Source organism: Magnetococcales bacterium (assembly GCA_015231175.1).
Classification (GTDB): Bacteria; Pseudomonadota; Magnetococcia; order Magnetococcales; family DC0425bin3; genus HA3dbin3.
The window spans coordinates 1-55072 of the sequence record JADGBZ010000016.1; the positions used below are offsets into that span (position 1 = coordinate 1).

Below are 55072 nucleotides of genomic sequence, written 5' to 3' on the forward strand. Positions count from 1 at the left end.
GGGTTCGGGGCGAAGCCCTGACAAAGGCTTTCATGTCCAAGCTTTTCTTGAAAGGATCCTGGAATAGTTACAAAAAAAAATGCCACCCGCTCCTTGACAGGCTGGTTTTGCGTTCCCATATGGCGAGTACGCTCTTCCCACACACATTTTGGTTTGGAGGTAAACGATGAAGGTGAAATTTCAGCCATTGAATGACCGTGTCCTGGTCAAGCGGAGTGGCGAGGAAGAAAAAACCCCCTCCGGGATCATCATTCCCGACTCGGCCAAGGAGAAACCCTTGCAGGGCGATGTCATCGCCGCCGGCAAGGGGATTTTGCTCGATAATGGCAAAATTCGCCCGTTGGAGGTCAAGGCCGGAGATCGGATACTGTTCGGGAAATATTCCGGCACCGAGGTCAAGATCGATGGCGAAGAGATGTTGATCCTGCGGGAAAACGATATTCTGGGGATCCTGGAGAAATAGGTTCTCCCGGACCATGACTCGACTCTTGGGATTGTGTTGACACGTAAAAGGGAGTGACAGGAAAGATGGCTGCAAAAGATATTCTTTTCGGTGAGGTTGCCCGTAGCCGGATGTTGAATGGAGTCAACACCCTGGCCAATGCCGTGAAGGTGACCCTTGGTCCCAAAGGCCGCAATGTCGTTCTGGACAAATCCTGGGGCTCGCCCCGGGTGACCAAGGATGGCGTTTCGGTGGCCAAGGAGATCGAACTGGAGGGCAAGTTTGAAAACATGGGCGCCCAGATGGTCAAGGAGGTGGCCTCCAAGACCTCCGATCAGGCGGGAGACGGCACCACCACGGCAACGGTGTTGGCCCAGGCGATCATTCGCGAAGGGTTGAAGGCGGTGGCGGCTGGCATGAACCCCATGGATTTGCGCCGGGGCATCGACTCTGCGGTAGGCAAGGTCGTCGAGACCTTGAAAACCCTCTCGCGTGAAGTGACCAAGTCCGAGGAGATCGCCCAGGTCGGATCGATCTCAGCCAACAACGACACGGTTATCGGCAAGATGATTGCCAGCGCCATGGACAAGGTTGGCAAGGAGGGGGTGATCACCGTCGAAGAGGCCAAGGGATTGGAAACGACCCTGGATGTAGTGGAGGGGATGCAGTTTGATCGGGGCTATCTCTCACCCTACTTTGTCACCAATTCGGAAAAGATGCAGGTGGCTCTGGAAGATCCCTATCTTCTTCTGGTGGAAAAGAAAATTTCCAACTTGCAGCAAATCCTTCCGGTTCTGGAGAGCATTGTGCAATCTGCCCGTCCCCTGCTGATCATTGCGGAGGATGTGGAAGGGGAAGCCCTTGCCACTCTGGTCGTCAACAAGTTGCGTGGCGGCCTGAAGGTGTGTGCCGTCAAGGCCCCGGGCTTTGGTGATCGCCGCAAGGCCATGCTGGAAGATATCGCCATTCTGACGGGGGGCACGGTGGCCTCCGAGGATTTGGGGATCAAGTTGGAAAACATCACCCTCGACATGCTGGGCAGGGCCAAGCGCGTCACCGTGGACAAGGAGAACACCACCATCGTCGAGGGTTCCGGTGCGTCTCAGGATATCAAGGGGCGTGTGGCACAAATCCGCGCCCAGATCGAAGAGACCACCTCCGACTATGACCGGGAGAAGCTGCAAGAACGCCTAGCCAAATTGGCCGGTGGGGTTGCGGTCATTAAGATTGGCGGTGCCACCGAGACGGAAGTCAAGGAGCGCAAGGATCTGGTGGACGACGCCTTGCATGCGACCCGGGCCGCCGTTGAGGAGGGTATTGTTCCTGGCGGGGGTGTTGCCCTGCTGCGGGCGAGAAAGGCCCTTGACAACCTCGTTGGCGGCAATGAAGACCAGAATGCCGGTATTCGCATCGTGCGGCGTGCCATCGAGGAGCCGTTGCGGGTTATCGTCGAAAATGCCGGTCACGAAGGCTCTGTCGTCGTTGCCAAGGTTCTGGAGAACAACAGCGACAATTTTGGTTTCGATGCTGCTGCCGAGGAGTATACCGACCTGGTCAGCCGTGGTGTCATCGATCCCACCAAGGTGGTGCGGAGCGCCCTACAGGCGGCTGCTTCCGCCGCCGGTTTGATGATCACCACCGAGGCAACGGTCAGCGAACTTCCCAAGAAGGAAGCGGCTGCCCCGGGCATGCCTGACGGCGGTGGCATGGATATGTGATCCAGCCACGCCCTCGGGACTGTTTTCCCGTATCTTACGGGGTATTTTTTCGACTACCGGCAGCACGGCAACCCTGTGCTGCCGGTATCGTTGTCGATATCGATCAGGTGGTCATATGCCCGGTGAAGAGAAAAAAATCTGCCGTCACATCAAGGTTCATGGGCGCGTTCAGGGTGTGGGATTCCGGGAGTCCACCCGGGAGGAGGCCGATCAGCTCGGCGTGATGGGTTGGGTGCGCAATGAAGCCGACGGCACGGTTGAGGCCCTGTTTTGCGGCACCCCGGGTTTGGTGGAAACCATGGTCGTCTGGTGCCAGAAAGGCCCCCCCATGGCGCGTGTCCTACGCATGGATGTCCAGGATCACCCTTTGCCGGATCCGGTTCCGACCCGCTTTGCCGTGCGGTGGTAGTCTCCCCGAGAATTGTCTTGCCATGCGGGGGGAATTTCGGGATAATTTGACATAAGGCGGGTGGGTGAGGTTGAGGCTCGCCTTTTGTTGTCAAACTGTTCCGGGGGAGGGGTCATGACCGTCAGCTTCAATTCTTACAGTTCACTGTTGAGTTCGAAATATTTGTCGTATGGCGTTGCTCATTTTCCTGCTTCGTCGGGCACGGTCTCGCCGCCCAGCGCCACTTCTGGCAGTTCCTCCTCGGTTGATTTCGGCAACACGCTTACCTCGGCCACCCAGGCCTACGCCTCGGCCATGTCCAGCGCCGGCGAAGGTGTGGTCCGCATCCACACGGCCCAGGTCGGGTTGGAACAGATCAGCGCCAACATGGTCAAACTGAAAAATCTGGCGACCATAGCCAACAGCGCGACCATCTCCCAAGGTTACCGCGATAAGCTGCAAGCCGATGCTGCGGAAATCCAGAAAGAGAACAGGCTGATCATTGCCCGTTCCCAGCATGGTCCGGAAAAATTGTTGTCCTCCAAACATACCACGACGGTGCAGAGCGGTGTTGGGGCCTTTGATACAACGGAGATCTCTTTCAAGGATTATTCGAAGTCGTTTGTCGAGGTGGATTTATCGACCCAGAGTGGCGCCTCTGCCGCCATGAAGACCCTGGACGCCAATGTCGCCGAGGCTACTCAGGGAATCACCGAGTTGGGCAAGACACGCATGGAACTGGAAAAATCCCTGGACTCCATGGGCAAGGCCGCCAAGGCATTGCTGGATGTTCAATCCACGCTGAAGGGACAATCCGGTCAGTCAAGCCGCAGCAAAGGGACTGCGTCAGGGTCTCAGGGCGCTTCCAACGCAAAGCTCGGCATGAGCTTTATGGCATGAGGGGCTGAAGAGGGTCTGTTGGGTTTTTTCGCAGGTTGACCGGGGAGGTGTACCGTGGCCATCAGCTTCAGCTCTATCGGCTCGTATAGCACGCTCGGCTCGCTGTTGAGTAGCCGCTATGGGGTCACAAGTCAGGGTTCCTCGGCTGCGTGGAACAATACCCTCGCCACGTTGGGTTCTTCTTCCGGGAATGCAGCCGCTTTCAAATTGGGAAACAACCTCACAACGGCCATCAAGTCCTATGGTCAGGCCATATCCAGCTCCAATGATGGTGTGAGTCGTATTCAAATCGCCCAGGAGGGACTGGGCAGGATAAACGACAATATGACCAAACTGAAGGATTTGGCGACTCAGGCGAGTAGCACGACCATCACCCAGACCGACCGGGACAAACTCCAGGCTGCGGCTGACAAAATCCAAAAGGAGAACGATCAAATCATCTCCACAACCAAGTTTGGTTCGGAGAAGCTTTTGGCGTCGAAGCATAGTGACTCGGTGCAGTCGGGTGTCAATTCCTGGAATACGACGAGCATCTCCTTCAAGGATTTTTCCAAATCTTTCGCAAAGGTGGATCTAAGTTCCCAGCAGGGCGCCTCGGATGCCTTGGATACCTTGAAGACGAATATGGCTACAGCCGGCAAAGGTGTCGCCGATCTCAGCAAAACACGTGCCAAGCTGGAAAGTTCCCTCAACACCATGACGCAAGCCTCCAATTCCCTGTCCAATGCACGCGACGTGACGCTCAGTTTGGGCAGTCAAGGGGGGCTGGGCAGCGGATCCCTGTTTGGATCCCAGGGTGGTATCGATTCGATGCGCGTCCTGCAACTACTGGGCTAGTGGCTCAACCGTGTTGATTTGATGTGCAGAAATGTTCCAATGCTCCGGGAACAGCTCAACCATGAAACGGGGTCCAGGGGGCTGGCTCCCTGGCTTTGTCCAGGGCAGCGCCCTGGTGGGGTTCGGGGCGAAGCCCTGACAAAGGCTTTCATTTCCAAGCTTTTCTTGAAAGAGTGCGGAATAGTCACGAAAAGTGAACACTTCAAATCATGTCGGTTGAGCCACTAGGTTGCATCGTTGTATCTCCCTTTGATTCAGCGGTCCGATTGAATATAGAATAGCGGCGCCGGGTGTGTCCTTCTCCCTTCGATTTTGTGTGGGGAGAAGGTGTCCACTCGGTCGCGCCGGCCCTTTCTGCCCATCGCGTGAAGCCTTTTTCTGACTCCTGGGTCGATGGTCGGCATGGGGGCGGTGTGCCTGCGTTTGAAGGGAGTGGATATGGCCTTTTTGGGGACTTTTCAGACGGAAAAAGCCAGAATTTTTTTTGTCGCACTTTTGCCAGTGCTCTTTATTGTGATGTCCATGGCCACGGTCAACAAAATGACCCGGACAGAAATCAATACGACCAGGCTGGAAATCCAGGGAGTCGGATTGATCCGACAGTTGCAGAAAATCAATGATTTAGTCATCGAGTTGCGGGGGTTATGGCAAGTTCAACCGGGACAGAATCGAGAGATTATCCATCATATTCATGAAACGAATGGTTTATTGAAGTCACGGCTTACACAACTTTTTCATTCACCGGAGGTCACCCCACTGGGTGTTGACAGGGACATCCAGAATTTGAGTACGTATATTTTGCAGCACGTTTCGGAATATCCGCAAGCGGCCACTGCGGAAGAGGCCTTTCAGTCGCATGGTTTGGCCCTGTCCAGGATTCACGAGGTAGCCGAATTGGTGGCGGTTCGTGCCTATTTGCGTCAGGACCATTTTGAGGAGAGCCATTTTTTGGTGTCTCTCATCCTGGAATACCTTCCTTCTCTGGCCGAGGCGACTGGGCGAGTCCGGGACGTTGGGAGACATATGGTCGGCAAAGAGGTTTTGCCGATGTCGGATCGTCTGCGCCTGGGTGAGTCCCTGGGAAGATTGCACCACTACATGGAGGAGTTGACGGAGCTAAGGCAGGTTTCATCCCATTCCGGGCCGGAGCTTGTTGGTCTGACGGATTGTGTTTTTCAAAAAGCGGAAAGAGACGTTCGTGAATTTTTCCTCACCTCCCAGGCACTTGCCTCCGGGGCATTGCGAATCACTCCGGCTGATTTTAATCGTCAGGGGTCTGCTGCCGTCCAACAGGCCATGGCCTGTTTCGACTCATATGCTGACCAGTTGAGCGCTGTCTTGGAGGAGCGCCTCATTCATCTCAATCGACAACGAAACCTGGTCATGGGAGGTTTCCTGATCGGTTTGTTTCTGATCTTTTATGGCTTTCGGAATTATTATCTGCGGGAGCAGGAGATCCGCAAGTCCCTGGCCGCCAGCGAGGCGCGTTCGCGGGCGTTGGTGGAGTCGGCTGTGGATGGCATCGTCATCATCGACCATGATGGGACCATGTTGTCGACCAACCAAGCCCTTGACGACATGTTTGGTTACCCGAATGGGTTCCTGGTTGGAAAAAATGTCACCATTCTCATGCCTGAACCCCATGCCACGCAACACGATCAATATCTTCGTAATTTTCTTGGTTCAGGGATCAAGAAGATCATTGGCACGAGCCGGGAAGTCGAGGGAGTATGCCGGGATGGGGGAATCTTTCCTCTGGAACTTTCCGTGGGTGTGTTCAAGGTGGAGGAGAGAACCTATTTTTCTGGAATCATCCACGACATTACCGCACGCAAACAAGCCAGCAAGGCGCTGCGGGAGGCTTATGGTCAACTGGAGAATCGGGTCAGGAAGCGTACCAGGGAGTTGCAGGAGACCAACGATCGCCTCAAAGATGAAATTTTGGAACGGATCCGGGCCCAGGCCAGCTTGCAGTTGGCTGGCAAAGTGTTTGAAAATGCCAGTGAAGGCATCATCATTACTGACAACCATGCTGTCATCCTGGATGTCAATCCGGCCTTTACCGAAATCTCCGGTTATTCTCGTGAGGAGGCGATTGGCGCCGACCCGAGCATGGGTCGGTCAGGTCGGCATGACAATGAATTTTATGCGCACATGTGGAAGACATTGCTGGAGGCAGGGAGCTGGCGGGGGGAGGTTTGGGATCGCCGCAAGGATGGCACAGTCTACCCCAAGATGGTCAGCATCAACGCCGTGCGGGACACCTGGGGTCGAACCCTCAATTATGTGGGTATCTTCTCCGACATCACCCGGATCAAAGCAACCGAACAGCGCCTGGAACAATTGGCCTATTACGATCCTCTGACCGGCCTGCCCAATCGCATGTTGTTTCGTGACCGTCTTGTGCATGAGATCGAACTCAGCAAACGCAACGAGAACATGCTGGCCGTGTTTTTCATCGATCTGGACCGATTCAAGTATGTCAACGACACCTTTGGCCATGCAGCCGGTGATCAACTGTTGATCGAAGTTTCCCAAAGAATCTCCGGGAAGGTTCGTAAATCGGATACGGTCTCTCGTTTGGGTGGTGATGAATTTACTGTCATCCTGTCCAATATTGGCAAAGAGAGTCAGGCGGCCAATATTGCTTCAGCCATCATTCAATCCTTGCAGGAGCCCATCATGTTGGGTGCCCACGAGGCCTATGTTGGCGCCAGCATCGGCATCTCCATCTTCCCGGCTGATGGGAGTGATTTTGATACCCTGACCAAAAACGCCGATCTGGCCATGTATCGGGCCAAAGAGAGTGGGCGCGGCGTTTTCCGCTTCTTCGAGACGGTCATGGATACTGACTCCAACAAACGTATGAAGTTGGAGCTGAAAATGCGCCGTGCCGTGGAGAACAACGAGTTTACCATGTTCTATCAGCCCAAGTTTTTGGTGGCCAACCGACAGTTGGTTGGGGCCGAGGCTCTGGTACGTTGGAATGACCCGGAAATCGGCATGGTCTCCCCGGCCCAGTTCATTCCTCTCGCTGAAGAGACGGGCTTGATCATCCCTTTGGGCGAATGGATTTTGAATTCCGTCTGCTGCCAGACGAAACAATGGTGTGATCAAGGGTTCAATCCCAAGGTCGCGGTCAATCTTTCCGCATCGCAATTCATGCTGGACAACATTGCCGATACCATTCAGAACATTCTGAAGACGACAGGATTGTCTCCGGCCAACCTCGAACTGGAGGTTACGGAAAGCATGGTGATGGTGGACCTGAACAAGGCCATCCACACCATGTCTCTTTTGCAGGATATGGAGCTGGGCATCACCGTCGACGATTTTGGCACCGGGTACTCTTCTCTCAACTATTTGAAACGTTTTCCCCTGCGTTCCCTGAAAATCGACCAATCTTTCGTTCGGGATTTGACCGAGGATTCCGATGATGCGGCCATTGTCTCCGCCATCATTTCCATGTCGCACAGCCTGAATCTGCGCGTGGTGGCCGAAGGGGTGGAGACCGAGGAGCAGTTTGCCTTTCTGCATCGCCATGCTTGCGACGAGGTGCAAGGCTATCTGCTGGGGCGGCCCATGCCAGCCGATCAATTTGAACGTCTGCTGGCGGAACATGAGACATTCTGTTCCGTTGTTTTACCAAGCCCCACACCCAAGATGGACGACCATTCCGTCATGCTACCAGGCCCCGCCGCCAAAACGGGCAACAAAAAGAGCGGGGTCAGAAGAAAAAGGAAAGAGCCTAAAATCGGGAGCTGAATCGTTGCCCAAAAAAAAACCGGGGGAGTGAATCCCCCGGTTGGGAAGATGCGATCAGCTGCGTCTTTCCCTTGCAGTTGCAGAGGGTTTTTTGGGGAGGATTGATATTACAGGTTGTAACCGCGTTCGTCGTGAAGGGAAATGTCCAATCCCATGGTCTCTTTCTCTTCGTCCACCCGCAACCCGATGAGGGCGTCAAGAAGTTTCAAAAGGATGAAGGTCACGATCCCGCAGTAGACGATGGTGGCGCCCGCTCCGATCAGCTGGGCGGTAAACTGGTCTCCCATACTGCTGATTCCTTTGGCAAAACCGGAACCTCCCAGCTCGGGAGAGGCAAAAACACCCGTTAACAGGGCGCCGATGATGCCACCGACGCCATGGACTCCGAAGGCGTCCAGGGAGTCGTCATAACCCAAGGCTCTCTTCACGGAGGTGGCAGTGATGAAGCAGATGACACCAGATGCCAAGCCGATAGCCAGGGCGCCTACGGGCCCAACGAAACCCGATGCCGGGGTAATGGCGACCAAACCTGCCACGGCGCCGGTGACGATGCCCAAGGCGCTCGGTTTGCCGTGTTTCATCCACTCCGCCAACATCCAGGAAACGGCTGCCATGGCTGTGGCAATTTGGGTGACGGCCATGGCCATGCCCGCCGTACCATCAGCCGCCAACTGACTGCCGGCATTGAAGCCGAACCAGCCAACCCAGAGCATGCCAGCCCCCGTGACAGTCAAGGGAAGGCTGTGCGGAGGCATATGGGTTGTCGGATAGCCCTTGCGCTTGCCCAAAACAAGGGCCGCCACCAGACCGGCAATACCAGCATTGATATGCACCACGGTGCCTCCGGCAAAATCAAGGACACCCTTGTCACTCAGCCATCCACCGCCCCAAACCCAATGGCAGACCGGTACATAGACCACGGTTACCCAGAGGATCATGAAAATCAACATACTGGAAAACTTCATGCGTTCGGCGAAGGCGCCGATGATCAAGGCTGGAGTGATGATGGCAAACGTCATCTGGAAGATGATGAAGACGGACTCGGGAATGGTCTGTTTCAGACTGGCCACGGCCAACGACTTCAGGAACACCTGATCCGTTCCACCCAGGAAGACGTTCATGGAACCACCGTCGGTGAAAGCCACCGAGTAGCCAAAGACCGTCCACAAAATGGTGATCACGGCAGTGATGGCGAAACACTGCATGAGGACCGACAAGACGTTTTTCGCTCGGACCAGGCCACCATAGAACAGGGATAACCCGGGAATGGTCATGAACAAAACCAGCGCAGTTGAAGTCAATATCCAGGCTGTGTCTCCGGAATTCAGCTTGTTCTCGGCCCAGGCTGAACCCGGAAAAGCCAATAACGGCAGGGCAAGAGCCCATGTCCGGAGGGAAAGCGTCGATCGCATGCTCGTCTCCTTATAGGTACAAAGTCGTGTGGTCAGATGGTCGATTCGCCGGTTTCCCCGGTACGGATTCTTACGACCTGCTCCAAATTCAAAACAAATATTTTTCCATCGCCGATCTTGCCGGTATGTGCCGCATTGCGAATCGCCTCCAAGGTTTGCTCCAGGAGGGCATCGGGAACGGCAACCTCAATTTTCAGTTTGGGCAAAAAGTCCACCTGGTATTCCGCACCGCGATAGAGTTCGGTATGGCCTTTTTGCCGACCAAATCCCCGGACTTCGGACACCGTGATGCCGGCAATGCCCACATCCGTCAAAGCTTGCCGCACGTCATCCTGTTTGAACGGTTTGATGACTGCAATCACCCACTTCATACCGTAACTCCTCTCGATTGGGTTGCTCATATGGACAGCACGGGAAGCATGCCTGATCTTCGACCAGGATCTTCACCCTATCGCGGATACTCTTCGTTTGACCCTGGGTACCCTACCCATGACCCCCGGACGAGAGTTCGCGTTCGTGTTCGAACGCCTTACCGCACAGGCTGTGCCAAGAATGTAACTATTTGAAATAACGTAAACAATATTTGATTACTGGTCGATTTGGGCACGAAATGCACAGAAAATAATCATGCATGTGTTTGTTTGATCAGCAGGAGACCACAAGGCACAATTCTGCCTAAACAGAACGCACTTCAAAAAAGGTTTGATGGGGGTATTCAACAGGTCTTGTTGATTTGATTAATTATTTTGCATCGGGATCCAGGGGGCTGGCTCCCTGGCTCGTTACAGTTACTTTTGTGCGGATCGTTTTTGACTGGCCAGAGCGGTGTGAATGCGGACTTCCACAACGTAACCAAGTTTTTCGAGCAGTCGGCGGCAAAGCTTCTGTCCCGCCAGATGCAGATGGGTCGGGTCTTGGCTGTTTTGGGTGGTCACCAAAACCAGATCCAGAATGATGCCCTCCATGGTGTAGTGAGGGGTCAACGACTCCAAACGGGAAAAATGGTCGCCATTTTGGATCTCCTCTTCCACGTGTTTGGTCAAATCTGTTCGGTCTGACAGTGTGGGCAGGGATTCGACCTGGTCGTCGACGGTATCGACATGGACCAAAACTTCGGTGATGGCGGCAACGTTTTCCAGAAGCGATATGCGGACCTTCTCGGATATCTGGTGTCCTTCGGAGACAGACAAAAACGGGTCGACCACGACATGCACGTCTACACGGATGTCAGGCCCCATACGTCTGGCGGAGAGGAAATGGGCAGAGTGAACTTCCGGAATGGCCTCGACCAGGGATGTGATGTGATGCTGAATCTGGTCATCGATGGCGCGTGTTGAATCTGTCAATTCATCCATGGCCTCTTTGAGCAGATCCCAACCCGTTTTGGCCAGAATCATGGCGACGACGATGGCAGCGATGGGATCGAGAATGGGGTATCCCAGCATGGCGCCGCCCACGCCCAACAGGGCCGCCAGGGTGGATACCACATCGGAGCGGTGGTGCTGGGCGTTGGCAATGATGGCACGGGCGTCATATTTTTTGCCGACGCGCAACGTGTAGTGGTACAGGGCCTCCTTGGCAGCGATGGAGAGGATGGCGGCAATCAGTGCCACCATGCCAGGTGGTTGCAGCGCAGGTGAGCCCAACCGGTAGGCGGCATCCCAGAAGATACCCATCGCCAGCAGCAGGAGGCTGACGGCAATGAACTGCGAAGCCAGCGTTTCGTAGCGCCCATGTCCATACGGGTGGGCGTCGTCGGCGTCCTTTTTCGCGTAGTGCATGCCGATCAGGACAGCGGCATCGACAATCAAGTCCGACAAGGAGTGAACCCCGTCGGCCACCATGGCGGCGGAGCGGCCAAGAAGCCCAGCCAAAATTTTGCCGATCGAGAGGAGGAAGTCGACGGCAACCCCCAGCACGGTGACCCGATGGGCAGCCGCAAACCGTTCCTGTTTTTGTTCTTCAGATAGGGCCATGGGCGTGTTCCTTCCGGGCGGCATCTTCTCGTTCTTCGATGGCAAGGGAGATCTCCTCCCATTCGGCCATGAGGGTGTCCAGATTGCGGACCAACTCTCCCTCGCGGGCCAACGCCTCCTTGAGGGTCTCTTTCTGGGCTGTGTCATACAGGTTGGGATTGGCCAACTGCCCTTGAATATGAGCGCGTTCCTGCTCCAGGATATGAATTTTTTGTTCGAGTTTTTGGGAGCGTGACCGAAGTTCCCGTGTGTCGCGATGCAGGCGATTGCGGATCTCCGCAGCCAACCGCCGCACGTCGCGTTCGGAACGGACAGAGGGGGGAGGTGATCCGGCAGCCTGTTCGGTTGGCTCCGAGGAAGAGGCGCTGCGTGCCGAAGTGATCTGGGCCAAATACCCCTCCAGGCCATCTTCCAGGGGCCGAATGGCGCCATCGCCAGCCACCAGATAGCGGTCGCAAACCCCTTCCAACAGATCCCGGTCGTGCGAAACCAGGACCAGGGTGCCGGAATAGGACTCCAGCGCATCTCCCAGGTTGGCGCGTGCAACCATGTCGAGATGATTGGTGGGCTCGTCCAGCAACAAAAAGTTGCTTCCGGTCAAAAACAGGCGCGCCAGGGCCAGTCGGGCCCTCTCACCGCCAGAGAGCACGTTGACTCGGTTGAAAACCATATCACCGGAAAACAGGAAGCCACCCAACAGGGAGCGGACGGCACTTTCCGGCATGTCCCGTGTAGCCATGGAGCAGGCTGATTCCAGGATCGTCTGATTGGCATCCAGGGCATCCATGGCGTGTTGGGCATAGTAGGCGGGATGAACCCGGTCCCCCAGTTTCAAGGTTCCGGCATCGGGCTGAACCTGCCCGGCGACCAGTTTCAGGAAGGTGCTTTTGCCGTAGCCGTTGGCCCCCAGCAGACCAATCTTTTCTCCCCGCCAGATCGAGAGGTCCACACCTGAGAAGACTTTTTTGTCGCCAAAATTTTTCTTCAGGGCCCGGACGGAGAGCACTTCGCGGGCACAGGGGGCCGGTTCGGGCAGACGGATGCGCGGGGCGAGAATTCTCTCCTGGGGCCGGGCGACCGGAGCAAGTTTTTCCAATGCCTTGACCCGGCTCTGCACCTGTTTGGCTTTGGTCGCCTTGGCTCGGAACCGGTTGATGAACCTCTCCAGTTCAGCCGCTCTTTGATCACGCTTTTCGGCCTCCTTTTCGAGGAGGTGCATGCGCGTGGCTTTTTGTTCCAGGTAGGCATCGAATGCCCCCTGGTAGCGGGTCAGCGAACCGCCTCCCATCTCTACGGTCACTTCCGTGACCCGGTTGAGAAAGGCACGGTCATGTGAGACCACGATGAGAGTTCCCGGCAGGCGTTTCAGGTAGGATTCAAGCCAGGTGACCGACTCCAGGTCGAGATGGTTGGTGGGTTCGTCGAGGAGCATCAGGTCAGGTCGGGAGAAGAGCAGTTGCGCCAGGGCGACCCGCATGCGCCAGCCACCGGAAAAGGAGGCCAGGGGTTGGTCAAGGTCGGCACGGGTGAACCCTAGACCCATGAGAATGGCCCCGGCACGGGAGTGGGCCGAGTAGGCATCGATCGTCTCCAGACGGTGATCGATCTCTCCGAGTCGGTGGGAAATACGCTCCTGCTGGTCTGGGGTGGTGGCCTGCTCAAGCTCCTGGTGGTGCATGTCCCGTTCTTGTTCGAGGGCGATCAGCTCCTGGTCCCCCTGTAGGGTTTCAGCCAGAATGGACCCTCCCGAGCCGGCCAACTCCTGACGCAAAATACCCAGCCGGGCACGGGGCAACACCTCGACCCGGCCCGCATCGATCTCCTCCTGCCCCAGGAAAATACGAAAAAGCGTGGTCTTTCCTGCCCCGTTGGGGCCGATCAAGCCAACTTTTTCGCCAGCGTGGATAGCCAGATCGGCGTTCTCCAGCAGGAGGCGCGGGCCAAAACGTTTAGCGACTTTTTCCAAACGCAGCATGACAGCTCAATCATATTTCCAGGATTTTGAGAAAAGCGCCGCCCCTACGCTATCGCTGAACGCAGCTATCCGTGCCGTGCAGGGCTGGAGTACACCAGTCGGGCGTATTTGGCAAGGGAACCCTTTCGCCGATTATTTTCCTTTGTGACGTTTCAGACGATTCAAGAGCTTCGGTTTAGAAATTGTCGAACGTATCGTCATCGACATGTGTTGGGGCGGTTGGTCGGCGAGGCGCCGGCAGGGCTTTTGGCTTTTGTTTCTTCATGGTGGGGGCAGAATGTGTAGCTGAAGCCTCCCTGCGAGGGGGTGTCTTTTTTGTGGAACGGGGGGCAACCGCATCTTCATGGCCCGTCTTGAAAAAGGAGATGATTTCGGCGAGTTGGCCTGCCTGGGAGTTCAACTCTTCAGCGGTGGCGGACATCTCTTCGGATGCACCGGCATTTTGTTGGATCACTTGATCGAGTTGCTGTATGGCGCTGTTGATTTGCGATGCACCTTGATTTTGTTCCAGTGAACCCGACGTGATCTCTTTCACCAGGTTGGCTGTCCTTTGAATATTGGGAACCAGCTGGTTGATAATTTCTCCAGCTTTTTCCGCGATATCAACGCTGGTGGCCGAGAGTTGGCCAATCTCTCCGGCAGCGGTTTGGCTGCGCTCGGCCAGCTTGCGCACTTCAGCGGCCACGACGGCAAAACCCTTGCCATGTTCCCCAGCTCGTGCGGCTTCGATGGCGGCATTCAAGGCCAAGAGGTTGGTTTGTCGGGCGATCTCTTCGATGATGGATATTTTGCCGGCAATCTCCTTCATGGCATTCACGGCCAGAGTAACGGATCGACCGCCTTCTGCGGCTTCCGTCGCTGCCTGCTCGGCCATTTTTTGTGTGGTTTGAGCATTTTCCGTGTTTTGCGCAATGTTGCTGCTCATCTCTTCCATGGAGGCGGAAGTCTCCTCGATGGATGCAGCTTGTTCTACCGCTCCTTGAGAGAGGTTTTGAGCTGTAGAAGCAAGTTCCGAGCTGCCGTATGAGACATTTTGGGACGCAGTGCGTATTTCACCTACGATGCTGCGCAATTTTGTGGACATCTCACCCATGGCATTCGACAACGTGCCGTACTCGTCTTTTCGATTCAACTGACAGCTGATTGCCAGATTGCCTTCCGAAAGTTTCTTCAACAAACTTGCGCAACTGGCCAAAGGGGCGGCAAAGCTGTTGGCTATCGATACGGCCAGTATGGTCACCAGCAGTGCTATGATGCCACCGACCACGGCGTTGGCTTTATGAAGGGCGATAATGGGTTCCTGCACCTCGGCCAGATCAATCTCTGCCAGGATCGCCCAGGTCAGATCTCCCACTTTGACCGGGGCAAAGGCTGATAAAACCAGGTTGCCGTTATAGTCTTTGATGATCCGACTGTCCGTGGTTCCTGCCAGGGCAGCTCTCGATCCATCGGTATCGACACCGTTTTTTTCGATGGTTCCGGCGAATGATGCCTTGACAGAGTGGCCTTGTTTATCAAGAAACGAGTCGGATCGCATCCGCTTGTCTGGCCCGACGAGATAGGCTTCTCCGGTCTTGCCCATGCCATCGCGCTGTTGCATGACGGCATTGATCGATTCAAGGGACAGCTGTAAACCTACAGCGCCGATGACTTCTCCTCCGGCTTTGATCGGAGCCACCACAAAAGCGGCGGGTTCACCCTTCGAGGGAGCATAGGGAGCAAAGTCACCCACAGACGGTTTTCCACTCCGCATGGCCAGATCGTAGGCTTTGCCCAGGCTGCTGGTGCGCAAATCTCCGTTGACCAGATTTTGTCCCAGATCGCTCTCTTTTGCTTGCGAATAAACGATGTCGTGATCGGGAGAGATCAAAAACAAATCGTAGTAGCCATACTCCTTGACAAAAAAATCGAGCCAAGTTGTAGATTCCTTGGCGGCCAAAGCCCAGGCCGGTCCACCCGCCTTGCGACCTTCTGCTTCAAAGGCCTTTTTCATGACAGGAATGGCTCGTATCATATCGCCACTGGACGCCAGGACTGCAAGATCGCCAAGGCGTTCTGAAAAATACCTGTCAATTTGTCCTTTTTTGATGGCCTGTACGGACTTCAGTTGATTGAAAGCGACACTCATCAGCGATTGATCTGCCGCATCTGTGGAGAGCCAACCACCCAGCATGAGCGGCAACAAACCCGTCACAAGAAACAGGCCTATCAATTTCGGTTTGAGCTTGATATCAGCAAATCTCATGTGTCTTCTCCCCCTCCCCGCTATGATTGGTTACAGAGATTTATTAAGATATCTTAACTATCATAACACCTGCTGTGCATGTCCTCTCGATCATCCCAAGCACTTCGACGCTACTTGGGTAGAGAGTTTTCTGTCAAGAAAAAACACCATTGATATCATCGAAACTTCTTTTTTTTAAACGGCTTGACCGCCTTGCGGGGTTGCCGAGGTGGTCGACGATATCCTGATACCTTGCATGATCTCATCAGGGGTGAAATGCTGCCCGACCCACCACTTCCGGTTTTTCAGGCTTGGGCGCCTGATCTCCCCACGGATTGTATGCCAGATATGAGCGATCACGACAGCGGTTACAAGCGGCTTTTTTCCCACCCCGAGATGGTTCGCGACCTGTTGTTGGGTTTCGTCCATGGTAACTGGGTCCGGGAATTGGATTTTTCGACTTTGGAAAAGGTGAGCGGGAGCTATGTCACGGATGATCTGCGTGACCGGGAAGATGACGTTGTAGTGAAAAATTACCGCCCGTGCTGCCCATTGTGGTATATAACGGGAAATCGGGGTGGACAGCATCCCTCGAAGTGGCAGACCTGATCACCCAGCCTCCCGGAGGGTTGGAGAAGTATCGGCCCAGGATGTCCTATATGCTGATTGATGGTGTCAGATATGCCAACTCGGAACTTGTGTCACAGCGCAATCTGGTGGCTGCCCCTTTTCGTTTGGAAAAGTGCCGCAGCACAGAGGAGATTCGCGTTGTGTTGCAGGATTTGATCGACTGGGTTCGTGCCCCGGAGCAGGCTGGTTTGCGGCGCGCTTTTACAGTGTGGCTTGGGCGGGTGTTGTTACCCAGGCGCATACCGGGACAAACCATTTCGGAAAAATCCAATTTGCAGGAGGTCGATGCCATGTTGGCAGAAACGGTGCAGGAGTGGACGTTGCAGTGGAAGGAAGAAGGACTCAAGGAAGGACTCCAGAAAGGAAGTTCTTCCCTTCTCCTCCTCTTGCTGAGAGAAAAATTTGGAGAACTGCCTGATCAGGTGCGGGAGAAAATCCTCCAAGCGGAGCAACCCATCCTGGAGAAGTGGAGTCTCCGCCTTTTGCGAGCCCACTCCCTGGCGGAAATTTTTGACGTGTGACTTGTGCTGTGGCTTGTTTATGGAACGGACCTTCGCCGCAGGGCCGTTTCCGAGGCGTCGTGACGGCGGTGCAGGAGTCCTCTGGAGCTGGGGTGATGTATGAAATGGCAACAAAAATGCGGTTCGGACGGCTTTACCCTGATTGAAATCATGGTTGTCCTGGTGATCCTGGCGGTCCTGGCGACTTTGGTGGTTCCGCGCATCATGGATCGTCCGGATCAGGCGCGTGTGGTCAAGGCAAAACAGGAGATACGCATCCTGGAAAATGCCCTGAATCTCTACAGGCTGGACAACTACGTCTACCCCTCCACGGATCAGGGCCTGGAGGCCCTGGTCAAGAAACCGCGCGGTCAACCGGAAGCCCCCAACTGGAAGGATGGGGGGTATATTGCCCGGATGCCGATGGATCCCTGGAAACGGCCCTACCAGTACCTGCAACCAGGGACGCATGGTGGCACGTTCGATCTTTTTACGCATGGGGCCGATGGCCGTGAGGGAGGAACTGGCATCAATGCCGACATCGGAAACTGGAATCTGGACGACTGATGGCCTGCCGGTGAATGCGGTGGCTGGGCGTTTTGTTCCTCCCCTCAGGAGTGACGGAAGCCCCATAGCCCGGCGTGATCGTGGTTTCACGCTGCTGGAATTGATGGTGGTCATGGTCATCATCGGTGTGGTGACCAGCATGGCTTTGATGGTTCGTGGCGTTCCGGATGTTGGCGAACTGGCCAAGGAGGAAGGAAAACGTCTCAAGGTGCTGATATCCTTCTCCACGGAAGAGGCCATACTGACCGGTCGCGAAGTGGGTATGCAATTCTACCGGGGGGGGTATCTCTTCCTGCAGAGGGAAAATGACGAGAAATGGCAATACGTGTCCGATGGTCCCATGAAGGAACGTCGTTTCCCGCCGGGGTTTCGAGCCGAGTTGACGCTGGATGGACGCACGGTCGAATTGCCGACAGGTGATGAACGGAAACCCAAACCTCATCTGGTATTCGGAACCACGGGAGAGACGGCTTCCTTCAGACTTGAACTACAAGGTCCAAAAGGTTACCGGATGGTGCTCTCGGGCAATGGACGGGGAGGCATGGAGTTGAAACGGTCCGACAGGTCTTGATGTGGTCGTGAAACGATCATTGGATAAAGGTTTTTCTCTTCTGGAGGTATTGGTGGCCTTGACGGTTTTGGCCATCTCTCTGGGCGTCATGGTGGTTTCCAGTGGGCGTCAGGCGGAAAATTCCGTTTACATGCGTGATCGTGTTTTGGCCCACTGGGTGGCCATGAATGTGGCTACGACACAGATGGTCATGAAAAAATGGCCGGATCCGGGTGTCCTGGAGGGCCATGAGGAGATGGCCAAACGGGAGTGGTTTTGGACCATCCAGGTTGTGCCGACCCCGGAGTTGACCATACGGCGATTGACTATATCGGTACGGCAGGGAAAACAGAAAAAATCGGCTCCCCTTGCGCGTCTGGAGTGTTACATTGGTCAACCCTGAACGGGAAGAAAAACAGCGACTGCATGCCCCTGGAGAGGCGTATGGCCGCTCGGGTTTTACCCTGGTGGAGTTGTTGATCGCCCTGGCTGTGCTTGGCATCATGTTTGTGATGGCTTTTGGGGGCCTCAAGGCATTGCTGGGCGCCCAGGAAAGTGTCAGCCAGCGCAATCGGGATTTGAGCCGCCTGCAAATGTTTGTCAACCAAATCAGGACCGATCTGGAACAGGCCATCGATCGGTCCATACGAGACAGTGAAGGGGTCGAAAGGCCCTCCATGGAAGGCTTGGGAGAAGGGGAAACCTTCCTGGTTTTTACCAGGACGGGTCGGGATAATCCCCGGCAAGTACGTCGGAGCGCCATGCAAAGGGTCGCCTACAGTTTCGAGAAAAATCAGCTCATCCGTTTGTCCTGGGAGCTATTGGATCAGGCGCCCGATACGGCACCAACCAGGGAGGTGCTGCTGGACGATCTGCTTGGGGTGGATGTGCGGTATCTGGACAACGATCTGGCCTGGCACACGCATTGGCCGGCGAGTACCCATACCCTTGGGTCCAATTTGCCCCGGGCGGTGGACATTGTGTTGGAAATACGCAACTGGGGAAGGCTGCGCCAGCTTGTAAAGGTCCGGGATTAGGTGAACCTATGATCGACAAGTGGGTGCCTGGTGCGCGGACCGGCGAACGGGGTGTGGCTTTGATCATGGCCCTGCTGATCGTGGCCATGGCGACCACGGCCATCGTGTCCATGGTCAATGCCCAGCGCATCGATCTGCGACGAACGGAAAATATTTTTTTCCGGAACCAAGCCATCCTGGTTGCCTATGGCGGGGAGGTGTGGGCAAAAAAAGTGCTCACCAGGGATGCGGCGGAGAGCCGTCTGGATAGCCTGGATGAAAACTGGGCACGGAGATTGGCGCCCATGACCCTCGAAAATGGCGTGGTTTCCGGCTACATTGAGGATATGGAGGGCCGGTTCAATCTGAACAACCTTGTCTCTGGAGGGAGTCAGAGCCTGCTGGATATGGAACGTTTTCGGAGGTTGTTGCTTTTGCTGCGCATCACCCCGGATCTGGCCTACGCTGTGGCGGATTGGATTGACAACAACGGCGAAATTGGCGGTCCGGGGGGGGCTGAAGATCCGGACTATCTGGCCATGGATCCTCCCTACAGAGCGGCGAACAAGACCATGTCCAGCCCGTCTGAATTGATGTCGATCAAGGGATTTGACTTTGAAACCTGCCAGAAACTGGCGCCGTTTGTGACAGCTCTGCCGACCTACACCAGCATCAACGTCAACACGGCTTCCCCCATGGTTTTGCGCATTTTGGCAGATGACCTCAAGGATGCCGATGTCGAACGGCTGGTTGAGCGACGCAAACAGAAACCATATGAAAGTATGAATGATTTTTTAAAGGAGCCATCCTTGGCGCACTCTCTTATGCCCCAACGGGGGATCGGTGTCTTGAGCCAACATTTTTTGGTGACGATCCAGGTCAGGGCCGGCAATACTCATCTGCACTTGTTCAGCTTGCTGCAACGTGGCAGTAATGGCGTCAGCGTGTTGGTACGTGGGCAAGGGGCAATCTAGATGTGTGGGGATGGCTTAACATGCGAGGCGCGGTGACCATGTCATGAGGAATTATGCGTATGTTCATCTTCCCGCTGCTGCGGGTGATATGCTCACCTGGGTTGGATTGGAGGGGGATGCCAAAAGCGAGGTGGCCAGCAAGGTGGCTGCCGCAATCTCCCGTATGCGTGTGGTTGCAGTTGCACCCGGGGTGGATGTTCTGCTCGAATCCCTGGCTGTGCCCAAGACAAGTCGCCGCAATTTGGCCAAAGCCCTCCCTTTTCTGCTTGAGGAGAGGGTGGCCTCGCCCCTGGATAAACTGCACTTCTCACTTGGCCCCACCCTGAAGGAGGGGTATCGGGCTGTGGCCGTGGCGGAAGTCGAACGGATGGAGGAGTGGCTTGCCACACTCGCACATGTCGGCATACGACCGGACATGATTGTCAGTGAAACACTTCTATTGCCTTGGAAATCAGAGAGTTGGACCCTTCTTTCAACCCCGGATCGGGCGCTCCTGCGCACAGGGGCGTGTACTGGCCTGGCCATGGATAACGCCAACATCCGGTTTGTCCTTGACCAGGCCTTGCGTGAGCTGGATCAAGCTGATCGGCCTAAAAAGCTGTTGGTGCTGAACTATACAACCGAACCCTGCAACAGCATGCTGCCTGATTTGCCGGATTTGGAAGTCGAGGAGTCTCGCCCCGAAGTCGATCCCGCGACCCTCCTGGCTGGGGCCAACCTGGAAACAGGAACCATCAACCTGTTACAAGGCCGATATGGAATCCAGGGCCGTTGGGAGGGAATTGTCCGCCCTTTTCGTCTGACGGTTATTCTGGCCGCCATCTGGATCCTGGTGAAACTGGGTATCGTTTATGTCGAAAACATACGCATGGAGAGTCAGCTTCTGGCATTTGATGCCCGCATTCAGGAGATTTTCCAGAAAACATTCCCCGGTACCCGGGTGGTCCACCCCGAAGCACAGATGCGCGAACGCATGAAACGTATGAGCAAGGAGGCCGGGGGTGGTCAGGAATTTTTGAACCTCATTGTGCAGGCAGGTTCGACCATCATGGATTTTCCCGGAACGGTTCTGGAACGGATTCGCTATCAGGATGGTCTTTTGGATCTTTATATTCGGATTCGGGATCTGGAACAACTGAACAAGCTCAAACAAGCCATGGAGGCCTCGGGCCGGATGCAGGTCAATATCCGATCGGCTGTCAAACAGGGTGAGTCCGTGGAAAGTCATTTGCAGATCAAGGGGTTGTAATGTCAAAGCTGAAACAATTCCTGTATGTTCGGTGGTCTTCCATCAGCGATCGCGAAAGGCTGCTGGTCGCAGGGGGCGGTTTTGTGTTGATCGTCCTGATTTTTTTCTCCCTGGTCTGGTTGCCGGTGCGGGAACGGTATCGCGAGTTGCGTGAAATCACTGAAAAACGTATCAATACAATACGTTGGATGGAGCAGGCCTCGTATGACGCAGCCCGTTTCAAGGTCTCCACCGGATCCAGATTGAGTGTGCAAAAAGGAGACTCTCTCCTCTCCCTGGCGGACCGAAGTGTGCGCAAACAGGGTTTGGGATCTGTGCTCAAGCGGGTTGAACCGGAAGGACAGGACAAGGTCCGTTTGTGGTTCGAACAAGCTCCCTTCCAATCCTTGCTCACCTGGATGGAGGGGTTGCACGATCAGTACGGTATCGAGGCAGTCAATGTCGCAATTGAAAAAGGTAAAATTCCTGGATTGGTCGACGCCCAGCTTGTGTTGGTCATGACGGCTGTACCGTAACGGATAGGGAAATGCCATGATGTTTGTTCTGAGAAAGTGGTGGTTCTACGGCATCGTTGCTGTTTTGTCCTTCATATATTTTTTGTTTGGCAATCTTCCGGCCTCCTTTGTCTATCAGTTGGTATCCACCCGGATTGCTCCACTGCAATTGGTCTCCCTTTCCGGCACCCTGTGGAGCGGGCGGGCGGACCAGATGATTTATCCCCCTGTCCAGTTGGATGCGGTTCGTTGGGAGGTCAATCCAAGGGAGATTGTGCGGGGAAAATTGACAGGTCTGTTTTATCTGGGTAACTCCAAGCAGTTTCGCGTGCGGGGCCGTTTTGATCTTCTTGAGCATAACCGTGTCCGCCTGCGGCAGGTGAACGGAGAGTCGAGCATCCCGTTTGTGACCAATCTGTTCAAGGGGTTTCCCCTGAGGATCAATGGCGACATCGATTTGGCTCTCGATGATTTTTCCTTGCGGGAGAATGGTTTTCCCGAGATAACCGGGCGGGTTCATCTGACAGGATTCGAAATAGGCCCTCCCTGGAAGGTTTTTCTCGGGGATCTTCGTTTGGTCTTTGGCATGGACGGGGATCTTCTCAACGTCCAGATCAATGATGTTCGGAGTCCCTTGATCGTCGATGCCAAGTTGCAGGTTTGGGAGGCTGGCCGTTATCGGCTCAAAGGTGATATCGAGGTGCGAGCGGACACAAACAAACAGGCCATGGAAGAGTTTTTGCGGAATAATCTGGGTCTGGTTGCCAATAATGGTCGCTTTTCTCTTAACTACACCGGGGATGTGCCTTACTTCCGGTAGGGTGGGCGTCGGAAAACAACCCATGATCATTGGCCTGATGTCCGACTCTCACGACCATGTGGGCCATATGCGCCGGGCCCATGCCATTTTTCAGGAGCGGCAGGCGGAATTGATCGTGCATGCCGGCGACATGATCAGCCCTGCCGCGTTGCGACTCCTCCAAAACATCCCCCTGGCGGCAGTTTTTGGCAACAACGATGGCGAAAAATATGGCCTGCTGCACCTGTTTCGTGAACGGGGCTGGCGTTTGCAGGGAGACTATCTCGAACTGGATGTCGCGGGGAAACGCATGGCTGTCTATCATGGTACGGTTCCCGCGATCCGCGATGCCCTGCTTGCCTGCGGACGCTTTCAATACGTCGTTTCGGGCCATACGCACCACCCCGAGAACCGATACTTTGCAACGACCCTTGCCCTGAATCCCGGGACTACGCACGGCTTTGGCGGCCCTGCGACAGTGATGCTTTTGGATACCTGCCATGATGGTATCGACTTGATTGATTTGTGATGATGCAAGAAAAAATTCCATACTTTCTCGTCGCGGACGATGATCCGGTAACCCGGTTGATGTTGTGTCGTTTTTTGGAAAAAATCGGCTATGAGGCCCTTGGGGTGAAGAACGGGGCGGAAGCCGTGAGGTGTTTTGAGGAACGGGTTCCGGATGTCGTCCTGATGGATGCCAAAATGCCTGTCATGGATGGTTTTCAGGCCTGTCTGGAGATCAAGCGACAGCCTGATTCCGCACACGTTCCGGTCATCATGATTACAGGCTTGCATGACGACGAGTCAGTGGATAGGGCCTTCGCCGTTGGGGCGACCGATTTTGTTCCCAAACCTATCCATTGGGCCATCTTGCGCAACCGTGTTCGTTATCTGATCCAAATATTGCACACCGAAAAACAGCTTTATTTGGCAGCCAGTGTCCTCGAAAATACCGCCGAAGGGGTGGTGGTGACCGGACCGGACGCAACCATTCTCTCGGTTAATCCAGCCTTTGAACGCATCACGGGTTATGCGCCGGAGGAGGTGGTTGGGCAGCGGACAAGTTTGTTGCGGTCCGGGCGGCACGAGGCGTCCTTCTATCAAAATCTTTGGGCATCCCTGACCTCTGGCAACAGTTGGCAGGGGGAGATATGGAATCGGAAAAAGAGTGGTGAAATTTATCCGCAGTGGTCTCACATCAACGCCATCCGCACGCCAAACGGCAGCACCATCAATTACGTGATGGTTTTTTCGGATCTGACGGCTGCCAAAGAGTCAGAGGAGAGTCTGCTCTACCTGACCGGCCACGATCTCCTGACCGGTCTGCCCAATCGTCTCATGTTCCACGAGCGTCTGGGACACCTGCTGGCCGACGCCAGACGGGAAGATGGGGCGTTGGTTGCCGTGTTCCTTCTCGACCTGGATCGGTTCAAGGTCGTCAACGATACCATGGGGCACGACATGGGTGACCGTTTGCTCGTGGAGGTGGCGCAACGGCTCTCCGGCAGCATCCCGCCCCAGGCCGTTCTGGCCCGCATGGGAGGTGACGAATTCGGTATTGTCTTGCCACGTCTGGAGAGTGCCGATGACGCAGCCACTCTGGCACGCCATATTCTTGCCTGTCTCTCCGAGCTGCATAAAATTGATGATATGGAATTTTATCTGGGTTGCAGTATAGGCATTGGGATCTACCCCCTGGATGGTCAGGATGTGAAGACCCTGACCAAAAATACCGATGCAGCCATGTCCCATGCCAAGGAACAGGGACGAAACAATTGGCAGTTTTACCGCCAAGCGTTCAATACCGCATCGTTGGCACGCATGCTTCTGGAAAACAGTTTGCGCAGTGCTTTGGAACGGCAAGAGTTTTTGTTGTATTATCAGCCTCAGATCGATCTGCGCAACATGGAGTTGGCGGGCGTCGAGGCCTTGATTCGCTGGAACCACCCGGAGAAGGGTATGGTATCACCGGGAGATTTCATTCCCCTGGCCGAGGCGACGGGTTTGATCATTCCCATAGGTCGGTGGGTCTTGCTGAGTGCTTGCCATCAGGCAAAATCCTGGCTTGATGCCGGTTATCCGCCCGTGCGCATGGGTATCAATTTATCGGGGATCCAATTTAAACTGCCTGACTTTCCTGAGCAGGTGTTGGCCACCATTAACGATGTCGGTTTGGATCCCCGCTGCGTGGAGTTAGAGCTGACGGAAAGCATCGCCATGGGGGATGTCGCCGAAAGCTTGACCAAGTTGTTGACCTTGTCACGCAGCCATATCCGTCTGGCCATCGACGATTTTGGCACCGGGTTTTCTTCCTTTGGCTACCTGAAGAAATTTCCGGTCAACACCTTGAAAATAGACCAATCCTTTGTACGAACCTGCACGTCGATCCCGGAGGATGCCGCCATTGTGCGCGCCTTTATTGGCATTGCCCACAGCCTGGGGTTGAAGGTCATTGCGGAGGGGGTGGAAACTGAGGAGCAATTGGATTTTTTGCGTCAAGAACAGTGTGATGAGATTCAAGGATATTTTTTCAGCCGACCGCTTTCGGCCAGCGCATTTCAGTCTTTCATGGACTCCTGGCTGACCAACAAGAGGTAATGCGACATGCAGGATGAACGTTCCAGGATCAGAAAAATGGCGCCCACCCTGTTGGTTGCCTTGGTCATCACGCTTTTGATCGGCTCACGCATCTATTATCGTCTCTCCGGTGAGCACTGGGAAAACAGCGCCCAGCTCCCGCCCGATCTTGTCGGGAGCCTCATGCCAGCCCCAAAGCGCCTCACCGACTTTCAGTTGACAGACCATCTGGGTCAGGTGTTTACTCTCTCCCGGTTGCGGGGTCTTTGGACCGTACTCTTTTTCGGTTACACGCACTGCCCGGATGTCTGTCCCACCTCCATGGGATTTTTGCACCAGGTTTTTACCCATCTGGGCGAGAGCCCCTTTGGGCAGACAAGGTTGCAGGGGGTGTTTGTCTCCGTGGACCCCAAGCGTGATTCTCTGGGGCTGCTCAAGGATTATGTCACCTTCTTCAATCCAGGATTTTTTGGGGTGACCGGCAAGGAGTCGGTGTTGAAAGATCTTGCGCATCAGGTTGGGGCCTACTATGCCATCAATCCCGGTGGTTCCGACGATGCCTACGAAATCACGCACAGTTCGGCATTCTTTCTCATCTCGCCGGATGGCAGGCTGGTCGGCATCATATCGCAAAGCAACAATCCGCCTGACATGGCTGCTGACAAAATCAGACGTATCGTCAACTTTACTGGAGGAAAATCATGAAGTCTTTGCAAAGGCGACTTTGGGTGTCGTGCCTGGCGGCCTTCTGTTCCCTTGCCGATGTGGCCATCGCCGGTGGGCCGGGAGTGAGTGTCGAGGGTGCGTGGGTGCGTGAAATGCCACCGGCCATGCAGCTCACAGCTGCCTACATGGTCTTGAAAAATACGGCGATCGAACCGTCCACCCTGATCGGTGCCACCGCTCTGGACTTTGTCAAAGTCGAGATGCACGAAACGGTTCAACATCTAGGCAAGGCGCAAATGCAGGGGATCAAGGAGTTGATCATACCCGCCAAGGGTCAGGTGGTCTTGCAACCCGGTGGATACCACCTGATGTTGATCACCCCGCAGAAGAATGTTCTTCCACGTGCAGGCGATCAGGTCGCCTTGACGTTGAATTTTAAAAATGGAACATCGATCGACGTGAAAGCAAAGGTTCAGAAGGGTACGGAGGATCCTGCCGCAGCAGACGCTCACCACATGCACTAGATGCATGACCAGCGAAGTGAGCGCTGTGAAAAAAATGGCTGAGTGCAAGTCGGGCTGCTTTGTCTTCGTTTGCGGGAAAAAGTGATGAGGCGTTCGTGAGCGCGTTGATCGAAGTCGACAATCTGTGCAAAGCATTCCGCTGGGTCAAGGCAGTCGATGGGATCTCGTTTTGCGTGCGGCAAGGGGAGGTGTTGGGTTTTCTGGGACCGAATGGCGCCGGGAAATCCACCACCATGCGCATGATTACCGGTTTTCTGTCACCCACCTCCGGTCATGTCCGTGTCGCCGGTTTTGATATGACCCGTCGCCCCTTGGAGGGTAAGCGCTGTGTTGGCTATCTCCCGGAAGGCTCCCCGGCCTACGGTGATATGACACCAGCCGGCTTTCTTGATTTTGTGGCCGGTATCCGCAAACTGACTGGACTGGAGAAAAAACGCTGCATCGAGGCCGCCGTGGCCCTGCTCCATATCGAAAAGATCATGTACCGGCCCATCGAGACGCTCTCCAAAGGGTTCAAGAGGCGGGTGGGATTGGCCCAGGCCATCCTGCATGACCCGGACATTTTGATCCTCGATGAGCCCACGGATGGTCTCGATCCCAATCAAAAGCAGGATGTGCGTGCGTTGATTCGGCACATGGCCCCCCGAAAGGCCATCATTCTTTCCACGCATATTCTGGAGGAGATCCAGCCGGTTTGTACCCGGGTTGCGGTGATCGCCCGGGGCCGGCTTTTGGCCGATGAAACTCCCGACGCTTTTGCGAGCCGCTCGCGTTATCACAATGCTGTGACCCTGGGCCTGAATCCTGCCCAGGCCAACGAAGCCCGCCATGTTTTCGGCGATCATCCCGATGTGTTGGCGGTGGAGACGCTTTTGGAAGGGCCCGATCATGTCGAACTCCGCTTGCTGGCACGTTCGGGAACGAGCCTCGCCGCCGTGGTGGGAGCGATCGCGCACGGACGCGGGTGGTCGCTGGAAAAACTGTATGTGGACCGGGGCCATTTGGATGAGGCATTTCACACATTGACCCAGGCTGGACATGCGCAGCCTTCCTGAGGGACTCTGACCCCATGTGGAACTCTGTCGCTCATGTGTTTCGCCGCGAAATGTCGGGTTATTTCACAACCCCGATTGCCTATGTGTTCCTGGTGATTTTCCTGGTGCTTTCGGGCGTGTTCACCTTCCAGTTGGGACATTTTTTTCCGCGTGGTCAGGCGGATCTGGTTGCGTTTTTCACCTACCACCCGTGGCTCTACCTGTTTCTCATCCCTGCCTTGACCATGCGCCTGTGGGCGGAAGAGAGAAAAAGTGGTTCCATAGAACTGCTGCTGACCTTGCCGATACGTGCTGTGGAGGCCGTACTGGGCAAATTTTTTGCGGCCTGGTGCTTCGCGACCATGGCATTGGGCCTCACCTTTCCTTTGTGGCTGGTGGTCAACTATCTGGGTAACCCGGACAATGGTGTGATCCTGGCCAGTTATGTCGGCAGTATTCTGCTGGCCGGGGGCTTTCTGGCCATGGGTGCATCGCTTTCGGCCATGACCCGCAACCAGGTCATCGCTTTCGTCGTGACGGTGACTGCGGGGCTTGGTTTTGTCCTGAGTGGTCATCCGGTTGTTCTGGGGTTTCTTGAGGGGTGGACCCCCCTTGTCATACGGGAGACGGTGGCTTCTTTCAGTTTTCTGACGCACTTTTCCCATATCAGCAAGGGGGTGATCGATCTTCGGGACGCCATCTATTTTGGCTCATTGATCGCTTTTTGGCTCTATGTCAATGTCCTGGTTCTTGAGCTGCGCAGGGGGGAGTGACCTATGTTGACAGGGAATGGGGCCCCTATCCGCATGGGTGGGCGACTTTTGCTGGCAGCGGCGGTTTTTTTCGCGGTCAACATTCTGGCCAACTCGTTTCTCAGGTCGGCGCGACTGGATTTGACGGCCAACAAGCTCTACACCCTGTCGGAAGGAACCCGACATATCCTGGCCAACCTGCAAGAGCCCGTGGAGCTATGGTTTTTCGTCTCCCGTTCGTTGACCAGTCACATACCCGGCTTGGGCCTCCACGTGACCCGGATTCGGGATCTCCTTGATACCTATCTCCATCTCTCCGGGAACAAATTGCATTTGACCGTGGTCAATCCCGAACCCTTTTCCGCCGAAGAAGATTTGGCCATGGACTCGGGTTTGCGGGGTATTTCCATTCCCACTGCTGCCGGAAAAATTTATTTGGGTCTGGTGGCTCGCCATGCTTCGGGCCGAACGGAGGCGATTCCTTTTCTGCTCCCTGCCTGGGGGGAACAACTCGAATATGATCTTACCTCTCTCCTTTTTCGCCTTGCCCGTACCAAAAGGCCTGTGTTGGGCCTGCTCTCGACCTTGCCCCTGGCTGGAGTCCCTTCGTCCCTGTTGCCTGATGCCCCCCCGGCCAAGCCCCCGTGGGCCATCCACAAGGAGTTGGAAAAATCATTTACCATCAAGACCATTCAGGTAAGCGATGACAAGATTCCAGACGATGTTGATCTTCTGATGGTGGTGCATCCCCGCGAGTTGCCCCGGCCCATTCTTGACGCTGTCGATCAACACGTCCTGCGCGGCAAGCCGACGGTCATGTTTGCCGATCCCTATTGCCAGGCCCAGGAGAATGCCACACCCTGGTTGGCCAACTCCCTGCCCAATGCCCTGTTGTCCGGATGGGGTGTTGAAATCTTGCGAGAGCAGGTTGCCGCCGATTTGCAGTCATCCAGACAGGTTCGTTTCAACAGCCTGGAGACGGGGAGTACCCTGATCAACTACCCGGTCTGGATCGACCTCGGTCCCGGGCAGATGAACAGCCAGGATCCCGTGACCGCTTACCTGGATCGGGTCACCCTGGCGACGGCAGGCATCATCTCCCCCAAGTCCGGGCACGGCCTGCGGGTTGAGCCTTTGCTCATGACAGGGAAGCAGGGAAGTTGGTTCGATATGGCCCTGCTCGGGCCGACATCTTCCCCGCAGCGTCTGATCCAGGAGTATCGACCCAAAGATCAGGCTATCCTGGCAGCTCGGATCCACGGTCCCTTCGCTTCGGCTTTCCCTGCCGAGGGTCCGGACAATAATACCTCCGCCACGACTGCCCCGGATCATCAGACCGGACATCTGCGCCGATCCACGGAGCCGATCAAGCTGGTCCTGGTGGCCGACAGCGATCTTCTCCAGGACCAATTCTGGGTACGGAAAAGCGAGTTTTTGAATATGCCGGTCGATGTACCCTATACCGCCAACGGACGGCTGGTCATGAATATTTTGGACGATCTGTTGGCCCGGACAGATCTGGTCAACGTCAGAAATCAAGGATATTCCCAGGCTGCACGGCCCTTTGTGCGTTTGCAGGCCATTCGGCAACAGGCCGAACTTCGCTTCCAGGAGATGCAAAAAGTTTTGAACCAGCGTATGCAGGAGACGCAAAAGCGTTTTGTGGAACTCCAGAACCAGGGCAGGAACACCACTCTTAATCCAGCCCAGGTGGCCGAGATCGAAAAATTTCGCCAGGAGCTGCTTACCATCCGCAAGGAGTTGCGGGATGTCCAAAGGCATCTGACCCTTGAGGTGGAACGCTTGCAAACCTGGATCAAATTTTTTGTGATCGGCTTGGCCCCTTTGCTGGTGGGTATGAGTGGCGTTCTGGTGGGCATGCGGCGCCTGCGGCGCGCAAGATCCGTCGTCGCAAACGGTGGGAGTTGAAGATACATTTTTAATTGCATTCTCGACTTACCTGGATCATCTTCCTCGTGTCGGCACTGCAATCGACTGAGCAAGGGGGGGTGAATGGTCACCGACGAGGCGACACTCAAGCGGCAAAAGCGGTTTCGGGAACGACGTATCAACGAGGGGCAAAAACGGGTGGCGGTTTGGCTTACCCCGGAGGCGCTGGCGGCCTTGGAGTTTCTCAAATCCCAAGAGGTTGGTGCGAGTGACTCTTCGGTGATCAGCCAGGCCCTGTTGACGGTCGTTGATGTTGTCAAACAAAAGAGACCTGATCTCCCTGACTCTCCGGCTGTGATCCAGAAGCGTCTGGAAGATGTGCTGCAGTCTTTCCGGGAACTCAAGCCCGATATCCAGTTGCATGCCATCCTGGCTTTTGCCATTCTTGGCAATCGCTCCGAAATCGAGATGAACCAACTGGCCGAGGATGTTGGAAAATCCCGTCTGGTGACCATGTGGGATCTACAGGACTTTCAGGAACCTCCACATGGGCGCAATGCCGCCATGGGTCTGGTGCAATTTGAGCACCCCCTGGGCGCACGGGGCCAGTCGGGGCCCATGCGCCTGACTCCCAAAGGGGAGGCGTTCGTGCGCCGGTTGGGGGAGATCATGCTGGGAATCCCGTCCGAACCAAAGCGCCCGTCGGGACAGGTTGTGCCCCCCGGGCCTGAGTGATTGTCAGGGGGGTGCGTCTTGGGGCATGTCGCGCACTGTCTGATCTGGGACGTGGATCCCGTTGTGACGTTGTGGTCCCTGCATATCCGCTGGTATGGGATCCTTTTTGCCTTGGGCGTGGTGCTGGGTCACATGCTCCTCTCCTGGCAGATGGCGCGTGCCGGCCATCCAGAGGACACGGACATACGTCTGACCTGGGCGCTGGCCACGGGCATGTTGATCGGCGCGTTTACTGGGCACCGTCTGTTCTACGAGTGGGATCGTGTGCTGGCTGATCCGTGGAGCGCCTTCAGTCTGAAAGGGCCTGTTATCGGGCTCTCCAGCCATGGCGCCACGGTAGGGATTCTGTTTGCGGCCTATCTTTTCCATCGGTGGACACGCATTCCGTTTCTGGAGTTGACCGACCGGATCACCTTTGGCACGGCTTTGGTGGCCGTTTTTGTGCGTCTGGGCAATCTTGTCAACTCAGAGATTGTCGGCAAGGCTGCCTCTGTTCCCTGGGCCATCTGTTTTACCCATTATGACCGGGCCGGTTTGGTTCCCCGGCATCCTGTACAAATTTATGAGGCCCTGCTGGGTGTTGTGGTACTCGGATTATTGTTCTGGGCCGACCGTAAAAGCGGCGGGGAGAGGCGTCCGACCGGTATGCTGACGGGGTTGTTTGCCACCAGTTATTTTGGTTTGCGCATCGTGGCGGAGTTTTTCAAGGAGCCTTTGGTGCTCTCTCCCGATTCTCCTCTCTCCATGGGCCAAATCCTCTCCTTTCCGTTCTTTCTCGTCGGCGTCGTTCTCCTGGTGCGGTCCCTGACCAAGGGGGGGGCGCAGACCACAGCCTGAATCCCCCTGACGCACCCCTTCCTTAGCCTGAATCCCTCTGACGCACCCCTTTAACCCGCGACAGGTTTGGCGACGGCGACCTTGGCGTCGCCTCTTTTTTCGTTATCTCGATCTGTTTCGGCTTCCTTGGTCTCCTTCTCCTCATGCCGCTTACGCCGTTTTGTTTTGATCACTCTCTCCAGAAAGTGGAGGCAGATGGTCAAGGCAAAGCCGATGACAAACCCCTTGCCAATGCCGGCAATGACGATTTGGGGCTTGTTGGGACCGATAAATTCGTTGGGTTCCGGGGGGATGGCCGGGTCGATGATGCGGAAAAGAAACTCCTTTCTCAGACGGGCCCCCATCATTTTTTTGATTTCCACCTCAAGAAGCCCGGTGATTGCCTGCTGAATCTCGACGTAGGATGTCACTTTGACCTGACTTGTCAAATAGGCCAGCCTCTCTTCACTCTCCTGGATGGCTTTCTCCCGCAACCTTTTGTTCAGAATGTCAACGAACAGATTGGCCATGTGTGCGGCTTTTTTGGGATCAGTCGATGTGACAGACAGGCTGGTGGTGCCAGAGGAAGCGTCCTTGCCAATGGCAATCATTCCTTGCAGTTTATGGAAGGCATGAATCAGATTGGGCTCCCGGCCATCTTTCCATTTTTTGTTTACGGCATCCCACAACTCTGGATAGATGTCCGGCAGCAGGTTTTCTTCCTGGATCAGGGAGACCATGAAAGTGCGGGAGCGCAGGTTGATGTTGGCTACCCCGATGACCCCACCCGTGCTGTCTCCCATCAACAATCCGGAGAGCGGTCCGATCAGACCCACCAGACCTCCACCACCGGAACCGGAACTCCCGCTGCTGGCCGCAGCCGTTCCCGTGTCTTCGGAAGCGGACATGATGGAAGCGGAAGCGCGGTAAATGTAGGGCTGTCCCTTGGCATCTTTGTAGGCATTGTAGCCGGTAACGGCAGTCAGGATAACGATGATCCAGGAGAACTTGAACAGACCCCACCAAAGTTCGCTCAAATCAAATTTGACGCCCGACTCTTCGCTCATGCCAAGGGAGGCAAAACCAGGAAAGCCGGTTGGCGGGAACATGCCCGGAAACGGAAAAGGGGGCTGGGCTGGACCTTCCGGCTGATTTTTTGCACTCATGTTCCGTATACCTTCTGTAGGGCTTCAATATGACATCCAGGGTTTATCCATAAAGACTCAAACCGAAGATGACTCCACTTTACTGTGACCTGTGGATCCAGACCCAATCCTGGATACCACTGGGGGGATGGTATCCGCTGACCGCACCTTCCAGTACTTTGATGATTTCCATGTAATCAAAATCCTTGGAGGCCTGCACGAGCCTGGACAGATCCTTCTGAATGCGCTCCCAGGGCAGGGACTCTTCCTGGGCATGCAGGATCATTTCGTGTTCGGTAGGCAAGAGGTTGTTGCCGATCAGCAGCTCTTCATAGAGCTTTTCCCCCTCTCGCAGGCCGGTATACATGATCTCGATATCGCCGTAAGGGTTGTTTTGATCTTTCACCGTCAATCCAGCCAGTCGAATCATGCGCCGGGCGAAGGCGTCGATGCGGATTTGTTTTCCCATATCCAAAACAAAGACATCACCCCCGTGGCCCATGGATCCGGCCTGAATGACCAGTTCCGCCGCTTCGGATATGGTCATGAAGAAACGTTCCACGTCAGGATGGGTCACTGTCACAGGGCCACCGCGTTTGATCTGATCCCGAAACAAGGGGACGACGGATCCGGAAGATGCCAGTACGTTGCCGAAACGGACGGAAACGAAGCGGGTCTTCACCCCTTCTTGCTGGGAAAGTCCTTGCAGGATCAATTCGCTGAAGCGTTTGGTGGCGCCCATGACATTGGTTGGCCGCACCGCCTTGTCGGTGGAAATCAGGACAAACGTCTCCACCCCGCCAAGATTGGCGGCTTCAGCAAGATTGAGGGTGCCAAAAATATTGTTTTGCACCCCCTCGATGGGATTGCGTTCGATGATGGGGACGTGTTTGTAGGCTGCCGCATGATAGACGGTGTTGATCGCAAAAGATTCGATGACCGAACGCATGCGTTTGTGATGCTCGGTGGAACCAAGGATGGGGATCAGGTCAAATTTGACGGGGAGACCTTCCAGAATGCGTCGCAACTCCTGTTCAATGGTATAAAGGGCAAATTCCGTCCGCTCGACCAGAACCAGGCGCTTGGGAGATAACTGGAGGATTTTTCGGCACAATTCCGACCCGATGGAACCCCCGGCGCCGGTCACCAATACGGATTTGTCACGAATACAGGCATCCATCAAGACCTGGTTGGGTTGCACAGGGGTTCGTTCCAGCAGATCCTCGATGCCAACTTGTTCCACATCTTCGACACGTTTGTTGCCGCTAGCGATCTGGCCTAGATCCGGAACGACCATGACTTGTGCTGGCAACTTCTCCAGTTCACGGATGATTTCCGAACGGCGTACCCGACTGACCGAGGGCATGGCCACCATGATGCGATGAATGCCAAACTGCTTGATCAGGTCAGGAAGTTCTCGGGGGGAGTGAACGGGCAAACCGAGAATTTCGTGTCCCTGGATCTCCTTGTTGTCATCGATGAAAAGGAGAGGTTGCACTTCAACGCTGTGTTTGATGGCCATGGCCAGCCGGACACCTGCGTCGCCTGCCCCATAGATGGCGGTAGGCAGGCGCTTTCTGGGCGAGCTGGGACCGGAAATCAACAGGAATCGAACCAGCAAGCGGCTCCCCCCGATCAGGATCAGCAACAGCATGCCTTCAACGGCCCAGACCGTCAGCGAGAAAAGAGGAATGCCGAGCAGTTTGGCGCCATACACCGTCAGCAGGACGCTAAGCGCAACAGCTTTCAGGATACTGAAGACCGCTTGCGCCTCCATGAAGCGGATGATGGCCCGATAAAGACCAAAATATTGAAAGACAGGGAACGAGACCACCATGGCCAGAGGCATGGAGACCCAGCTGACTTTCAGCGCGTCCGGGAGAAAAACGTCGTACCGCACAGCAAAACCGCCCCAGATGCTGGTCAGAATGGCCAGCATGTCGAAATAGAGCAGAATGGACTGTTTCGTGCGGCGCGAGCGCGTCAACAGATAGGAGCTTATTTCCCTCCAAAATCTGTGAATTTTCAATATCTTAACCTCTTATCGCCTCGTCGTTAAAAAGAGAAACAGAAACAGTTTGAACGCATTTTTCCTTGGCGGGCACTGCACTTTCAGAGAGACTGCCCGGAGAAGGCACGGAGCGGACAACATACCATTTCTTTTCTCTCTCTCAAATCCATTTTCAGTTGGCGGCCATGAACAATATCTCCTTGACCCAAGCCGATCCATCAGCTGACCTGGGAGGTGAATCCTCCCGTAACCTCCTGATGCTGGTTTGGGTGGTGTCTCTGACAGTGTCGTTTTTTATTCTGGTTCCCAATTCTGACGACATTTTCTATTTTGGTCCAGCACTCGGGTTGGCCACCAAGGGGGTTTTGGCTGTGCCCATGGACAACACCAACGTCTACCTGTTTTCCATTTTTGGTACATACTCGTTCTTCCAGGGAATTTTTCTTTTTGTCACCAACTTGTTGGGACTGCCTGTCCATTTTTTCACCTATCGGTTGTTTCAATCACTTGTTGTTATGGGCAGCCTGGTGTTTGCCCTGCGTACTTTTTGGCTTGCCCGGCCTGCCGATGTACGAGGCAATGCCAACCGGCAGGCTCTCTTTTTGGGTCTTTTGGCTTTCACCCCTTTTTCCATGGCGCTTTTGCCTGTGCGCCCGGAATTTTTGGGCTGCCTGTTTCTTTTTGGCGCACTTTCTGCGTTTGGTCGATATGTGCGCAAAGAAACCGGGTGGGGCAGTCTGCTGTTGACAGGAATTTTGTTGGGTCTATCTGCTGTCTCCCATCCTGTTTTCGCTCTTCCATCCGCTGCCTGGTCCATCGTGGCTGCCTATCAGCTTTGGCAACGCAAATCGAGATCCCTTGCAGCTCCTTTGTTTCTGCTCTTCTCGGCCCTGCTTCCCCTGTTTGCCATGGCGGCGTTTTATGGGTTGCACTACCCGGAGTCGTTGGTGGAAATTCAAGGGCATGGCCGGGAGTTGACCCAGCAGACCGCTGAGTCCAACGCTTTATGGACGGGACTGTTGGAACGTGTGCGTAGAATTTTTTTACTCGTACCACCGTGGCAGATCCGGGTGCTCGACGCTTTGTTCTATCTGCCACTCTTTGTCATTTTGTTCATGGTTATTGCCGTGGGTTGGCGCCAGGATGTGCGCAGGTCCGAGGGCTCCCTCGTTCCGGATCGTCCGGTCATGACGCTCATGCCGTTCCAGTGGGTGATCTGGCTCACGGTACCCCTGTGTCTGTTCTTGGTGTACGACATGCGGATTTTTGACGGGCTGATCGCTTTTTTTGCGACCTGGGCCCTGGCCCACGCCACTGGTGACAGGCTGATTCTCTGGTCCCGGGGATGGATGGGAGCCAGGGCGAGACGTTTCCTGTTGTGGGTCACTTGTGCCTGCATCCTCGCATGGCCTGCGGCGCACACCGCGAAGCTGCTCCTTGCACCTGACGCCTACATGAATCCCTTCAAAATGCGCGCGCTGCTCGAACAACTGCCAGGAAGCGTGACCAGCCTGCTGATTGAAAATCCGGAAGGTGTTCCACTGTTTCTGGGAGAATTGCAGGATACCATTTTGCGAGGGGATCAGGCCCCCCGGAGGACTTATTGGGTTTTTCCCCAACTGGGAAGCATGACCTCCAACGAAACAGCCAGCTGGATGATATCCTTCCTCTCCGGCCTCCGGGATGAATCGGGCCGGTATCAGGTCGGGTGGTATTTCAACCGGCACCACCTGCATTTGAATGATAAAACAGGTCAGTATTGCGCGTCGTTCCCGAAAGCCGGGTACGACGCCGAACTCCGTTTGAGCGGATTTGAAGTGGCCCTGCACGGTGTCCACATCATCCATAAGGATCGCAGAAATGTCCTCCTGACCACCAACGATTTCTCCCTGGGATGTCCCTGAGGGGGGGCTTTGGAAGGGCCGCAGAAACGTCCTCCTGACCACCAACGATTTCTCCCTGGGATGTCCCTGAGGGGGCTTCATCTGGTTTTATATGGGCCCCATTTCCATGCCGACGTGGTACACCTTGGCATGGTTGCGACCCGTGCGCTTGACATCGTAGAGCGCCATGTCGGCGCGGCGGACCAAATCTTCCGGGGTTGTGGAGTGGGCAGGATAGAGAGAGATGCCGATGCTGCAACCGATTTGGCAAACGTGTTGGCCAATGCGGAACTCCTCACCCAGTTGACTGACGATCTTGCCGGCTACCGCAAGGGCGTGACTTTCGCTGATCATGCCAACGAGCAGGACGCAAAATTCGTCTCCACCCATCCGAGCCAGGGTATCGGACATGCGCAATGCCGTAGAGATGCGGGAGCAGACCATCTTCAACAACTCATCTCCCACCGGGTGGCCGAAGGTATCATTGATTTTTTTAAAACCATCCAGATCAATATACAATAAGGCAAAATCCCTTTTTTCCCGGCGTGCCCGGGTAATCTCCCTGGTCAACTCCTCATAGAAGCTGCGGCGGTTCAAAAAACCCGTCAGGCTGTCGAAACGAACCAGTCTGCTCATTTCATCTTCGATGATTTTTCGTTCGATAATGCCAGACAAAGTGTTGCCGACCGTGGCAAGAAACCCCTGCTCTTCGGGGTCGGGAGAGTGTCCATCCGTGACGTAAAGGTTTAAAATACCAAGAAGCTTGTTTTGTGAAAGAATCGGCACACAATAGTGTCCATGTGGCATGATGCCGACAAATGTGACATCGTGTTGTTCATCAAGAGTTGGCGAAAAAACGATTTGGTGTTCTTGCGCGGCACGGCCACACAGGCAGTAACCATAAGGGACGATACGGCATTTCTCCAAAAGTTGGGGAGATAAATTGTGTTGCGCAGCCAAACGCAAGGTTCGGTTGATGGGGTCGGCAAGGAATATGGAGCCTTTCGATTCCAGGGAAAGCCAAGGGACAGACAGGATGATTTTTAAAAGGGATGCCAGCATGGCATTCATGTTGATCGGTTCGAGAGAGACTTCCAACATGGCCGCAATGGCGATGCGTGACTCCAGGGCGCGCCGGTTGAGCCATTCAAGTTCCTGGGCTTTGGATGACTCGCGGTTGTAGTAAAGCCAAAGTGTGATCTGGTTGGCGATCATCTCCAGGTGTTCGATCTCCAAGGCCCGGAAGGCATCAGGATTGGCGGAATAAAAATTGATGGATCCATAAATTTCATTCCCGGGTTTGAGCGGTACTGCCAACATGGATCTGAATCCATGTCTCTTGGATAGTTCCAACCAGGGAAGAAAATGGGGATCGGTGGTGGTATCAGAGCAGTATTCGGTGCGCCCCCCTCGGATGGCCCGACCTGAAGGGCCGTGACTATGGATGTCCGTTTCTGACCAATTGACCTGGACCTCCGCAATATAGTCAACACCTACCCCATCCCAGGCTATGGGCTTGACCGTTTTCTGGGCATCAAACTGTTTCTCCCCGACCCAAGCCAGCAGGTACCCTCCCTGTTTGACGGCAAAATGACAGAAATGGGTAAAAAGCTCGATCTCCGAGGAGGCGTTGCCCACGGCATGACAATAACCGGAGAAGACCTGCAACAAGCGCTGCTTTTGGGCAATCTCGGCAAGAAGTTGCTGGTTGATCCGTTTTTGATCCCTGTACCTCAATGCAATCGATTTGAGAACACGTTTTGACGTTGCACCCTTGCCGTGTGATATCCTGTTTTGTGCCATGGTGCATGCCCCTTTTCGTTTCGACAGGTCGGTGTCGAATGGAACGAACAGAATGAATGGGATGCTACCACCATTCTGCGCCCTTTGAAAGATTGTAAGACCATTGGAGGGGCATAAAATATTGAAAGGGAATATTGTGGTTATTGCATGAAACATCTTGTGTGGTATAAAAACATCTTTTTTTCGTGTCATATTGTCATTCATAACGATGTCTGATTTTGTTATCCCTTAGACCTCCTTCCTGAACCATCCGACATACCATGGGGGAAGGTGTTGCTCGACCGCATGGGTTGTGTAGAAGCATCGGCCAGCGACGGGGTGGGCGGGCAGAGGTCGATCGGAAAGATTGGTCAGCACGGTGAGCCGTGAACCTGTCACCAGACGCCAGGTGACCACCAGAACGTTCCCTGGGTACACGCGCCATCGTCCGGCATTGGCTCCGATCAGGGAGAGGCATGGGAGAATCTCCCTGCGGCGCAAAGCGAACAGCTCCTTGTGCAGGGCCAGCCATCTCTGGCCTTCCGGGGTGTGCAGGCCGTCCCACTCCAGTTGCGCCGCAGCAAAGGTGTCCGGCGCCATGGGATGAGGCAGGGGTGGCCAGGATCGCGCATTTTGGAAACGAAAAGAGTGCTCGAACTCCCGATGGCGCCCGGCAGAGACGGCAGCGGCAAGGTCGTTGTGTAAGTCGCAAAAAAATGGAAAAGGTTGTTGGCAACCCCACTCCTGTCCCATGAAGAGCAAGGGTATCTGCGGCGCCAGCAGAAATATCGCCGTGGCAGCACGCACCGCTGCAAAAGGGGCCAGGCCCACGATGCGATCTGCGTTGAGACGATTGCCAACCTGGTCGTGATTTTGCAAAAAAGAGACAAAGGCTGTGGGGGGCAAATGCGCACTGCTCTCGCCACGCAACCGGCCATCGCGATAGGGAGAAGGTTCGCCCTGAAAAGAGAACCCCTCGGCCAGGGCACGGCCCAGATGGTGGAGAGGGTGATCCCGAAAATCCAGGTAATAACCTTGCGTCTCCCCGGTCAGCATGTGATGCAATACATGATGCAGATCGTCGTTCCATTGAGCCTGGCAGCGGGGCAGGGGTAACCATTCAGTACCCGGCCACGCTTCGGGGTCCGGGGGGCTGGCTCCCTGGCGGGTCCAGGGGAGCGCCCTGGTGGAGTTCGGGGCGAAGCCCTGACAAAGACTTTCATGTCCAGGCTTTTCTGGAAGGGGTGCTGATCCAGGTTTTTCTGGAAGGGGTGCTGAGTCTGGATGCGGCAGATGGGTCTCTCCATCGCGCCCAGCCGGGTGGCCGCCAGGTGCAGATTGTAACAGATGAGCGGCGTTGTCATCGTTCTCCAGGATCAGGTGAATGTGTCGGTGGGCGCCTGGACCACACCGAACGGCTGCCGCCAACTCCTGCACAATGTGGGGTCTGGAGTCGTCAAGCATGGCCTGCACGGCATCCAGGCGCAGACCGTCCATGTTGTACTCCTCCAGCCAGTACAAGGCGTTGTGAATAAAAAATTGCCGAATCCAATAACTGGACGCACCCTCAAAATTCATGGCCACGCCCCAAGGAGTGTGACGGCAGGGGTGGAAAAAGTCGGGCGCCTGGAGGTGCAAAAAGTTGCCCTCTGGACCAAAGTGGTTGTACACCACATCCAAAAACACCATTATGCCATGCGCATGGGCACAGGCGACCAGGTTTTTCAAATCGTCCGGACGCCCGTAGGTTGCCTCAGGGGCAAAAAGCAGAACGCCATCGTAACCCCAGCCATATTGGCCGGGAAAATCAGCCAACGGCATCAACTCGATGGCTGTGATGCCCAGTTCGGCAAGGTAGGGAAGGCGCTGGATGATGCCATGGTAACCGCCGGTGGGGGAAAAGGCGCCGACATGCAATTCATAAATGACGGCCTCGGACCAGGGACGTCCTTGCCAACCGGCATCGTGCCACCCCCAGGCCAGGGGATTGACAACACAACTGGGGCCGTGCACATCACGAGGTTGAAACCGGGAGACTGGATCCGGTACATGCTGCCGACCGTCGATACGAAAAAAATAGAGTGAACCGGCATGGGCCATGCCGGTCGACAAGGTGAACCAACCCTCGGCCTCGGCCTGCATCGGGAGGATGATCTCTCCCTCTGCCACCGTCAAACACAACTCGACCTGACGGGCCGCCGGTGCCCAGAGGCGGAAAGAGGTGGTATCGTCATCTTGCAGATGTGTTCCAAACGGCATACGATGCTGGCGGTGCTGGATCATGGTTGACTCGTCATGGCAGCTTGTGGGGTGGGCAAGCGGGGATGCTCGATGATGCAGTGCGATACTTTTCCATTTGTGACAAGGATCTCGTGGTCATGAAACGGTCGTCACTTGCGGTTTTTCTGTTGGTCCATTGGTTTGCGATTCTCTTGTTTATGACAGGCGCGACGGTTCGGGCGGAGGATTTTGCGGCGACCCTCCGCAAGGCCCAGGATGGGGATGCCCATGCCCAATATGAACTCGGTTTGATGTATGCCTCGGGCCAGGGCGTTCCGCCTGACGATGAAAAATCCGTGACATGGTATCGTAAGTCTTCCGACCAGGGAAATGTCCTGGCGCAGCTTCACCTGGGCGTGATGGTCGCGGGAGGGCGTGGCACCCGTCAGGATGATCAGGAGGCGGTGGATCTGTTTCGCAAAGCAGCCAGCCAAAATGTTGCCTGTGCCCAGTACAATCTCGGCGTGATGTATGCCCATGGCCGTGGGCTTCCCCAGAACAACGACATGGCGGTCAGGTGGTTCCGCAGGGCGGCTGAACAGGGATATGCCAACGCCCAATACAACCTGGGTATCATGTACGCCGAAGGACGTGGTCTGCGCCGAAACCTCCAGGAAGCGGCAAAATGGTTCCTCCTGGCAGCCCGGCAGGGGGTTGCCATGGCCCAGTTCAAACTTGGCGTGGCCTACCATCGCGGCCAGGGTGTCGCCAGAGATGCCAGAGAGGCGCTGACCTGGTTTCGCAAAGCGGCAGAACAAGGCAACGCCAGGGGCCAGTACAATCTGGGTGTCATGTACAGCTTTGGCCAGGTTGTTAAAGAAGATTTTATCCAGGCCTACATGTGGTACACTCTTGCCTCCAGCCAGGGCTACCAACATGCCAACATCAAACTCACCTCCCTTGCCGCGAGGATGACCCCCGACGAGATTGCCCGGGCTAAGGCGTTGGCCAGTCAATGGCAACCAAAAAAAGGGGAAGGCGGTTCAGCTCTGGCCATTCAGTAGGATGGTGGGTAACGCCCCTACTTGGTGGGGTGACATTTGGCGAGTGCTGCGACCAATGTCTGGTTGGCGAGCTTTTGCCGGGCCAGGTCGGCGTTCAGGCGGGATACGCGATCCACAAGAATGTTGATCAATTGATTCTTGATCTTGAGTTGCATGCCGAGATCCAGAGCCCCCATCTCTGAACCATCGATGCGAAAAACAATGGTTTCCTCGCGGGCGGTGACATTGGAAGCCCGAGGGTGCTTGGTGAGAAAGGACATCTCCCCGATGACCGCCCCGGTTTCCAAAACGGCGAGTATGCTTTGCGGATGACTTTCCTGTGTCACCTCCACGGAACCTTTCATGATGATGAACAGGGCGTCATCGGTGTCACCTTCGCGGATCAACTGCTTGTTCTTGTGGTAGGTGACGAAAAAGCTCTCCCCCTCTACGAGCATGGCACGTTCCGCAGGGGTGAACTCCCGGAAAAAAGGCGCCGTTTCGATCAGTTTATGAACGAGCATGAATCGTCCTGTCAGAGGATCCAACCCCCCCCGATGACCTGGTCCCCGACATAAAAGACACAGGCCTGACCGGGCGTGATGGCGCGCTGGGGTTGTTTGAAACGCACCTTGACCCGGTGGTGATCATCCATAGGTTCAACTGTGACTGGCTGGGGCGTTGCAGCGTAACGAATCCTGGCCCCAACCGGATGCGGTCCTTCCCACGGGTACCGGGCCAACCAGTTGGCATGAATGACTTCCAGCCGATCCTTATACAGGGATTCAACGGGTCCGACAATGATGCGATTCCGTGCCGCATCGATGCTCACCACAAAGAGAGGTCGAGGAGCTGCGATGCCCAGGCCGTGCCGTTGACCGATGGTGTAACATCCGATGCCGTGATGTTGTCCCAATGGGCGCCCTTCCTGATCGACGATCTCCCCAGACGTGACCAGGGTGGGAGCATGCCGACTGAAAAAAGCCCGATAGTCGCCATCCGGCACAAAGCAGAGATCTTGGCTCTCCCGCTTGGTGGCATTGTGCAGGCCAAATTTTTGCGCCAGACCACGGGTTTGCTCCTTGGTCAGAGGCCCCAGCGGGAAGCGAAGAAAAGGGAGTTGTTCCAGAGGCGTGGCAAAAAGAAAATAAGATTGGTCCTTGGCTGGGTCCACTCCCCGCCAAAGCTCATGGTGACCGGATGCGGTCCGGCGCAGCACCGCATAGTGTCCGGTCGCCAGAGCTGTGGCATCCAGGGCTTTGGCTTTGGCCAAAAGGTGGGAAAATTTCACCACCTGGTTGCAACGCACACAGGGGTTGGGTGTCTGGCCAGCAGCATAGGCCGCGATAAAGTCATCCACAACGGCGGAACGAAAGGGATCTTCGAGGTTGACCACATAGAAGGGGATGCCCAACCGTTCGGCGACGCGCCTGGCGTCGTGGAGATCGTCGCTGGCACAGCAGGTGCGGCCTCCGGAAATCCCTGTCTGGGCGTGATCCCAGAGTTGCATGTTCAGGCCGATCACTTCGTACCCTTGTTCCAGAAGCCAGGCTGCCACGGTGGAAGAGTCGACGCCACCAGACATGGCTACGGCCACACGTTCTTTATGGTGCTTCATGTCGCAAACCCCTGTTGCGGAGTGGCCATGCGGCACCCCAACCAGGCCAATGGCCTCCAGGCGACGAATATTTGGCGCCGCAGAGGAAAAAATGTGCCGACCCCCGGGAAAAAAAGTTCTCCCGTCCTCCAATCTGCCCAGTTTTTATATCACAAATAGCTGTTTTGTCATGGAAAATAAATATGGTCCCAGAGTTGCAGCAGGGCCGGAGCGCCAGGAAAACGATTGGCAGGTTGTGCCGATCAGGGGAGTGGCCTCTTCCTGCGAGGGCGTTTTATTGCGGGTGTCGAGGGCGTTGCAGGTCGTTGTCAGGTGGCTGGCCAACCGTGTGCCGGAAGCGTGCGGGTGTGGGCCGGTCGGGTCGAACATGTTACAGGATTGAGGTGGATATGAGTTCCTTGCAAAGTGGTGCAAAAGGATTGCGCCCGGCTCCCCGTAGCAGGGCTTTAGCCAAACCCATCGACCCCGAAGAGGCTGAAAGGATGCTCTCTGGCCAGGGAACTGGTTCCGGCAGGTTGGCATCTGACCGGCGCAGTGCCCAGAATGGCGATGAAGTTCACGATACGTTGCGCGGATTTTTGAGCAACGCCAGAAGGGAACGTCTGGAGTGTGTGGTTCCCCTGATCGAGACCTTGCAGGTGGCTTTGGCGTTGGACCGGGCCAAGGGTGGCGCTCCCCCGGGAACATTGACGGTAAAAGGGTGGCTCACTCTCCTCAACAGCTGGGAAAAACAGTTGCAGGGCATGCAACCTCGGCAACTGTTGTTTGGCAAGACCTTTGTTCAGGAGGCTGTTGACAAGGTGACCTTGGATAAATCACCTCTTCTGCCCATCCTCCAGGAGTTGATGCACATGATGGAAACGGCAAAAAATCAGGCAGCGGCGGCCTGAAGTGGTTGACGCGCAGAACCGCATGGCCCCCTTTTCCTCCGTAAACGATCCGCGGGTGTACTACCAGGTGGCGGGCCACAAAGTTGTGTGGCGGACCCTGCGGAGCGCGTTGCGTCGGGAGGAGGGGGTTGTGGTTATCACCGGTCCGCCTGGGGTGGGCAAGAGCTTGGCCTTGCTGCGCCTCCGACAGATTCTTCCGGGAGATCATCGGGAAATGCTGCATCTGCCCGATGCGGATGCAGATGCCATGACCTTTTTGAAGGCTCTGTTGTGCGTCTTTGATGTGGATGCAAAAGTGGGTGACACCCTCCCAACACACGGTGATCTGCTTGCGGCCATGGAGAGATGGGCCGCCCAGGGGAGGCGGATCCTGGTCGCAGTGGACCGCGCTGAACTGTTGGATGGGGACAATCTTGAGGTCTTGAAGATGGTCGCATCCTACCAATGGGATGGTCGCCACCCTCTACAGTTGCTTCTTGTCGGTCGCCTTGAATCGGCGTCCATGGCCTTGGATCCGCGTTTTTGCGGCCTTGTGCCACTGTTGGTGGGAACGGTGAAGTTGGATCCTCTGAATGCGGAGGATATGGCGGGCTACGTCAGATTCCATCTCGATCGCCACGGGTTGACGGAGTGGAAGCTGACTCAGGGGGGTTGGCGCACCTTGCAGAGAGAAAGTGGAGGCATTCCACGCAGGATCAATCGTGTCATGTCCGCCGTGATGTTCCAACTGGGTGATCGCCGGGCGGCTCGTGTTGGTGGTTTCACCATACGGCGTGCGGCTTCCGCAGCGGGAGGCGCCGGATTGCAAGTGCCCCGGTTGCGGTGGCGCGTCCCCTTTGGGACTTCTGCTGCCAAAACCGAGGTCAGACAGCCGCGCCTTTTTGCCCTGAGGCATCCCCAGGGTACACGCCCTGACCTCGATCGCTGGCTGATACGTTTGGCAGGGGTGGGTGTGTTGATCGCCGTGGCTGGTTTGGTATGGCGTGCGGTTCTCCTGGATCCAGAGGCTCATGTAACAGCGGATATCGATGGCAGGCGCACAACCTACGGGAGTGATATCACTGCGTCGGCACCTGGCGGGGGGAACCCATCAACCCGTACTTCCTTGCCCGTGGTTGTCAGGGTGGCGGCATTCAATCAACGTCATGATGCAACAACCCTCATGTCCGGTTTGTTCCAAAAGGGATATCGGGCTTATCTCTACCAGGGGGAGTATCCGGATGGTTCGGCGTGGTTTGAGGTTCGAGTCAATTTTCCTGATCCCTCCCAGGCTGGAGCCGGCATGGAGCGTCTGGAACGGCAGGAAGGGTTGGTAGCCGAGGTTGTTGGAGAGAACACCGAACAAGACATGGACCGGGGGGAAAAATGAATAAGGGGGGGGGAATGAACAAGGGCGATAGCCGGGATGGAAGATCGGAAGTTGATGATACGGAAATCAAGCTGCAAAAGCTGAAGCTGGCTGCTTTGCAGGCGCATAAAGCGGGCAATCAGCACCAGGCCTTGCGTCATTATGAGCACATTCTCCAGGTGGAGCCTGACAATGTCCAGATGCTCCTGTTGGCAGGCCAAATCTTGTTGGACCTCGATGAACTGGAACGAGGTGCGGATTTTTTTCGACGTGCCATTGCATTGGAACCAAATCAACCAAGGGTTGTATTCAATCTGGCGCACGTTTTGTGTTATCTATTAAAATATGAGGAGTCTCTCTATTATTACAACAAAGTTCTTGCCATGGATTCTGCCAAAGAGCAAATTTTCTATTTTATCGGCCATGTTTTATTCAGGCTTGAAAGATTTGAAGAGGCATTGCATTATTTGAATCTTGAATATCAGATCAACCCCCATGATCCACTGACGCTCCACGATATGGGCCTCATCAAACTTCGGCAGGATAAACAAGCTCAGCAAGAGGGCGTGGTCTTGATACGCAGAGCGTTGGAATTGAAACCAGACCTGTGTGGCATTGAAATACCTGATCTCGAACCCCTGCAAAGACATCGTGAGGAACAGAAGAGTATCACTCATATTTTTCGCACGCCAGATGAACCCGTTGCGATAAATTCACCCACCCGTTATGCCTGTTTGTCATACCCCAAGAGCGGGACGCATCTTCTGTCGGATATTGTGCAGTTGATCACAGGTGATGGCTTTTATTGGCCAAACGATTACGAGTCCAAGGCCTTTCCCAAGGGAGGTCTGGAGAAGGCGTCCGACGGGCATTTTTTGATTGGGCATTGGTGTGCCAACCACGACCTGGGCGCGGATCTGCGCGATGGCCGTTACAAAATCGTTGTTCAATATCGGGAACCTCGGGATCAGATGGTGTCGTTTTACTGTTATTATACCGGCGTCGCTGCGGACCCCGACAACATGTTCACGCAAATGTTGACAGGTGTCAGTCAGGAAGTGGGTTTTCACCGGCTCATCATCGGGTGTCCTGTTGAAGGCGGTGGTCTGATTCCCGGGCAGGCATTCAATATGGCCGTCTGGATCGAACAGTGGCGCCTTCTGGGGGGGATGTACCAGGTTCCGGTTTATTTTGTCACTTATGAGGAGATGGTGGAAAACAAGGTGGAAACCATTGGCCGGATCGCCCGCTTTCTTGACCGGCCCCTGTCCAGGGAAGAGTGCAAAAAAATTGCGGAAACAACCGATTTCAAAAAACCTTCGGCAACCATGAAAAAGGAGGATGTCCCGGAAAAATTTAAACGGAAAGGTATTGTCGGAGATTGGCGAAACTATTTTTCAGAAAGCAATAAACTTCTCTTCAAGGCCGTCAATGGAGAAATTCTCACAAAACTGGGGTACGAAAGTGGGGATGACTGGTAAGGTTGTGAGGGTCTCGGCACTGGGCTGCCACCGTTCCGTAAACTCTTCCCTGTGCTGTCAAATGATGTTCAAATACTGGTCAAGACGTGACATCAACCCAATCTGTTCCCAACGGTGATCCACGGACGGACATTCCCGACAGCCCAAAATGCCCGACCTGCCAATCCACGGATGTGGTGGTTTGCAAGATTTATCTTACGGCTCACAATGGTGACCGGACCCTGCGCCGGTGTTGCGGATGTGGAACGCATTTTTCTGAAACGCATGGAACGCCCATGGAGGATCTCAAATCTCCGATCATCAAGGTGGCCTCTGCTTTGAAAATTCGCAGTGAAGGCATGGGGCTTCGGGCAACAGCCCGCGTGATGGGCACCCATAAGAACACGATCAGCGAATGGGAAAAGAGATTCGCTGACCAGAAAGAAACGTTGATGCTGTATGCCTTTTGCCATCAATTCGTATCCCTCACCTTTGAAGGGGACGAGCTGTACACCATCGTGGGGAAACGTGCGGAACCGCTTGAATCCAAGGGCTGGACAGCTGTCATCGTGGAACGTGGCAGTCGATTTCTCGTGGATCAGCAGTGTGGAGTGAAGGATGCCGATTTGTTTACTGCGGTCATGAGTACGGTCTGCCAGTCCATTGACCAGACACAGAATTTAACATTCCTGTCAGATGGGGAACGGCGTTACGGCAAGATATTATTTTCCTTATGTTCAGAGGCATTGCAAACGGGGAGCAAAGGTCGTCCACCCAAGGTTCTTCCAAGTATGCCAAGTCTGAAGATGGTCTCCAGCGCACGCTGGATGCTCAATTGGTCATCGACAATTTTGTCCGTCCTCATTGGACGACCGGAGTGGTGCTGGCAGTCAAGTTGGGTATCAAGAAGGCACCCTTGCGCCTTGAAGACATATTGGCCATGAAAAGGGCTGCCTGAAGGCACAGGACAGGCAGGGAGCGTCTGCCCCACGGTCCATCTCGGAACGGTCGAAGCCCACTGCCGCAGGAAGAAACGCCAAGTCTATCCCCGCGCGTGCGGGGAACCGTGTTTTTTCTGGATGTCTCTGGATGATGAATTGGTGGAGCCGGGGGGAATCGAACCCCCGACTTCAGCATTGCGAACGCTGCGCTCTCCCATCTGAGCTACGGCCCCACGACGACAGGCGGCGATTATCTACGGCTGATTGTTAAAATGCAAGCCAAAAGACGACCATGCCGAGAAGAACACGATAGACGACAAAGGGGGTCAGATTGTGGCGGCGCAGCCAGCCCAGCAACCAGTGGATCACAGCCAAGGCTGAAAGGGTGGCGGCCAGAAAGGCGACGCCAATCTGTAGCCAAGCGGCGAGAGGAATTTTTTCGTGCAGGAGTTCCTTGATATCCAAAATGCCGACGGCAATTCCGATGGGAATGGCCAGGAAAAAGGCAAATCGGGCAGATGCCTCCCGATTAAAACCGAGGAAGAGGGCAGCGGTGATGGTGATGCCAGAACGCGAGGTTCCCGGGACGAGCGCCAGGGTCTGGGCCATGCCGATCAACAAGGCCTCCCGCAGGGTGAGCGTGTCGAGAGAACGCACCAGGGATGCGCGCCGATCAGCCAACCAGAGCAGTAGGCCATAAAAAATCAACGTGCTGCCTACAACCCGTGGATCCCGGGCAGAACCTTCCACATATCCCTTGATCAGGACGCCCGTCACACCAGCGGGAATGGTTGCCAAACCAATGGCCCATGCCATGCGTCCCTGTGGGTTGTCGGCCATCCCCCCACCGGACAGAGTGCGAAACCATCCCTGTGCCAACCCAAAGACATCCTGGCGAAAATAGATGATCAGGGCCAGGAGGGTTGCCGTATTGAGCGCCATGTCGAACAACAGGCCCTGATCCTGCCACTGAAAAAAATAGGGTACGAGAATCAGGTGACCGGAGGAACTGACCGGGAGCAGTTCAGTGACACCCTGAATGAGACCCAGGATAATCCCGTGAAGCCATTCCATGCTGTATTCTCTCCTTGTCTTCCATGCAAAATTCTCGACTATTGCCCGGAATCGCCGGGGCAGGGGCGATGCTTGAAAAGGCGGTTTGAAAACACTGGGCTCAGTAAAGAACCCGGTTAAGATACAAGCCATGCGCTGGTGCCGTCGCACCAGCCAAGCTCCGCTCTCGACTGGCCAACACCTTCGCAAACCAGGAAGCGGACTCTTTTTCCTGTCCGACCAGAGCCATGGATCCGACAATATTTCTGACCATGTGGTGCAAAAAACCGTTTGCCCCCAGAATAATCCGAATCTCTCTATCCTGGCGATGCACTTCGCAGCGGCTGAGAGTCCGCACCGGCGATCTGGCCTGGCACTGGGCGGCGCGGAAGGCGGAAAAATCATGGGTTCCCAACAGAAAACCCGCCGCTTGCCGCATCGCCCTCGCGTCGAGGGCCGCAGGATAATGCCAAACTCGACCTCGATCCAGGGCAGACGGCGTTTCCCGGTCGGAGATGCGGTATACATACTCCCGGTATCGGGCTGAATACCGGGCATGAAACGTATCGGGAACTTTCGTGACGCGCAACACCGTCAAGGCATGCGGCGTGGTTGCATTCAGGGCGCGCAGCAGAACATTTTCCGGGCGAGGTCGCGGTGTATCAAAATGGGCCACCTGACCCAAGGCATGCACTCCCGCATCCGTGCGTCCTGCACCGATCAACGTGACAGGATGACCACATAGGCGGGTCAGGGACTCTTCGAGAACCCCTTGCAGCGTCACACCCGCGGCCTGCCGTTGCCAGCCGGAAAAAGCCTCGCCGGCATACTCAAGATCAAGGCGAAAGCGAACCGGGGGGGGCGGTTCCAAGGTTTGGGGTACGCTCATCCTGGTGGGAACGTCCTCGTTGCAGCCAGATGATGCATCAGGCGATTTTCCAGGACGTTGCCCGCATTGTGAAGAGAATTGGCGGACGGTGGCGTGATGGACGGTTCCCTTTCAATGGCCATTGCCTATATCCTGGCGTGGAGGGATCGAGCGGTCGAAGCAGCTCCCAGGCACACTTGGCCCAGGCACACTTGGAATATGAGCAGGGAAAGAGCGAAGGACCATGAAAATTTTTTCTCTTTATAATTTTAAAGGCGGCGTGGGAAAAACCACCAACACGGTCAATTTGGCCCACCTTTCCGCGCTGGAGGGAACACGCACCGTCATCTGGGATCTGGATCCACAAGGTGGTACCAGCTTTTTTTTGTGTGTCAAGCCAAAAATCAAGGGGGGCGCCAAGGCCATCCTGAAAGGAAGGCTTGATCTGGATGGACACTTGCGCACCACCGGATATTCCAACCTGGATCTCCTTCCGGCTGATATTTCCTACCGTCACTTGGATCAGTATCTGCACGACAAGAAGGATCCCGTCAAGGCTTTTGCCCGTATTCTCAAGTCGTTGGCACACGACTATGACCATATTTTTCTCGATTGCCCTCCAGGTCTTTCACTGCTGGCGGAAAATGTTTTCCGGGTCTCCCATGTTCTGGTTGTTCCCCTGATTCCTTCCACGCTCTCCTTGCGGGCGTACAACAGGCTGGTGCAGTTTCTGGCCAATCGCCGCACCAAAAAGCTGCGGGTGGCGCCGTTTTTCAATCAGGTCAACCTGGAGAAGCCGATCCATCAGGTCGTGACCAGGAATGTACTGGAACAACATCCCATCTTTCTCAGGACCACCATTCCGGACTCCAACGTCATCGAGTCCATGGGGGTCAAACGGGCGCCTGTTTTGGCCTACGCTCGTTCATCTCCGGAAGCCGATGCGTTTCGGGCCTTGTGGCGGGAGATCCAGGAGAGAAAGCTCTGATCAATGCTCCCGAACATCGCCGGGATGGGTGCCGCCATCATTCAGCTGGATGAGCCGGATGGTTTCTGGACCAGACGCTGGTCCAGGCTCAGTTGGTGGGCCGTCAATCCCTCCCCAGCTGCCAGACGGGAAGCTGCCGGACCAATGATGGCCAAAGACGCTTCCGTACAGCCAATCAGACTGGTGCGCTTGATGAAGTCAAATACGCTCAATGGACTGGAAAAACGCGCCGTACCACTCGTTGGCAAGACGTGACTGGGACCGGCAACATAATCTCCTATCGCCTCAGGGGTATACCGTCCCAAAAAAATGGCGCCGGCGTTGCCAACGTGAGGCAGGAGTCGTTCGGGATCGGCGACAGACAGTTCCAGGTGTTCCGGGGCCACCCTTGAAGCCAACGCACACGCCTCGTGCAGATTGTTGACGACGATGATGGCGCCGCGTTCGGCCAAGGATTGCGCACAAATCGAGCGTCGTTCCAATATTGCAAGGTGTTGCGCCAAAGCCAGTTCCACGGCATTGGCCAAATCCTCATCATCGGTCAGGAGGATGGCCTGGGCCGACACATCGTGTTCGGCCTGGGAGAGCAGATCTGCCGCCAACCAAAGCGGGTCGTTCTCCCGGTCGGCAATGACCAAAATTTCTGATGGACCGGCAATCATGTCGATGCCCACCTGTCCAAACAACTGCCGCTTGGCTGTAGCCACATAAATGTTGCCCGGACCGACGATTTTATCGACAGCCGGGACAGTTTGGGTTCCCATGGCCAAGGCTGCAATGGCTTGGGCGCCCCCGATGCGAAAGATTTGATGGATGCCAGCGATTTGGGCCGCCACGAGGAGGAGGGGATTGACCACGCCGTCGGGAGTTGGCACCACCATGACCAGATCGGTCACGCCTGCCACGCGAGCCGGAATGGCATTCATCAGGACCGTGGACGGATAGGTGGCCAAACCGCCTGGAACGTACAAACCAACGCGGCTGACAGGTGTCAGGCGTTGTCCCAGCAGGGTTCCTGATGCATCGCAAAAATGGTGTATGCCCATCACGGGCATTTGCCATCGATGGTAGGCTTGGATGCGCCCGGCGGCCAGTTCAAGGGCGGATCGATCCGCCGGAGAGACCTGCCGGGCGATGTGGTTGATCTCCGTCTCGGTCAGTGCCAGGGTTGCGGGGGTGAGTTCGACCCGGTCGAACTGACGCGAATAATCGATCAGAGCCTGGTCCCCATCCCGCTGCACTGTAGCGATGATGTCGGCCACTGTCTGTTCAATGGCCGCCATTTTTCCACTTTCCCAGCGGAGAAGACGGGTGAAGGCTGCCTGAAAGTCAGAATCTCGGGTGTTGAGACGGCGTATCGTGGTCTGGATCAAGGCCAACTCCGCTTTTCTCGAAAGGGCGTTGAACGGCAACCCAAAATCAATGGCTCAGACGATGGATATCGGCGCCCAGGGCCATCAATTTTTCTTCGATTCGCTCATACCCACGGTCAATATGATAAACCCGGGAGATGTAGGTCTCTCCCGATGCTGCCAAGCCTGCCAAAACCAACGATGCCGAGGCCCGCAAATCCGTGGCCATGACGGGGGCGCCACGCAATTTTGCGCCGCCTCGAACCACGACAGTGTTGCCCTGCAACGTGATATCAGCCCCCAATCGTTGCAGTTCCGACACATGCATGAAGCGGTTTTCAAATATTGTCTCGGTCACGGTACCCGTCCCGGAGGATACACTGTTGAGCACCAGCATTTGCGCCTGGAGATCGGTTGGAAACCCGGGATAGGGAAACGTTGTGATATCCACGGCTCGCAGGGGGCGATCAACAGTGACGCGCAAGGCGTTGGGTTTTTCCTCCACGATGACCCCGGCCTGACGCAACTTGGCGATGGGGGCTTCGAGAATGTGCGGATCGGTGTAATTCAGCGTCACATCTCCCCCGGTGATGGCTGCCGCAATCATGAAAGTCCCGGTTTCGATCCGGTCGGGAAGAATGTGGTGGGCTGCGCCATGCAAACGTTCAACGCCCTCTACGCGGATGCTGCTGCTTCCGGCACCCTCAATGCGAGCGCCCATTTTATTGAGAAGCCTTGCCAAATCTGTGACTTCCGGCTCACATGCAGCATTTTCCAGGACGGTTTGACCGTCGGCCAGGGCGGCTGCCATCATCAAATTTTCCGTCCCGGTCACGGTTACGAGATCAAAGACGATGGATGCCCCGTGCAGGCGTTTGGCCCGGGCCTTGATATAGCCGTCCTCCAGGACAATCTCGGCCCCCATGCTCTCCAGGCCCCTGAGGTGCAGATTGACAGGGCGGGTACCAATGGCACACCCGCCAGGCAAAGAAATTTCCGCCTGACCGTGCCGAGCCAACAAGGGCCCCATGACCAAGATCGATGCCCGCATGGTCCGGACCAGATCGTAAGGCGCTCGGGTGTTGTGAATGCCTGAGCAATCGATCTCCACACCCAGGCGCTCGTCAATGGTGATCGCCGCCCCATGCTGACCCAAAAGCTCCAGCATGGTGGTGACGTCGCGCAGGTGAGGGATGTTGGAAAGGGTCAGGGCCTCATCCGACAGCAGAGAGGCTGCCAGTGCCGGCAAAGTGGCGTTCTTCGCGCCACTGATGGGGATGGTACCCACCAGGGGTCTTCCCCCGCGTACAAGTATTCTATCCATCCCCAATTCTTACCAAATCCAGGGGATCCAGGGCAAGAGTTGCAGCGGAAAATTTTGTGCGGAATTTGCGGAGTTGAATAAATGTTTGAAATTCTGTGGGTGCATGTGGTAGATTGAAGGATCAGGGCTGTTGTTGAAATCATGCAGCAAGGGGGTGAAACGGCTTCGACGGGGTATCGAAAGGCTTTGACGGCGACCCGGCATGAGCGCTGCCGCAATAGGCTCATACTTACAATTGCCAACGACGAAATCTACGGCGAAGCTCTCGCCGCCGCCTAAAACGGCAGCGAAGCGGGGCCCAGACCTGGGCCCGGCAACAGAAGCATAAAAACAGGGTCAAGCCGGAATGATGAAACCGCCGGTCTAAATCCAAGGTTTCCCAGTTCTCCGAGGTAACGGGGGTCCATGGGCCAGCCGGCTGCAACGGCCCAAGGACACTCAGGCCGGCAAAATGGTCGTGACTCCTTCAGGTTCAGTACGTATCTCGGACCCGGGTTCGACTCCCGGCACCTCCACCATTTTGATTTCAGGAAAAGGTCTCGGCATGGAAGCCGCCCTGTGGGGCGGCTTTTTTGTTGCGGAAAAGGCCAATGTTTCCAAGGTGTACGTTGGGTGGGTGGTTTGAGATGGGAAGGGGGTGGGCGTACCTTTCTCCCTGGGGAGGTGCGGCTCTCTTCTCTCCTGGCCCACATTCTCCCAAACCTGTTGACTTCGGGGCGAGAAGTACGGGTTTTCCGTACGTCACTTTTTCATTGGAAAACAATGGGGCGTGAAGTACGGGGTGGGCGTACCTGTTCGATGAGTGGCTTGGGTGGCGTGGGGGAAGGGAAAAGGGGTACGGGGCAGTGGATGAATTTCGCTGGGTGTCCTTGGTTACCGGTGTTCTGCCATTTCAAATCAACGCACTACGGTCAATCTTGACGTAAGTCCTTCCCTGGGGGTGGATATTGGCCATTGAAGTTTTCATCTCCTATGCTCATGAGGACAAGACCTTCCGCAAGGCACTCAATAACCAGTTGATGCCCCTAAAGCGCGTAGGCTTGGTGTCAGTCTGGCATGACCGCATGATTGCTGCTGGCACAGAATGGGAAAGCCAGATTGATGCGGCACTGGAACGCTGCCAGATCGTTCTCCTCCTGGTTAGCCCTAACGGGCATGGCGATGGACCTTATAACCCCATGCTGACGACCTCGATATGTACGATAAAGAAAAAGAGGTGGCAAGAGCAAGGTCGCGCACGAAATTGGTGGTTCCAACCCTGTTACCTAACGAGACCTGACGCTTCGAATCGTACCCCGGACTGCTTCCTTTGAGAGCGCACGGTAAAAAGGCCGTTGGCGGGCAACCGCCTTCAGGTTGAATCGCAGCGTTTTCCTGCCACCTCTCCACTGACATCTTACAACTCGATGTTCAAGTTTTTCCCTTCTTGACAGTTTTTTCACCCGTCAAACAGCCATTGCATGGTGTTTCAGGGATGGCGATGATTCTTGGCGTCCCAACTCCCTGCCAACCATATGCTTTTCCGATGTCATCAATGGAAACAGCTTGGCCAGTTGATCGGCCATTTCGGCCAATTTCTGTTCTGGATCATTGGCGGCCAGGACCGTCCGAATCGTCGTCAGAAGGCTTTCGATTTTGACTGTATTGATCAGGCTTCCCACGGTAAACGCAGGCTTATTTTGTTTCAGACGGGCCAGTTGATCTGGATGCAGCAAGAGACAATGATCAACCAA

Annotated in this window: 47 protein-coding genes, 1 tRNA gene, 1 other RNA gene and 1 pseudogene; 33 read left to right on the forward strand and 17 right to left on the reverse strand. The window is 55.4% G+C overall.

The window, feature by feature from the left end; genetic code table 11:
- Positions 1 to 166 precede the first annotated feature (166 nt).
- The 6 genes from groES (at position 167) to HQL63_05540 (ending at position 8050) form a co-directional block, all read left to right on the forward strand.
- Positions 167 to 463, forward strand: coding sequence for a co-chaperone GroES (gene groES / locus HQL63_05515; protein MBF0176292.1), 297 nt, complete (start codon positions 167 to 169; stop codon positions 461 to 463).
- Between the two features lie 65 nt (positions 464 to 528).
- Complete coding sequence (groL, locus tag HQL63_05520) at positions 529 to 2160, forward strand: chaperonin GroEL (GenBank protein MBF0176293.1); 1632 nt, start codon at positions 529 to 531, stop codon at positions 2158 to 2160.
- 115 nt (positions 2161 to 2275) lie between these two features.
- On the forward strand, positions 2276 to 2569 hold the full coding sequence (locus HQL63_05525) for an acylphosphatase (protein ID MBF0176294.1): 294 nt from the start codon (positions 2276 to 2278) through the stop codon (positions 2567 to 2569).
- 114 nt (positions 2570 to 2683) lie between these two features.
- A complete protein-coding gene (locus tag HQL63_05530; protein MBF0176295.1) occupies positions 2684 to 3448 on the forward strand; it encodes a hypothetical protein in 765 nt (254 codons plus the stop codon).
- A gap of 54 nt (positions 3449 to 3502) precedes the next feature.
- The gene (locus HQL63_05535) at positions 3503 to 4285 is read left to right on the forward strand and encodes a hypothetical protein (protein MBF0176296.1); all 783 of its coding nucleotides are present in this window, start codon (positions 3503 to 3505) and stop codon (positions 4283 to 4285) included.
- 438 nt (positions 4286 to 4723) lie between these two features.
- Complete coding sequence (locus HQL63_05540; protein MBF0176297.1) at positions 4724 to 8050, forward strand: EAL domain-containing protein; 3327 nt, start codon at positions 4724 to 4726, stop codon at positions 8048 to 8050.
- A gap of 107 nt (positions 8051 to 8157) precedes the next feature.
- Here the strand turns inward: HQL63_05540 and HQL63_05545 are convergent, their stop codons facing one another.
- The 5 genes from HQL63_05545 to HQL63_05565 all read right to left on the reverse strand — a co-directional run bounded on the left by HQL63_05545 (position 8158) and on the right by HQL63_05565 (position 14845).
- Positions 8158 to 9462 (reverse strand): ammonium transporter, encoded by a 1305-nt coding sequence (locus tag HQL63_05545; protein MBF0176298.1) that lies wholly within the window; start codon positions 9460 to 9462, stop codon positions 8158 to 8160.
- 32 nt (positions 9463 to 9494) lie between these two features.
- A complete protein-coding gene (locus HQL63_05550) occupies positions 9495 to 9833 on the reverse strand; it encodes a P-II family nitrogen regulator (protein MBF0176299.1) in 339 nt (112 codons plus the stop codon).
- Between the two features lie 417 nt (positions 9834 to 10250).
- A complete protein-coding gene (locus HQL63_05555; protein ID MBF0176300.1) occupies positions 10251 to 11438 on the reverse strand; it encodes a cation transporter in 1188 nt (395 codons plus the stop codon).
- A complete protein-coding gene (locus tag HQL63_05560; protein MBF0176301.1) occupies positions 11425 to 13413 on the reverse strand; it encodes an ABC-F family ATP-binding cassette domain-containing protein in 1989 nt (662 codons plus the stop codon). The genes HQL63_05555 and HQL63_05560 overlap by 14 nt, the downstream gene beginning before the upstream one ends.
- Before the next feature lie 175 nt (positions 13414 to 13588).
- Entirely contained in the window at positions 13589 to 14845 is a 1257-nt protein-coding gene (locus HQL63_05565; protein MBF0176302.1) for a HAMP domain-containing protein, read from the reverse strand.
- Between the two features lie 1140 nt (positions 14846 to 15985).
- Between HQL63_05565 and HQL63_05570 the strand changes: the two are divergent.
- The 18 genes and pseudogenes from HQL63_05570 to lgt all read left to right on the forward strand — a co-directional run bounded on the left by HQL63_05570 (position 15986) and on the right by lgt (position 31434).
- Positions 15986 to 16788: pseudogene (locus tag HQL63_05570) on the forward strand (Rpn family recombination-promoting nuclease/putative transposase).
- Positions 16789 to 16887: 99 nt separating this feature from the next.
- Positions 16888 to 17334, forward strand: a complete 447-nt coding sequence (gene gspG / locus HQL63_05575) for a type II secretion system major pseudopilin GspG (protein ID MBF0176303.1) — start codon at positions 16888 to 16890, stop codon at positions 17332 to 17334.
- The gene (gene gspH, locus HQL63_05580; GenBank protein MBF0176304.1) at positions 17300 to 17905 is read left to right on the forward strand and encodes a type II secretion system minor pseudopilin GspH; all 606 of its coding nucleotides are present in this window, start codon (positions 17300 to 17302) and stop codon (positions 17903 to 17905) included. The genes gspG and gspH overlap by 35 nt, the downstream gene beginning before the upstream one ends.
- A 7-nt stretch (positions 17906 to 17912) precedes the next feature.
- Complete coding sequence (gene gspI / locus HQL63_05585) at positions 17913 to 18287, forward strand: type II secretion system minor pseudopilin GspI (GenBank protein ID MBF0176305.1); 375 nt, start codon at positions 17913 to 17915, stop codon at positions 18285 to 18287.
- The gene (gene gspJ / locus HQL63_05590; GenBank protein ID MBF0176306.1) at positions 18274 to 18921 is read left to right on the forward strand and encodes a type II secretion system minor pseudopilin GspJ; all 648 of its coding nucleotides are present in this window, start codon (positions 18274 to 18276) and stop codon (positions 18919 to 18921) included. Before gspI ends, gspJ begins: the two co-directional genes overlap by 14 nt.
- Before the next feature lie 8 nt (positions 18922 to 18929).
- Positions 18930 to 19874, forward strand: coding sequence for a type II secretion system minor pseudopilin GspK (gspK, locus tag HQL63_05595; GenBank protein MBF0176307.1), 945 nt, complete (start codon positions 18930 to 18932; stop codon positions 19872 to 19874).
- A 43-nt stretch (positions 19875 to 19917) separates the two neighbouring features.
- Complete coding sequence (gspL, locus tag HQL63_05600) at positions 19918 to 21123, forward strand: type II secretion system protein GspL (protein ID MBF0176308.1); 1206 nt, start codon at positions 19918 to 19920, stop codon at positions 21121 to 21123.
- The gene (locus tag HQL63_05605) at positions 21123 to 21638 is read left to right on the forward strand and encodes a type II secretion system protein M (protein ID MBF0176309.1); all 516 of its coding nucleotides are present in this window, start codon (positions 21123 to 21125) and stop codon (positions 21636 to 21638) included. Before gspL ends, HQL63_05605 begins: the two co-directional genes overlap by 1 nt.
- 16 nt (positions 21639 to 21654) lie before the next feature.
- Complete coding sequence (locus HQL63_05610) at positions 21655 to 22437, forward strand: type II secretion system protein N (protein MBF0176310.1); 783 nt, start codon at positions 21655 to 21657, stop codon at positions 22435 to 22437.
- A gap of 22 nt (positions 22438 to 22459) precedes the next feature.
- The gene (locus HQL63_05615; protein ID MBF0176311.1) at positions 22460 to 22945 is read left to right on the forward strand and encodes a metallophosphoesterase; all 486 of its coding nucleotides are present in this window, start codon (positions 22460 to 22462) and stop codon (positions 22943 to 22945) included.
- Entirely contained in the window at positions 22945 to 25017 is a 2073-nt protein-coding gene (locus HQL63_05620; protein ID MBF0176312.1) for an EAL domain-containing protein, read from the forward strand. Before HQL63_05615 ends, HQL63_05620 begins: the two co-directional genes overlap by 1 nt.
- Positions 25018 to 25023: 6 nt before the next feature.
- Complete coding sequence (locus HQL63_05625; GenBank protein MBF0176313.1) at positions 25024 to 25701, forward strand: SCO family protein; 678 nt, start codon at positions 25024 to 25026, stop codon at positions 25699 to 25701.
- Positions 25698 to 26186, forward strand: coding sequence for a copper chaperone PCu(A)C (locus HQL63_05630; GenBank protein MBF0176314.1), 489 nt, complete (start codon positions 25698 to 25700; stop codon positions 26184 to 26186). The genes HQL63_05625 and HQL63_05630 overlap by 4 nt, the downstream gene beginning before the upstream one ends.
- A gap of 104 nt (positions 26187 to 26290) precedes the next feature.
- Positions 26291 to 27241, forward strand: a complete 951-nt coding sequence (locus HQL63_05635; protein ID MBF0176315.1) for an ABC transporter ATP-binding protein — start codon at positions 26291 to 26293, stop codon at positions 27239 to 27241.
- Positions 27242 to 27255: 14 nt separating this feature from the next.
- Positions 27256 to 27993 carry an ABC-2 transporter permease gene (locus tag HQL63_05640; protein MBF0176316.1) on the forward strand — a complete coding sequence of 246 codons (738 nt, stop codon included), beginning with the start codon at positions 27256 to 27258 and terminating at the stop codon, positions 27991 to 27993.
- A 33-nt stretch (positions 27994 to 28026) separates the two neighbouring features.
- Positions 28027 to 29901, forward strand: a complete 1875-nt coding sequence (locus HQL63_05645; GenBank protein MBF0176317.1) for a Gldg family protein — start codon at positions 28027 to 28029, stop codon at positions 29899 to 29901.
- Positions 29902 to 29985: 84 nt separating this feature from the next.
- Positions 29986 to 30597 (forward strand): hypothetical protein, encoded by a 612-nt coding sequence (locus tag HQL63_05650; GenBank protein MBF0176318.1) that lies wholly within the window; start codon positions 29986 to 29988, stop codon positions 30595 to 30597.
- 18 nt (positions 30598 to 30615) lie between these two features.
- Entirely contained in the window at positions 30616 to 31434 is an 819-nt protein-coding gene (gene lgt / locus HQL63_05655) for a prolipoprotein diacylglyceryl transferase (GenBank protein MBF0176319.1), read from the forward strand.
- A 50-nt stretch (positions 31435 to 31484) separates the two neighbouring features.
- Here the strand turns inward: lgt and HQL63_05660 are convergent, their stop codons facing one another.
- Positions 31485 to 32579, reverse strand: coding sequence for a hypothetical protein (locus HQL63_05660; protein ID MBF0176320.1), 1095 nt, complete (start codon positions 32577 to 32579; stop codon positions 31485 to 31487).
- A gap of 79 nt (positions 32580 to 32658) precedes the next feature.
- Positions 32659 to 34545, reverse strand: coding sequence for a polysaccharide biosynthesis protein (locus HQL63_05665; protein MBF0176321.1), 1887 nt, complete (start codon positions 34543 to 34545; stop codon positions 32659 to 32661).
- Positions 34546 to 34754: 209 nt separating this feature from the next.
- Between HQL63_05665 and HQL63_05670 the strand changes: the two genes are divergently transcribed.
- Complete coding sequence (locus tag HQL63_05670) at positions 34755 to 36473, forward strand: hypothetical protein (protein ID MBF0176322.1); 1719 nt, start codon at positions 34755 to 34757, stop codon at positions 36471 to 36473.
- 87 nt (positions 36474 to 36560) lie between these two features.
- Here the strand turns inward: HQL63_05670 and HQL63_05675 are convergent, their stop codons facing one another.
- Positions 36561 to 38255, reverse strand: coding sequence for a diguanylate cyclase (locus HQL63_05675; GenBank protein MBF0176323.1), 1695 nt, complete (start codon positions 38253 to 38255; stop codon positions 36561 to 36563).
- A gap of 228 nt (positions 38256 to 38483) precedes the next feature.
- Positions 38484 to 40517: a DUF3459 domain-containing protein gene (locus HQL63_05680; GenBank protein MBF0176324.1), complete on the reverse strand. Its 2034-nt coding sequence runs from the start codon at positions 40515 to 40517 to the stop codon at positions 38484 to 38486.
- A gap of 95 nt (positions 40518 to 40612) precedes the next feature.
- Between HQL63_05680 and HQL63_05685 the strand changes: the two genes are divergently transcribed.
- Positions 40613 to 41518 carry a sel1 repeat family protein gene (locus HQL63_05685; GenBank protein ID MBF0176325.1) on the forward strand — a complete coding sequence of 302 codons (906 nt, stop codon included), beginning with the start codon at positions 40613 to 40615 and terminating at the stop codon, positions 41516 to 41518.
- A gap of 17 nt (positions 41519 to 41535) precedes the next feature.
- On the opposite strand, the gene HQL63_05690 is transcribed toward HQL63_05685, so the two are convergent.
- Together HQL63_05690 and mnmA are read right to left on the reverse strand one after the other, a co-directional pair.
- The gene (locus HQL63_05690; protein ID MBF0176326.1) at positions 41536 to 42021 is read right to left on the reverse strand and encodes a cyclic nucleotide-binding domain-containing protein; all 486 of its coding nucleotides are present in this window, start codon (positions 42019 to 42021) and stop codon (positions 41536 to 41538) included.
- An 11-nt stretch (positions 42022 to 42032) separates the two neighbouring features.
- Complete coding sequence (mnmA, locus tag HQL63_05695; GenBank protein MBF0176327.1) at positions 42033 to 43115, reverse strand: tRNA 2-thiouridine(34) synthase MnmA; 1083 nt, start codon at positions 43113 to 43115, stop codon at positions 42033 to 42035.
- A 389-nt stretch (positions 43116 to 43504) separates the two neighbouring features.
- On the opposite strand from mnmA, the gene HQL63_05700 reads away from it, so the two are divergent.
- The 4 genes from HQL63_05700 (at position 43505) to HQL63_05715 (ending at position 47757) form a co-directional block, all read left to right on the forward strand.
- Complete coding sequence (locus HQL63_05700; protein ID MBF0176328.1) at positions 43505 to 44005, forward strand: hypothetical protein; 501 nt, start codon at positions 43505 to 43507, stop codon at positions 44003 to 44005.
- Positions 44006 to 44027: 22 nt separating this feature from the next.
- Positions 44028 to 45374 carry an AAA family ATPase gene (locus tag HQL63_05705; protein MBF0176329.1) on the forward strand — a complete coding sequence of 449 codons (1347 nt, stop codon included), beginning with the start codon at positions 44028 to 44030 and terminating at the stop codon, positions 45372 to 45374.
- A gap of 14 nt (positions 45375 to 45388) precedes the next feature.
- On the forward strand, positions 45389 to 46834 hold the full coding sequence (locus HQL63_05710) for a sulfotransferase domain-containing protein (protein ID MBF0176330.1): 1446 nt from the start codon (positions 45389 to 45391) through the stop codon (positions 46832 to 46834).
- A gap of 275 nt (positions 46835 to 47109) precedes the next feature.
- Positions 47110 to 47757: a helix-turn-helix domain-containing protein gene (locus HQL63_05715; GenBank protein ID MBF0176331.1), complete on the forward strand. Its 648-nt coding sequence runs from the start codon at positions 47110 to 47112 to the stop codon at positions 47755 to 47757.
- Positions 47758 to 47911: 154 nt separating this feature from the next.
- On the opposite strand, the gene HQL63_05720 is transcribed toward HQL63_05715, so the two are convergent.
- The 3 genes from HQL63_05720 to truA form a co-directional block, all read right to left on the reverse strand.
- Positions 47912 to 47987 (reverse strand) — tRNA-Ala (locus HQL63_05720).
- Positions 47988 to 48021: 34 nt separating this feature from the next.
- Entirely contained in the window at positions 48022 to 48828 is an 807-nt protein-coding gene (locus tag HQL63_05725; GenBank protein ID MBF0176332.1) for an undecaprenyl-diphosphate phosphatase, read from the reverse strand.
- Positions 48829 to 48928: 100 nt separating this feature from the next.
- On the reverse strand, positions 48929 to 49696 hold the full coding sequence (truA, locus tag HQL63_05730) for a tRNA pseudouridine(38-40) synthase TruA (GenBank protein MBF0176333.1): 768 nt from the start codon (positions 49694 to 49696) through the stop codon (positions 48929 to 48931).
- A gap of 223 nt (positions 49697 to 49919) precedes the next feature.
- On the opposite strand from truA, the gene HQL63_05735 reads away from it, so the two are divergent.
- Positions 49920 to 50663 (forward strand): ParA family protein, encoded by a 744-nt coding sequence (locus tag HQL63_05735; protein ID MBF0176334.1) that lies wholly within the window; start codon positions 49920 to 49922, stop codon positions 50661 to 50663.
- A 41-nt stretch (positions 50664 to 50704) separates the two neighbouring features.
- Here the strand turns inward: HQL63_05735 and hisD are convergent, their stop codons facing one another.
- Together hisD and murA are read right to left on the reverse strand one after the other, a co-directional pair.
- On the reverse strand, positions 50705 to 51946 hold the full coding sequence (gene hisD / locus HQL63_05740) for a histidinol dehydrogenase (GenBank protein MBF0176335.1): 1242 nt from the start codon (positions 51944 to 51946) through the stop codon (positions 50705 to 50707).
- Between the two features lie 136 nt (positions 51947 to 52082).
- Positions 52083 to 53339 carry a UDP-N-acetylglucosamine 1-carboxyvinyltransferase gene (gene murA, locus HQL63_05745; GenBank protein ID MBF0176336.1) on the reverse strand — a complete coding sequence of 419 codons (1257 nt, stop codon included), beginning with the start codon at positions 53337 to 53339 and terminating at the stop codon, positions 52083 to 52085.
- A 150-nt stretch (positions 53340 to 53489) separates the two neighbouring features.
- Between murA and ssrA the strand changes: the two genes are divergently transcribed.
- Positions 53490 to 53857, forward strand: a transfer-messenger RNA (tmRNA) gene (gene ssrA, locus HQL63_05750).
- 429 nt (positions 53858 to 54286) lie between these two features.
- Positions 54287 to 54652: a toll/interleukin-1 receptor domain-containing protein gene (locus tag HQL63_05755; GenBank protein ID MBF0176337.1), complete on the forward strand. Its 366-nt coding sequence runs from the start codon at positions 54287 to 54289 to the stop codon at positions 54650 to 54652.
- Between the two features lie 132 nt (positions 54653 to 54784).
- Here HQL63_05755 and HQL63_05760 read toward each other — a convergent pair whose 3' ends face one another.
- Positions 54785 to 55054, reverse strand: coding sequence for a hypothetical protein (locus tag HQL63_05760; protein ID MBF0176338.1), 270 nt, complete (start codon positions 55052 to 55054; stop codon positions 54785 to 54787).
- Positions 55055 to 55072: the final 18 nt, after the last annotated feature.

Coding starts and splice junctions, on each gene's coding strand:
- groES (MBF0176292.1), top strand. CDS start 167: ATGAAGGTGAAATTTCAGCCATTGAATGACCGTGTCCTGGTCAAGCGG.
- groL (MBF0176293.1), top strand. CDS start 529: ATGGCTGCAAAAGATATTCTTTTCGGTGAGGTTGCCCGTAGCCGGATG.
- HQL63_05525 (MBF0176294.1), top strand. CDS start 2,276: ATGCCCGGTGAAGAGAAAAAAATCTGCCGTCACATCAAGGTTCATGGG.
- HQL63_05530 (MBF0176295.1), top strand. CDS start 2,684: ATGACCGTCAGCTTCAATTCTTACAGTTCACTGTTGAGTTCGAAATAT.
- HQL63_05540 (MBF0176297.1), top strand. CDS start 4,724: ATGGCCTTTTTGGGGACTTTTCAGACGGAAAAAGCCAGAATTTTTTTT.
- HQL63_05545 (MBF0176298.1), bottom strand. CDS start 9,462: ATGCGATCGACGCTTTCCCTCCGGACATGGGCTCTTGCCCTGCCGTTA.
- HQL63_05550 (MBF0176299.1), bottom strand. CDS start 9,833: ATGAAGTGGGTGATTGCAGTCATCAAACCGTTCAAACAGGATGACGTG.
- HQL63_05555 (MBF0176300.1), bottom strand. CDS start 11,438: ATGGCCCTATCTGAAGAACAAAAACAGGAACGGTTTGCGGCTGCCCAT.
- HQL63_05560 (MBF0176301.1), bottom strand. CDS start 13,413: ATGCTGCGTTTGGAAAAAGTCGCTAAACGTTTTGGCCCGCGCCTCCTG.
- gspG (MBF0176303.1), top strand. CDS start 16,888: ATGAAATGGCAACAAAAATGCGGTTCGGACGGCTTTACCCTGATTGAA.
- gspH (MBF0176304.1), top strand. CDS start 17,300: ATGCCGACATCGGAAACTGGAATCTGGACGACTGATGGCCTGCCGGTG.
- gspK (MBF0176307.1), top strand. CDS start 18,930: ATGATCGACAAGTGGGTGCCTGGTGCGCGGACCGGCGAACGGGGTGTG.
- gspL (MBF0176308.1), top strand. CDS start 19,918: ATGAGGAATTATGCGTATGTTCATCTTCCCGCTGCTGCGGGTGATATG.
- HQL63_05605 (MBF0176309.1), top strand. CDS start 21,123: ATGTCAAAGCTGAAACAATTCCTGTATGTTCGGTGGTCTTCCATCAGC.
- HQL63_05610 (MBF0176310.1), top strand. CDS start 21,655: ATGATGTTTGTTCTGAGAAAGTGGTGGTTCTACGGCATCGTTGCTGTT.
- HQL63_05615 (MBF0176311.1), top strand. CDS start 22,460: ATGATCATTGGCCTGATGTCCGACTCTCACGACCATGTGGGCCATATG.
- HQL63_05620 (MBF0176312.1), top strand. CDS start 22,945: ATGATGCAAGAAAAAATTCCATACTTTCTCGTCGCGGACGATGATCCG.
- HQL63_05625 (MBF0176313.1), top strand. CDS start 25,024: ATGCAGGATGAACGTTCCAGGATCAGAAAAATGGCGCCCACCCTGTTG.
- HQL63_05630 (MBF0176314.1), top strand. CDS start 25,698: ATGAAGTCTTTGCAAAGGCGACTTTGGGTGTCGTGCCTGGCGGCCTTC.
- HQL63_05640 (MBF0176316.1), top strand. CDS start 27,256: ATGTGGAACTCTGTCGCTCATGTGTTTCGCCGCGAAATGTCGGGTTAT.
- HQL63_05645 (MBF0176317.1), top strand. CDS start 28,027: ATGGGTGGGCGACTTTTGCTGGCAGCGGCGGTTTTTTTCGCGGTCAAC.
- HQL63_05650 (MBF0176318.1), top strand. CDS start 29,986: ATGGTCACCGACGAGGCGACACTCAAGCGGCAAAAGCGGTTTCGGGAA.
- HQL63_05660 (MBF0176320.1), bottom strand. CDS start 32,579: ATGAGTGCAAAAAATCAGCCGGAAGGTCCAGCCCAGCCCCCTTTTCCG.
- HQL63_05670 (MBF0176322.1), top strand. CDS start 34,755: ATGAACAATATCTCCTTGACCCAAGCCGATCCATCAGCTGACCTGGGA.
- HQL63_05675 (MBF0176323.1), bottom strand. CDS start 38,255: ATGGCACAAAACAGGATATCACACGGCAAGGGTGCAACGTCAAAACGT.
- HQL63_05680 (MBF0176324.1), bottom strand. CDS start 40,517: ATGATCCAGCACCGCCAGCATCGTATGCCGTTTGGAACACATCTGCAA.
- HQL63_05685 (MBF0176325.1), top strand. CDS start 40,613: ATGAAACGGTCGTCACTTGCGGTTTTTCTGTTGGTCCATTGGTTTGCG.
- HQL63_05690 (MBF0176326.1), bottom strand. CDS start 42,021: ATGCTCGTTCATAAACTGATCGAAACGGCGCCTTTTTTCCGGGAGTTC.
- mnmA (MBF0176327.1), bottom strand. CDS start 43,115: ATGAAGCACCATAAAGAACGTGTGGCCGTAGCCATGTCTGGTGGCGTC.
- HQL63_05700 (MBF0176328.1), top strand. CDS start 43,505: ATGAGTTCCTTGCAAAGTGGTGCAAAAGGATTGCGCCCGGCTCCCCGT.
- HQL63_05705 (MBF0176329.1), top strand. CDS start 44,028: ATGGCCCCCTTTTCCTCCGTAAACGATCCGCGGGTGTACTACCAGGTG.
- HQL63_05710 (MBF0176330.1), top strand. CDS start 45,389: ATGAACAAGGGCGATAGCCGGGATGGAAGATCGGAAGTTGATGATACG.
- HQL63_05715 (MBF0176331.1), top strand. CDS start 47,110: ATGGAGGATCTCAAATCTCCGATCATCAAGGTGGCCTCTGCTTTGAAA.
- HQL63_05725 (MBF0176332.1), bottom strand. CDS start 48,828: ATGGAATGGCTTCACGGGATTATCCTGGGTCTCATTCAGGGTGTCACT.
- truA (MBF0176333.1), bottom strand. CDS start 49,696: ATGAGCGTACCCCAAACCTTGGAACCGCCCCCCCCGGTTCGCTTTCGC.
- HQL63_05735 (MBF0176334.1), top strand. CDS start 49,920: ATGAAAATTTTTTCTCTTTATAATTTTAAAGGCGGCGTGGGAAAAACC.
- hisD (MBF0176335.1), bottom strand. CDS start 51,946: ATGGCGGCCATTGAACAGACAGTGGCCGACATCATCGCTACAGTGCAG.
- murA (MBF0176336.1), bottom strand. CDS start 53,339: ATGGATAGAATACTTGTACGCGGGGGAAGACCCCTGGTGGGTACCATC.